This window comes from Bacteroides sp. 44_46, assembly GCF_001915465.1.
Taxonomy (GTDB): domain Bacteria; phylum Bacteroidota; class Bacteroidia; order Bacteroidales; family Bacteroidaceae; genus Bacteroides; species Bacteroides clarus.
Genome location: NZ_MNQO01000013.1, coordinates 1 through 57,671, shown reverse-complemented (window position 1 = coordinate 57,671; position 57,671 = coordinate 1). Strand labels below are relative to the sequence as shown.

42 protein-coding genes and 1 tRNA gene (1 of these 43 running past the window's edge) are annotated in these 57,671 nt (G+C 44.6%); 19 read left to right on the top strand and 24 right to left on the bottom strand.

Annotated elements, in window-relative coordinates:
* The 9 genes from BHV73_RS05545 to BHV73_RS05505 all read right to left on the bottom strand — a co-directional run.
* Window positions 1-1,231 carry the 5' portion of a sulfatase family protein gene (locus BHV73_RS05545; RefSeq protein ID WP_286737337.1) on the bottom strand. Its footprint begins 374 nt before the window's first position, so the window shows 1,231 of its 1,605 coding nt (coding positions 1-1,231); the start codon lies at window positions 1,229-1,231; the stop codon falls past the left edge of the window.
* Between the two features lie 9 nt (window positions 1,232-1,240).
* Window positions 1,241-3,241 (bottom strand): heparin-sulfate lyase HepC, encoded by a 2,001-nt coding sequence (gene hepC / locus BHV73_RS05540; protein ID WP_255379492.1) that lies wholly within the window; start codon window positions 3,239-3,241, stop codon window positions 1,241-1,243.
* An 18-nt stretch (window positions 3,242-3,259) separates the two neighbouring features.
* On the bottom strand, window positions 3,260-4,546 hold the full coding sequence (locus BHV73_RS05535; protein ID WP_118047511.1) for a DUF4995 domain-containing protein: 1,287 nt from the start codon (window positions 4,544-4,546) through the stop codon (window positions 3,260-3,262).
* Window positions 4,547-4,704: 158 nt separating this feature from the next.
* Window positions 4,705-6,501: a RagB/SusD family nutrient uptake outer membrane protein gene (locus tag BHV73_RS05530; protein WP_370762164.1), complete on the bottom strand. Its 1,797-nt coding sequence runs from the start codon at window positions 6,499-6,501 to the stop codon at window positions 4,705-4,707.
* A 23-nt stretch (window positions 6,502-6,524) separates the two neighbouring features.
* Window positions 6,525-9,731 carry a SusC/RagA family TonB-linked outer membrane protein gene (locus tag BHV73_RS05525; protein WP_087425560.1) on the bottom strand — a complete coding sequence of 1,069 codons (3,207 nt, stop codon included), beginning with the start codon at window positions 9,729-9,731 and terminating at the stop codon, window positions 6,525-6,527.
* 262 nt (window positions 9,732-9,993) lie between these two features.
* Window positions 9,994-10,446: a cupin domain-containing protein gene (locus tag BHV73_RS05520; RefSeq protein WP_022218320.1), complete on the bottom strand. Its 453-nt coding sequence runs from the start codon at window positions 10,444-10,446 to the stop codon at window positions 9,994-9,996.
* Between the two features lie 14 nt (window positions 10,447-10,460).
* The gene (locus BHV73_RS05515; RefSeq protein WP_373129806.1) at window positions 10,461-11,603 is read right to left on the bottom strand and encodes an aldose epimerase family protein; all 1,143 of its coding nucleotides are present in this window, start codon (window positions 11,601-11,603) and stop codon (window positions 10,461-10,463) included.
* A 28-nt stretch (window positions 11,604-11,631) separates the two neighbouring features.
* Entirely contained in the window at window positions 11,632-15,672 is a 4,041-nt protein-coding gene (locus BHV73_RS05510; RefSeq protein ID WP_286737334.1) for a two-component regulator propeller domain-containing protein, read from the bottom strand.
* 40 nt (window positions 15,673-15,712) lie between these two features.
* Entirely contained in the window at window positions 15,713-17,614 is a 1,902-nt protein-coding gene (locus BHV73_RS05505) for an ulvan lysase-like protein (RefSeq protein WP_286737333.1), read from the bottom strand.
* A gap of 236 nt (window positions 17,615-17,850) precedes the next feature.
* Here BHV73_RS05505 and BHV73_RS05500 point away from each other — a divergent pair, with 236 nt between their 5' ends.
* Window positions 17,851-19,818 (top strand): sulfatase family protein, encoded by a 1,968-nt coding sequence (locus BHV73_RS05500; RefSeq protein WP_022218324.1) that lies wholly within the window; start codon window positions 17,851-17,853, stop codon window positions 19,816-19,818.
* A gap of 20 nt (window positions 19,819-19,838) precedes the next feature.
* Here BHV73_RS05500 and BHV73_RS05495 read toward each other — a convergent pair whose 3' ends face one another.
* A complete protein-coding gene (locus tag BHV73_RS05495; RefSeq protein WP_009123113.1) occupies window positions 19,839-21,197 on the bottom strand; it encodes an MATE family efflux transporter in 1,359 nt (452 codons plus the stop codon).
* A gap of 94 nt (window positions 21,198-21,291) precedes the next feature.
* A complete protein-coding gene (locus tag BHV73_RS05490) occupies window positions 21,292-21,438 on the bottom strand; it encodes a hypothetical protein (RefSeq protein WP_165357046.1) in 147 nt (48 codons plus the stop codon).
* A gap of 203 nt (window positions 21,439-21,641) precedes the next feature.
* Here BHV73_RS05490 and lysS point away from each other — a divergent pair, with 203 nt between their 5' ends.
* The 6 genes from lysS (at window position 21,642) to BHV73_RS05460 (ending at window position 28,284) form a co-directional block, all read left to right on the top strand.
* Window positions 21,642-23,366 (top strand): lysine--tRNA ligase, encoded by a 1,725-nt coding sequence (gene lysS, locus BHV73_RS05485; protein WP_022218326.1) that lies wholly within the window; start codon window positions 21,642-21,644, stop codon window positions 23,364-23,366.
* 3 nt (window positions 23,367-23,369) lie between these two features.
* Complete coding sequence (locus BHV73_RS05480) at window positions 23,370-24,365, top strand: NAD(P)H-dependent glycerol-3-phosphate dehydrogenase (RefSeq protein ID WP_009123110.1); 996 nt, start codon at window positions 23,370-23,372, stop codon at window positions 24,363-24,365.
* A 53-nt stretch (window positions 24,366-24,418) separates the two neighbouring features.
* Complete coding sequence (locus tag BHV73_RS05475; RefSeq protein WP_286737332.1) at window positions 24,419-25,756, top strand: glucose-6-phosphate isomerase; 1,338 nt, start codon at window positions 24,419-24,421, stop codon at window positions 25,754-25,756.
* Window positions 25,757-25,904: 148 nt separating this feature from the next.
* Window positions 25,905-26,642, top strand: a complete 738-nt coding sequence (locus BHV73_RS05470; protein WP_195501668.1) for an inorganic diphosphatase — start codon at window positions 25,905-25,907, stop codon at window positions 26,640-26,642.
* A 199-nt stretch (window positions 26,643-26,841) separates the two neighbouring features.
* Window positions 26,842-27,396 (top strand): hypothetical protein, encoded by a 555-nt coding sequence (locus BHV73_RS05465; protein ID WP_009123107.1) that lies wholly within the window; start codon window positions 26,842-26,844, stop codon window positions 27,394-27,396.
* Window positions 27,397-27,417: 21 nt separating this feature from the next.
* Entirely contained in the window at window positions 27,418-28,284 is an 867-nt protein-coding gene (locus BHV73_RS05460) for an outer membrane beta-barrel protein (RefSeq protein WP_022218329.1), read from the top strand.
* Between the two features lie 64 nt (window positions 28,285-28,348).
* Here BHV73_RS05460 and BHV73_RS05455 read toward each other — a convergent pair.
* Window positions 28,349-28,421, bottom strand: a tRNA-Arg gene (locus tag BHV73_RS05455).
* 217 nt (window positions 28,422-28,638) lie between these two features.
* Here BHV73_RS05455 and asnA point away from each other — a divergent pair.
* Both asnA and ung read left to right on the top strand, forming a co-directional pair.
* Window positions 28,639-29,676: an aspartate--ammonia ligase gene (gene asnA / locus BHV73_RS05450; RefSeq protein WP_022218330.1), complete on the top strand. Its 1,038-nt coding sequence runs from the start codon at window positions 28,639-28,641 to the stop codon at window positions 29,674-29,676.
* A gap of 128 nt (window positions 29,677-29,804) precedes the next feature.
* Entirely contained in the window at window positions 29,805-30,467 is a 663-nt protein-coding gene (ung, locus tag BHV73_RS05445) for a uracil-DNA glycosylase (RefSeq protein ID WP_087412311.1), read from the top strand.
* Between the two features lie 119 nt (window positions 30,468-30,586).
* Here ung and BHV73_RS05440 read toward each other — a convergent pair whose 3' ends face one another.
* The 3 genes from BHV73_RS05440 to BHV73_RS05430 form a co-directional block, all read right to left on the bottom strand.
* Window positions 30,587-33,388, bottom strand: a complete 2,802-nt coding sequence (locus BHV73_RS05440) for a putative LPS assembly protein LptD (protein WP_009123096.1) — start codon at window positions 33,386-33,388, stop codon at window positions 30,587-30,589.
* Window positions 33,389-33,467: 79 nt separating this feature from the next.
* Entirely contained in the window at window positions 33,468-34,004 is a 537-nt protein-coding gene (locus tag BHV73_RS05435) for an HD domain-containing protein (protein WP_009123095.1), read from the bottom strand.
* Between the two features lies 1 nt (window position 34,005).
* A complete protein-coding gene (locus BHV73_RS05430; RefSeq protein ID WP_009123094.1) occupies window positions 34,006-35,721 on the bottom strand; it encodes an ArnT family glycosyltransferase in 1,716 nt (571 codons plus the stop codon).
* A 93-nt stretch (window positions 35,722-35,814) separates the two neighbouring features.
* Here BHV73_RS05430 and BHV73_RS05425 point away from each other — a divergent pair, with 93 nt between their 5' ends.
* Together BHV73_RS05425 and BHV73_RS05420 are read left to right on the top strand one after the other, a co-directional pair.
* Entirely contained in the window at window positions 35,815-36,192 is a 378-nt protein-coding gene (locus BHV73_RS05425) for a GtrA family protein (RefSeq protein ID WP_087412312.1), read from the top strand.
* 92 nt (window positions 36,193-36,284) lie between these two features.
* On the top strand, window positions 36,285-37,232 hold the full coding sequence (locus tag BHV73_RS05420) for a glycosyltransferase family 2 protein (RefSeq protein WP_009123092.1): 948 nt from the start codon (window positions 36,285-36,287) through the stop codon (window positions 37,230-37,232).
* Between the two features lie 29 nt (window positions 37,233-37,261).
* Here the strand turns inward: BHV73_RS05420 and BHV73_RS05415 are convergent, their stop codons facing one another.
* Window positions 37,262-38,212 carry a transporter gene (locus tag BHV73_RS05415; RefSeq protein WP_087412313.1) on the bottom strand — a complete coding sequence of 317 codons (951 nt, stop codon included), beginning with the start codon at window positions 38,210-38,212 and terminating at the stop codon, window positions 37,262-37,264.
* 401 nt (window positions 38,213-38,613) lie between these two features.
* Here BHV73_RS05415 and BHV73_RS05410 point away from each other — a divergent pair, with 401 nt between their 5' ends.
* The 3 genes from BHV73_RS05410 to dnaA all read left to right on the top strand — a co-directional run bounded on the left by BHV73_RS05410 (window position 38,614) and on the right by dnaA (window position 42,492).
* Window positions 38,614-39,840, top strand: a complete 1,227-nt coding sequence (locus tag BHV73_RS05410) for an N-acetylmuramoyl-L-alanine amidase family protein (RefSeq protein ID WP_087412314.1) — start codon at window positions 38,614-38,616, stop codon at window positions 39,838-39,840.
* A 12-nt stretch (window positions 39,841-39,852) separates the two neighbouring features.
* Window positions 39,853-40,746: an MlaD family protein gene (locus BHV73_RS05405; protein ID WP_009123089.1), complete on the top strand. Its 894-nt coding sequence runs from the start codon at window positions 39,853-39,855 to the stop codon at window positions 40,744-40,746.
* 351 nt (window positions 40,747-41,097) lie between these two features.
* On the top strand, window positions 41,098-42,492 hold the full coding sequence (gene dnaA, locus BHV73_RS05400; protein ID WP_022219016.1) for a chromosomal replication initiator protein DnaA: 1,395 nt from the start codon (window positions 41,098-41,100) through the stop codon (window positions 42,490-42,492).
* Between the two features lie 207 nt (window positions 42,493-42,699).
* Here the strand turns inward: dnaA and BHV73_RS05395 are convergent, their stop codons facing one another.
* The gene (locus BHV73_RS05395) at window positions 42,700-43,434 is read right to left on the bottom strand and encodes an NADPH-dependent oxidoreductase (protein ID WP_022219017.1); all 735 of its coding nucleotides are present in this window, start codon (window positions 43,432-43,434) and stop codon (window positions 42,700-42,702) included.
* 341 nt (window positions 43,435-43,775) lie between these two features.
* Between BHV73_RS05395 and BHV73_RS05390 the strand changes: the two genes are divergently transcribed.
* Both BHV73_RS05390 and BHV73_RS05385 read left to right on the top strand, forming a co-directional pair.
* Complete coding sequence (locus BHV73_RS05390; protein WP_009123084.1) at window positions 43,776-46,313, top strand: adenosylcobalamin-dependent ribonucleoside-diphosphate reductase; 2,538 nt, start codon at window positions 43,776-43,778, stop codon at window positions 46,311-46,313.
* 130 nt (window positions 46,314-46,443) lie between these two features.
* Complete coding sequence (locus BHV73_RS05385) at window positions 46,444-49,134, top strand: 4-alpha-glucanotransferase (protein WP_286737331.1); 2,691 nt, start codon at window positions 46,444-46,446, stop codon at window positions 49,132-49,134.
* Between the two features lie 174 nt (window positions 49,135-49,308).
* On the opposite strand, the gene BHV73_RS05380 is transcribed toward BHV73_RS05385, so the two are convergent.
* Window positions 49,309-50,085: a class I SAM-dependent methyltransferase gene (locus BHV73_RS05380; RefSeq protein WP_009123082.1), complete on the bottom strand. Its 777-nt coding sequence runs from the start codon at window positions 50,083-50,085 to the stop codon at window positions 49,309-49,311.
* A gap of 335 nt (window positions 50,086-50,420) precedes the next feature.
* Here BHV73_RS05380 and folB point away from each other — a divergent pair, with 335 nt between their 5' ends.
* The gene (folB, locus tag BHV73_RS05375; RefSeq protein ID WP_022219022.1) at window positions 50,421-50,780 is read left to right on the top strand and encodes a dihydroneopterin aldolase; all 360 of its coding nucleotides are present in this window, start codon (window positions 50,421-50,423) and stop codon (window positions 50,778-50,780) included.
* An 8-nt stretch (window positions 50,781-50,788) separates the two neighbouring features.
* On the opposite strand, the gene BHV73_RS05370 is transcribed toward folB, so the two are convergent.
* From BHV73_RS05370 to mtaB, 4 genes are read right to left on the bottom strand one after another with little or no spacing between them, the layout of a single operon-like run.
* Window positions 50,789-51,307 carry a methylglyoxal synthase gene (locus BHV73_RS05370; protein ID WP_009123080.1) on the bottom strand — a complete coding sequence of 173 codons (519 nt, stop codon included), beginning with the start codon at window positions 51,305-51,307 and terminating at the stop codon, window positions 50,789-50,791.
* Window positions 51,308-51,354: 47 nt separating this feature from the next.
* Window positions 51,355-52,371 carry a glycosyltransferase family 2 protein gene (locus BHV73_RS05365; protein ID WP_087412316.1) on the bottom strand — a complete coding sequence of 339 codons (1,017 nt, stop codon included), beginning with the start codon at window positions 52,369-52,371 and terminating at the stop codon, window positions 51,355-51,357.
* The gene (locus BHV73_RS05360) at window positions 52,364-53,263 is read right to left on the bottom strand and encodes a lysophospholipid acyltransferase family protein (protein ID WP_087412317.1); all 900 of its coding nucleotides are present in this window, start codon (window positions 53,261-53,263) and stop codon (window positions 52,364-52,366) included. The genes BHV73_RS05365 and BHV73_RS05360 overlap by 8 nt, the downstream gene beginning before the upstream one ends.
* Window positions 53,264-53,285: 22 nt before the next feature.
* Window positions 53,286-54,623, bottom strand: a complete 1,338-nt coding sequence (mtaB, locus tag BHV73_RS05355) for a tRNA (N(6)-L-threonylcarbamoyladenosine(37)-C(2))-methylthiotransferase MtaB (protein ID WP_087412318.1) — start codon at window positions 54,621-54,623, stop codon at window positions 53,286-53,288.
* Between the two features lie 84 nt (window positions 54,624-54,707).
* On the opposite strand from mtaB, the gene BHV73_RS05350 reads away from it, so the two are divergent.
* Together BHV73_RS05350 and BHV73_RS05345 are read left to right on the top strand one after the other, a co-directional pair.
* Window positions 54,708-56,381 (top strand): long-chain fatty acid--CoA ligase, encoded by a 1,674-nt coding sequence (locus BHV73_RS05350; RefSeq protein WP_087412412.1) that lies wholly within the window; start codon window positions 54,708-54,710, stop codon window positions 56,379-56,381.
* 157 nt (window positions 56,382-56,538) lie between these two features.
* Window positions 56,539-56,745: a hypothetical protein gene (locus BHV73_RS05345; protein ID WP_009123074.1), complete on the top strand. Its 207-nt coding sequence runs from the start codon at window positions 56,539-56,541 to the stop codon at window positions 56,743-56,745.
* 235 nt (window positions 56,746-56,980) lie between these two features.
* On the opposite strand, the gene rplI is transcribed toward BHV73_RS05345, so the two are convergent.
* Together rplI and rpsR are read right to left on the bottom strand one after the other, a co-directional pair.
* A complete protein-coding gene (rplI, locus tag BHV73_RS05340) occupies window positions 56,981-57,430 on the bottom strand; it encodes a 50S ribosomal protein L9 (RefSeq protein ID WP_009123073.1) in 450 nt (149 codons plus the stop codon).
* A 15-nt stretch (window positions 57,431-57,445) separates the two neighbouring features.
* On the bottom strand, window positions 57,446-57,671 hold a 226-nt coding region (gene rpsR / locus BHV73_RS05335), incomplete at its 5' end, for a 30S ribosomal protein S18 (protein ID WP_286737328.1).

Sequence of the window (57,671 nt, the reverse complement as noted above, 5' to 3'; positions counted from 1 at the left end):
CCGGAATTTCTACTCCTGCAAAATCCAGGAATGTAGGAGCAAAGTCTATGTTCATAGCTATCGCATTCGATGTGCTTCCCGCCTTGATTGCTTTGGGATATCGGACAATCATCGGCATACGCTGACACTCTTCATACATGAAACGCTTGTCAAACCAGCCATGCTCTCCTAAAAAGAAACCCTGGTCGGAGGTATAGACAATGATTGTGTTATCCAATTCGCCAGTCCTTTCCAAATAATTGAGTAACCGTCCGATATTCTCGTCCACAGCAACTACGGTAGCCAAATAATCGCGCATGTATTGCTGATATTTCCAGCTGATTAACGCGTTGCCTTTTAGGTTTCCGTTACGATACTCCGAAATGCGTTGCGCATAGACAAAATCCCATTTGTCCTGTACGGCAGCCGGCATACGCTTATATACCTGATAAAGACGGTTGGTAGTGTCTTTCAGCATTTCCTCACGGGTCAGCAACTTCAAATCCCAGTCATCAGTCAACGTATGCTCAATCGACATATCTTGTTCTTTGGCGGCACGTCCTCTGCCTTCATATGTATCGAAAAGCGTGCCGGGTTCCGGGAATGTGGTGTTGTTGAACATCCCCAAATGACGGGGCGCCGGCATCCAATTGCGATGGGGAGCTTTTTGATGATACATCATGCAGAAAGGCTTACTCTTGTCCCGATGTTCCAAATACTCGATTGCTTTATCGGTAACTATGTCGGTCACGTAACCTTGCTCCACCACATGCTTACCGTTTTCAATAAAGTCGGGATTATAGTAATCGCCCTGCTCATGCTGTCCGCTCAGAATACACCAGTAATCGAACCCTTGCGGTTCGGTTATCAGATGCCACTTACCAATCACTGATGTCTGATAACCTGCTGCCTGCAATAGTTTCGGGAAGGTTTGCTGACTTCCATCGAAAGTACTCGCATTATCGGTAAAGCCATTCATGTGGCTGAACTTACCCGTGAGAATACAAGCGCGCGAGGGACCTGACAGCGCATTGACTGCATAGCAGTTATCCATACGGATACCCTCATTGGCTATCCTATCCATATTCGGAGTTTGGATAAGACGACCGCCATAACATGACATCGCCTGTGTGGTATGGTCGTCCGTCATCATAAAGATAATGTTAGGACGACTTACCTCCGTCTTTGGGGAAGTACAAGCCGAGAGCCCGAGGGCGGTAAGGGGCAATAGTGTATATGATAGTCGATTCATAATCGTAGTTTATTTTAACTGAGACATTAATTGGCGTACTGTACCGTTGACAGAAACCTCAACCTTTACACCTTTCTCGTCAAAACCTTTATTTTGGAACTTCGCTGTCAGTGTCGGATATTTAGTAATATCTTTTACCGGATAAATGATCGTTATATAACGTACAGCCTCTGCATTGTTCTTGTTTACATTGAAAGACAAAGAAGTACGAGGTACACGCTGGCGGTAAGCGGTAGAGCGCCAACCTTCCTCTTCTTTTAAAGATACCTCTGTTTCCGGGAAGCACTGTAATTTCACGTTACTCGGCCCATCATAAGCCGTAGTTATCGCATTCTCCTTTACATCAATATTTACTGTACCCTCACAGAAATGATAATTCAAATTAACCGTTCCCTTGGCATCACCAATTGCCTCATCTACTATAACATAATAGGTCTGATCGACAAAGAAAACAGTACGGCGATGCCTCAGGTCTTTATAACTAGGATTTTCCGTAACCAATATTTGCGTATCTCCTTCCGGCTGCCATAATTTAGTTACAGACTGTGTAGTCTCAAAGTTACGGCCATCTAACGTCAACGTATTATGCACACGTGTCTGGCGGAACCAATTACGCAATTTCATGACTTCAGCATCTCCTGCATAAACATATGCACCAGAGTCCGGAAATAGATTCTTGCCGTTAAACCAAAATTCAAAAGTACCATTATCCGGTTGGCAATGCCATTCACCTTTGGGCCCCGCCTTAACTACCATTACGGCCGCATCTTTTTTCCAACCGTTTCTGAAAGTGAAGAAACCGGAAGTCAACGCTCCATGAGACAAATAAGGTAACATAGAACCTTCACGACCTTCTGTAGCATAGTAACGTATCCACTCACTATCCGGGAACAATGCAAGCCAATCACGATAATTAGCAATCTCAGCCTTATAATCACCTAATTTCGCATCACTGAAACAAGGATTGGTATAGTCCGGAAAACAAATATTGGTATAAAACTCAATCATACTTTTTATAGTATCCAGATACTCAGCCGGAAATTCGTTACGGAATCCATTGCAATCTGCCATACGCAAAGCTTTACAGAATATATTGATTGCAGCCAAATGGTAATGAGGGTCTAATTCATATTGTCCGCCGTCATTGTATACCTGTTTCTTAATTTCACGATTCAAAATATTAATCCCGCTTTCTCTCCAAGTAGCAGCATCTTTAAATTCAGGAAAGAAAACACCGGCATACACCATACGCTGCGCCTCAAACAGCAGATGATTACCTTCATCCGAATAATTACCTAAAATAAACTCACCATGACGATGATAATTAACCAAGAATTCAGTCAGGAACTCCGGAGTAAACGCTTTCGACGCACAGAACAAAAGGAATTGCCCGGTTTGGTCCTGCAAACGGTTACTAACTTCCAACGGTCTCCATGCGAAACGAACATTATCCGCATTGTCTCTTATCTCACCGGCACTGACTAATTCAAACTCTTCCTTCTTAACCTGAGTTAACGGATTTTTCTCAATCCAATCAAGATATTGAAAAGCCCATTCTTTTGCGTATTTTTCATCACCTGATATACGATAAGCCTTACCCATAGGAGTAAACCATTTATGACGATGAAGCTGCCAGCGCAGTTCATTGTCTTTCACAGGCCAATATTCCCAATTGATATCTTTACCGTAATTATATGAAGGCTGGTACCCTTTATGCACAAAAAAAGTATGCTCCAAGGCATCATCCGCCCATTTCTGCTCCTCCTTTGATATGGTGAGATTCTTCAAATCAATATCCGGATGTGTGATAGTTGTACGACTGCGGTAATAATTCAATAACTCTTGTGCAGCTTCATCCCATTTCTGTTGAGAACAAGCAGTTTTCACTTTCTCCAAACCCGGATAATCCAAATTCAGAAGTTCAAAAGACTCTTTTCTGAGTTGTTGCGCATCTACAATAATGGCAACAGCCAGCAAGAGAGCACTTAAAACATATTTTATTACTTTCATGATATATAAATAATAAGATTAAATATTCTTATAATCAATGCCTTTCACTTGCATATAACGAAGTAATGCCTCCAAATAATAATAGTCGGCATAATTAATCGGTGTATCTATTTCAGAACCATTAGGTAATGAACCAGTGGAATGCATCAGTATAAAACCTTGATTTGTACCTATCTTAGCCAAATAAGTATCTGACGAGAGATTCTTCAGCAGCTTCTCAGCATAATCAAAGTAAATTTGTCCATCGTCGGTCAATGTACTCAATTCTATCAAGGCAGAAGCGGTTATAGAAGCGGCAGATGCGTCACGAGGTGTTTGAGGTATGTCAGGTGCATCGTAGTCCCACAAAGGTATTGCATCTTCCGTTTTTACACGTTCCATGATTAGTGCGGCTATATTTTTAGCTTGTTGCAAAAATTGTACATCTCTTGATTCACGGTAACAAGACGTATAACCATATACCCCCCATGCTTGTCCACGTGCCCATGAAGAAGCATCATTCTGCCCTTGATGTGTACATTTCTTCTCTACCGTTCCGTTATCATTATAACTGACCACATGATAAGATGAATAATCATCTCTAAAATGATTTTTCATTGTTGTTTTTGCATGTCGCAAAGCAAGCTCCTTGTATTTATCGTCACCAGTGAGATGACTAACATAAAACAGCAAGTCTAAATTCATCATATTATCAATTATAACAGGAAAATTCCACTTTCCAAAATCCCATGAACGAATACAACCTATCTCAGGATTAAAGCGACCACATAAATTATCGGCAGTTTGTATCAGAGCTTGGCGAACGCTGTCAGCCGGACATAAACGATTGGCGTTACCGTAACTGCAATTCATCATAAAACCTATATCATGGGTACCTTTGTATTCACGTAACGGATATAAATAGTTTGTAAATTTAATAGCATTCTTTTTTAATACTTCACTGCCCGTCAGCTGATAGGCATACCATAAATTACCAGGAAAGAAACCACTCGTCCAATCATAAATGGAAAAGCAATAACGGCGAGAACCAACATCCCCTTTGACCGGTTTTATCCTTAAAGAGTCTTTAAAAGTAACTGGATTTTTTTCCAACTGTACACACAGAAATTCTGCACCATAACTTGTCCAAATAGAGCGAGGCAGGCAAATAGAATCGCCTACATCATTCACTGTATATTGCAACTGTTCTGCAGATACGTCTATTGCGTGTTTTAACCAAGCATAATTATCATTTGATTGCTTGGAAGAACACCCGAAAAAACTATATAAAATAGTAATATAACCAAGTAATAATATTTTTTTCATACAATACAAAAGATTCTAAACGCTGTAGTAGATATTAGTCCTTAAAGACTGAAAGATGTTTAGCATAGGAGAAAACTCCTATGAAACATCTTTCAGAATTCAAAAAGCTAGTGGAATAAAGCTATTCCAGCAATTATAACTAGTATAATACCTATTATTTATTCATATCCCGGATTATTTTCTCCATTCAACTGTGCATTGGACTGTATTTCAGCCAAAGGTATCGGAAGAAGCTCATGCTTACCATCCACAAAGTTATGACCAGCAACATAATTCTGTGTTGCCCAAACAACAGGATCCCATACTGCAGGAGTAGCGCCATCCTCCAACTTCGTCGGTTTTCCGTTTTTATCCACATCTTTAAATTCTGCGGCACCCTCTTCCCAGTTCTCTATATATGCCTGAGCTGCACGTAATGCATCACCCAAAATACCCCAGCGAATTAAATCAAATTTACGCTGGCCTTCATAAGCTGTTTCAAAAGCACGTTCCCAATAAAGAGCTGTACGGAACTTACCAGCTTCATCCCCATCGCTGATGAAAGGTAAATCATATACTTTGGGGGCTTTCATTAGACTTGCATAATTAGCCGAAGTAATAGCGGTTGCTTCGGAGCGAGTACGTACACTATTTAATAATCTCCAAGCCTCCGGCGTATTACCTGTTTCATTATAAGCCTCAGCTGCCATCAATACAACATCAGCATAACGTAACGGACAATAGTTCACCCCTGTATGATTCGGATCAACAAATCCCGGTGCCATCCACTCTCTACGCCATTTACCTGGATAACGATACATATTCTTTGAGATCTCTTGACATACGGTCATTTTAACTTGGTCTTGATCCTTTTTCACCCATCTATATACATAATCAACAAAGTTTACGTCACGACGTACATCATTGTCTTCGTAAAAATGTCCCCAATAGGGAAGTACTATAAAGAAAGCATTAGCACGTCCCATATGAGTTTGATTTGCCGCTCCGCTACCAGCATCTGGAGCATCTACCAACGGGCCATTATATGTAGCCCAATAACCCGCATTATCTTTCTGCCCATTATTAGGCTCAAAAGCTATTTCCCACAAACTCTCTTGGTTATTCAAGACAAGTTTAGAGTAATTCTTAAATAGTTCTTCATAGCCAGCACTATAAAAATCATGATACCCCTCTGTATTGAACGCTTCCCATTCCTTAATAACAGCCTCAAAATATTTTTGACGTGTTGCATCATCTGGACGAGTAAGCTTGCGAGTAGCACGGTCTAAACTGTATCCTGCACGTTGCAAATAAGCGCGCATTAGCAATGCACGGGCAGCCCCACGACAAGGAACCTCTGAAGAAGCGACCTGACTACCAGGATTTAAATATTGTTTGGCAAAGTCCAAATCAATAACAATCTGATCATATATCTTTTCCCGTTCCGTACGAGGTTGGGAAGTTTCTCCAAAACTGCCAGTACTTGTCGTTTTGAAAGGTACATCACCCCAATAGCGTACAAGGTCAAATGCTAAAAAAGCACGAAGAAAACGAGCTTGAGCAACCAATTCTTTTAACTCGTCACTATCTTCATAGCCCGGCATCCCTTCAATACCAGAAATAGCTGTATTTGCACGATCTATCCCTTCATAGGTATAATTCCATACGGAAGCTATCCAAGTATTAGAGGAGGTAAGAGCATAATGTGATATATCGCGACGCGTTCCGTCACCAGTAGCCGTACCCCTAACCATATACATATCATCAGAAGAAGCAAACGGCATAGCATATTGTCCATAAGAGCCCTCTGCTGCAAGACAATCATAAATACCTATTACAGCCATTTTAGCCTTATCTGCAGTAGTAAAATAGGTATCCATTTCATAGAATGAAGTAGGTTTTTCTGTTAAATCACACGAAATAGCCCCCACACTCAGTAGTGCACCAAGCACATATATTAATTTATTTTTCTTCATTGTATTTCGATTTTTAGAATTCATTAAAATGCTACATTAATACCAAACACAAAGGAACGGCTTCTAGGATAAGCGCCGAAATCGACGCCTGGTGTCATAGCATCACTCATAGTAGATACTTCCGGATCAAACCCTGTATACTTAGTCCAAGTCAACAGATTATTGCCAGTAGCATACAAACGCAATTTAGATAAACCTATCTTATTAATAATTTTTTTGGGGAATGTATAGCCTAATGTTATATTACTCAATTTCAGGTAAGAACCATCTTCTACCGCCCATGAATGTATAACTGCATTATCAGATGAACCGTTATCGTCAAAACAAGCGATTGTTTTACCTTGATTGATAGCCGCAAGCTCTTCCGGGTTTGTAATCAAATCACCAGTTTCCTTATTAATAGTAACCCAACGATGACTCCAATCAGCAGCAGCTAACACATTTTTATTAGTCAAAGCTGTTCTTGTATTGGTTAATTTAGTTGCATTCAATACGTCATTTCCAAAACTATAAGTCAAGAAAATACTCAAATCAAAATCTTTATAGGTAAAAGTATTATTAATACCACCATAGAATTTTGGAAATGCATTACCAATCACTGTTTTATCATCTTCCGTTATTTTATTATCCTCGCTACCGTCTATGTTTTTAAATTTCAGCATACCTGGTTGTACCTTATTTTTTTCACCACGGTAAGGAATACCATCTTTTAACGTATATTTACCAGATGCAGCATCATAATCAAAATCTGAAACTTGATATAGACCGTCGGATATATATCCGTAGAACTGACCTAAGGGCTCACCAACACCAATTTTGTGTGAAGAACCTGCGCCTTTTACACCCATATCCGCCAAATAAAGTTGCACCTTTTCACCAGTCAGCTGCTTTACTGAATTTTTATTATGAGATAAAGTAACTGTCGTATTCCAAGAGAAGTTTTTATTCGTAATATTTACAGAATTAATAGTTAAATCAATACCTTTATTTTCTGTTTCACCTGCATTAATAGTCATAGAGGAATAACCGGAAGAATTTGGCAGGCGAGCATCAAATAACAAATTACTACTACGATTAATATAAAATTCCGGAGATATAGTTAAACGTTGATCAAAGAAGCCAAAATCCAAACCGACATTAAATGTCTTGTTAGCCTCCCATTTCAGATCAGGATTAGGAACTTGCTTAGAAGCGTATCCTGATTGTGCACTATTGCCATTAGGATAAGTTACAGATGACATAATAGCCAAGCTAGAGTAACTACCAATGCGATTATTTCCTGCCAAACCATAACCAATACGGAACTTCAAATCAGAAAATATATTCAAATCTTTAATAAATTCTTCTTCACCTAAACGCCACGCAGCAGAAAAAGCAGGGAAATAACCCCATTTGTTATTCTTACCAAACTTAGAAGAACCATCAGCGCGTACAGAAGCTGTGAACAAGTATTTGTCCATCAAATTATAATTCACACGTGCAAAGAAAGAAAGTAATTTGTCATCGTAATTTTCACTAGATGTCGGAGTGATTGGTGTGCCTAAAGACAAATCGCCTAAACCGATTTCATCATTTGGGAAATTATTAGCACCAGCCATGAAATTACGAGTCCATTTAGTAACATATTCATGACCTAACATAGCTGTTACATTATGTTTATCATTATACCAATTATAAGTTAGCACATTGGAAGTTTGGAAGCTGCTACTTTCAATATTCGTAATGCTACCATTGATACTGGAGCGTTTTGCAGTCATAGACTGGTCACCGTAAAAAACATCATTACGACGAGTTTGATAGCGCATACCTGTTGTATTACGGAATGTAAGACCTTTTAATAACTTAACAGTTGCACCGGCATTTGCTTGGAATGTACGCCATTCTTTATCTTTGGTTTCTTCTGCAGCTGATAAAAGCGGATTTTGCATTACATTACCACTATCATCGGCAAACAAAGGATCCTCATCACCCAATAAATCCGTATCCACACCATTAATACCAATAGTAGGGCGATACTGCAAAATATGCTGCATTTTATTAAAACGGTCACCACCTTCAGAAGTACCCATACCTTCAACACGCATTTGGTCATAACTAATACGAGCATTCACTGTTAACCATTTACTTACCTCATGGTTCATATTGAAAGAGATATTGTGTTTCTTAGAACCACTATACATCATAGCTCCTTCCTCATCATAGTAAGCATAAGCCAAGCTATACTGCATTTTTTCAGTATTTCCAGATACACCCACACGATAATTTTGTGTTAAAGCTGTACGTCCCAACGTTTCATCCTGCCAATTTATACCTTTTCGACCAGCATAATTTGCCTCAAGATCACTATAGTTTCCATAAATACTTTTCCACTTATTCAAATCGCCACCATCACCTTTTGCAATCTTATAAAGTGTACGTTCATAATCCAATAAGGCAAACTCGTATGGAGAAAGTACATCCAACTTCTTAGCGATTTTTTTGAACCCAACATAAGTATCAAAAGTAACAGTTGCTTTACCACCGGATTTACTACCATTTTTAGTTGTAATTACCACAACACCATTAGCGCCTCGAGCACCGTATATAGCCGTAGCAGATGCATCTTTCAAGACGTCAATAGTCTCAATTTCAGCAGGATCAAGAGTGGACATACCATCTTCGCTAGGAAAACCATCGATGATATAAAGAGGTTCATTACTCTGAGTAATAGAAATACCACCACGAATACGGATAGAAACCGAAGATCCTGGAGCACCTTCTGTTTGTTGAATTTGCACACCAGCCATACGTCCTGATAAGGCTTGAGTTACATCACTAACAGGAACTTTTGCAATCTCCTGATTACCAACTGATGCGACAGAACCCGTTAAATCTTTACGTTTTACTGTAGCATAACCAATAGCAACCACTTCATCCAACATTACGGCATCAGCCTTCAATGTTACATTGATTACATTTTTACCGTTAACTTTCACTTCCTGGGAAGTCATTCCCACATACGAAAAGACCAATACATCTTTAGATGCATCATTTACTTTCAAGGAATAGTTACCATTTACATCTGTAACAGTTCCTACACCAGCAGCTCCTTTAATAGTTACACTGCCACCAATTACTTCATATCCATCGCCATCAATGACCTTACCAGTAACAGTCAAACTTTGCGCGTATGCAGACATACTCACAAAGGCAAGGATAAACATTAAAAATAGTTCTTTTAATTTGTACATAATAAATAAATCTAAGGTTCTACGTTAGAAATAATTTTTTTCGATGACAAACTTAGTGCAAATGCAAAAAAAAGTGTAAAAGTATTGTTTTTGTTAATCACACTTTTACACTTTCTATATGCTATTTTTGTATAGAAGAGGATATTTTTGTATAAAATACCGCTCTACAGATATATATGAGCAGGATTACTATAATTCAATAAAGCCCACCTGTTTTGTTAAATATCGCTAATAATGCACTCTCATTCTTCTATCAAGAAACTTATTTCAAGAAATCAGCTCTCATTGGAGCAAAGCAATCCACGAGTATTCCTGGTTCTAAACAAACACAACCATGCAAAATATCCGGTTCAATGTAAATACCATCACCTGCCTTTACTACCTTCTTTTCATTTCCTACCGTAAACTCAAACTTCCCACTTGCCACATAGGTTGTTTGTGTATGGTAGTGAGTATGAGGAGTTCCTATCGCACCTTTCTCAAATTTCACCTTCACCAGCATCACTTGCCCATCATAGCCCATTATCTGCCGAGTTACACCTGTTCCTGCAGGTTCCCATGCACTTTCTCCACTAATAAAAGTAGTACTCCGAGTTTTTTTAACAGGAGTATTGGAGCCTTCCACATTTCCAATTTGGCTTGCACATAAATTAGAAGCCATAAAAAGTGAAATACCCATTAAACACATACACTTTTTCCAATCTTTCATTTTCATAATCAATGTTTTAATTAAAATTTATTTTGTTCAGATAATATTTCAAATTTATATATAGTAGTTTGCCGATAAATTTCTCCCGGCAACAATACAGTGGTTGGAAATTGAGGATTATGAGGTGAATCCGGGAAATGTTGCATTTCGAGACAGAAGCCATAATATTTCCCGTAAGAAAGATGTGCATACCCCTTCAAATAATCTAAATTAGAAGCCGGAGTATAGAATTGCATACCGGGTTCAGTTGTATATGCTTTCAATACTCGACCGGAAAGAGGTTCTACAACTTTCGCTGCAAGCGCTAAAGTTCCCGGCTGTTTATTGAGTTTATAATTGATGTCATACCCCTTTTCCCTTTTTTCAATACGCTGTTTGGCCGACTGTAAAACTCTAAAATCATATTCCGTTCCTGCTACTGCTATTAGTTCCCCTGTAGGGATTCCCATTGAGTCAACCGGAGTTATTGAGTCTCCCGCAATCATATAATAATGATTAAGTACAGATTCTTTGCATCCAGCCAAATTAAAATAGCTATGATTGGTTAGGTTTACTATGGTAGGCTTATCCGTCGATGCTTCATAATCCAAAATAACCTCATTATCATTAGTCAATTTATACGCTAACGAAAGGTTTAGATTTCCGGGAAAACCACCTTCTAAATCAGGACTTAAATACTTGAAAACAACTACAGCAGTATCTTTCACGATATACGATGTATCAACATCAAACACTTGAAGATTAAAACCTTTCACTCCGCCATGAATAGAATGTGCTTTACTATTCTTATCCAAATGATAAACAGTCTTGCCTAAACTAAATTCTGCATCTTTAATTCTATTTGCAAACCGGCCTACCGTAGCACCAAGCTTAGGCTGCCTACCTAGATAATGCCGTAAACTATCAAGACCTAAAACGACGGGTTCAAACACTCCGTTTTTATCGGGTGCAGAAACAAAAACCAAAGATGCACCATAGTTTGTAACCTCAATAGCCATCCCTTGCTTATTTGTTATTTTAAAAAGCTCAACAGATTTTCCCTCATACTGAAGACTATCTTTCTTGACGATAAGAAAATCGGATTTTCTCTCCTGACTACATGACATGAGCAGAAAACTTACAAACATCGAAAAAACGACGTATAAAGTATATATTTTCATCATAATGAAATACAATAAAATAGTATCTTTATTATTTCTTTCCGTATTCTGTAGGAAGACACCCCATATATTTTTTAAAACGAGCTGCAAAATAAGAAGGAGTATTATATCCTACCATAAAACTAATTTCAGAAACAGTATATTTACCCTCTTTTAATAGCTGGCAAGCTCGATTAAAACGTATTTTATGAATAAAATCAATAGCAGACTTACCTGTTATCGCTTTCAGTTTCAAGTGAAGATTAGACCTGCTCATATTCATTTCACTAGCAAATTGTTCAGTGGAGAACTCCACATTGCTTATGTTCTTCTCTACTATGGCAATAGCCTTCTTCAACATTTCTTCATCCATTGCATTACTCGTTATCTTATCCGGCTCAATCTCTGCCGTATTAGAGAAATGTTCAAAAATGCGATAACGAGTACGTAGCATATTTAAAATCTTAGCTATCAGGACTTCCATTGAGAATGGTTTGGGAATATAGTCATCCGCCCCAACCTGCAGCCCTTTTAATTGGTATTTGACATCTACTTTTGCAGACAATAAATATACGGGGATATGACAAGTCCTTAAATTCTGCTTTACTGATTTGCAAAGCTTTATTCCATCCATTACGGGCATCATCACATCTGAAAGTATCAGGTCTACGTCATTATCTTTCAGTAAGTCCAGAGCTTGTTGCCCGTTCTCTGCTTCTATAAGATTAAATTGAGCAGATAAGCCATTTGACAAATACTGACGCAACTCCTCATTATCCTCCGCTATAAGAATCGTTCCGTGCGTACTACTCTCCTCTTTTTCATTAGTTTCCACTTCTACGAATTCTACATCATCGACATACATATCATGCGCATTGGTAGAATAAACACGCTGTCCCTCTAATTCCCCACTGCTTCCTAACAATTCATCAGCGCTATACACAGATTTGTCCTGAGGAATATAAATAGAAAAGGTAGAGCCCTCTCCCACTTCGCTTACCAATGTAATTTGTCCATGATGTAATTCTACCAAACGTTGCACTAAAGATAGTCCGATACCACTCCCCTCATGTCCATTTTCTATTTGATAAAAACGTTCAAATATCTTTTGTTGTTTATCTTCGGGAATACCGACTCCCGTATCTATAACTTGTAAAACGACATTCTTATTCTCCTTATATAATTTAACTGAAACACTTTCCCCATCTCCCGTATATTTAAAGGCGTTCGATAATAAGTTATTAACAATCAAATCCAGATAAGTTCCATCAAACAGCACATCCTCATCTTGCAGTTCTGAATAGAAATTATAGTCTATATCCTTTCGTTTCGCCAAACTTTCATAATTCAAAAAGGTATTCAGTACCCTTTTGTATATATTGGCATATACTGGTTTTAATTCAAAGATACCCAATTCGGCACGTCGGTAATCCATCAATTGATTTACCAAATGCAATAATCTCTTCGTGTTCCGTTGGATATATAATAATTTTTCACGTTCCCAATGCCCGGTAACATTACTAAGAAGTTCTTGTAGGGGAGCAACAATTAAAGTTAGCGGAGTTCGCAGCTCATGTGAAATATTAACATAGAAACGTATTTTCATTTGGCTGATTTCTTCCCGTTTTTCTTTATCCAATCTCTCCATACGAATTTCCGTTTGCATACTCTTACGCAACCAAAAGAAACGAAATATTATAAAAGCCAATAAAACGAAAAACAAAGCAAATATTGAAAGAGCCCACCAGGTACAATACCAAACCGGAAGCACCTTAATATGAAGAACTGCCATGTCTTTACTCCACTTCCCATCATTATTTGCCGCTTTTAAAAGAAATCTATAATTTCCCGCCGGCAAATTAGAATATGATACCGGACTTATATCGCCTTGTTTATACCATTCCTCATTATATCCTTCTAATTTATAAGCAAAGGTATTATGCTTACCTGCTATATAATTAGAAACGACAAATGATATAGAAAAAGAGTTCTGAGAAGATTTCAATATGATATGGTCTACACCTTCTATATTCTCTTTAAGGATTCCGGTTTCATCATTAGGCAATACTTCTTCATTAAACACAAAGAGTTTATTGATTACCGGTTTGGGAGTGTAAGGATTATCTATTAGCGTTTCGGGACGAAATGAAGTTATCCCATTAATTCCACCGAACAACATATGTCCGTTACTAACACGGCAATAAGCCCCAGTATTGAATTGATTACTTTGCAAACCATCCACTATCGTAAAGTTACGTAATTTCCGATTATCCGGATTAAAACAACTCAGACCTTGATTAGTACTTACCCACAAGCGTCCATAACTATCTTCCAGAATTCCATAGATCACATTACTCGGCAAACCGTTATCCGTTGTATATTGCAACGGCTCTTTATCCCCTTCCCGCAAAGCAAAAAGTCCGTTGCGGGTACCAATCCATATATAACCAAATGCAGATTCATAAATACAATTCACAAAGGACTGTTCCAGCACCGTAGGAATATGAAAATCAGTATTGGTCAATAAAGACTTATCAATCTGGTTATATACCGACAACCCCATTTCTCCACCTGCCCAAATACGCCTTTTAGAATCCCGGAATAATAAGCGGTTATATTTTTGTATGGGACGTCCTTTTACATCTTTGTCTATAACAGTAAAACGTTTTCGGGCAATATCAAAATAGATGAAATGCTCCAATGAAGCGACCCACAGCCCCTCTCCCTCATCCGATATAATTGAATAAATATTATTACTTGGTAAGTTACTATTCTGTTGATTATAAAACTCTTTCTTTCCCGTTCTACGATTCAATATCATCATTCCGCCGGCATGAGCACCTACATATACTTTATCGGCAGACTCATCCACATATACAGTTTTGATGTCTTTAAAAGGAACCCCTTCCGATGTATCCGGGTTGAATAAATAGTTTTTATAAGTCTTTGTTATATTATCATAGAAATTCAAGCCGCCATCACTCGTGCCAATCCACAAATTATTCTTTTTGTCTTCTACAATACAACTGACCACATTATCGCTTAACGAATTATAGAAAGGAATATGCTTTATCTGCTGGAAACGATTACACAACGAATGATAATAATTCAAACCACCCCAATATGTACCCAGCCACATACCGCCTTGCGAATCTCTGAATATACAACGCACCGAGTTCTGAGATAAAGTTCCGGCTTGAGTTATAGAACTCTCCATCGAGGAGAAACAATCTTTCCCTTCCTTATATATATTTAATCCGCTATAAGTCCCTACCCATAAACGATTCTCCTGGTCCAACGCCAACGAACGCACATAATTTGAATTTAGACCGGACGCCTTATCCTCGTAGCGATAGTTCTTTAGTTTCTTGGCTTTTATATCATACATATACAAACCACTGCCTTCGGTCGCTATCCAGATTCTATTAAACATCTGGCATAAAATTCCGTGTATCCGCGCTTTTGTCGGTAACTCCACCAGCTTCTTCAATGTTCCATCCTGTAAGGAATAGGTATATACCCCACTCTCTGTACCGATATAAACACAGTCCCCCTGCCTGACTAATGCAGAAGGTTTCAGCAGATGCAAAGCGGTAGACAGAGTATCACTCATGAAATGTCCGCCTTTCACATCAAAAAGCAAGATACCCTCCGCTGTTCCAATCATCAGCCAGTCCTTCTGTAAAGGCACAATATTCATGACAGCCACATTTTGTCCCCTTTTCTTATAATAGAAATTAGAGAACTCATTCTGACGACGATTATAAAGTGACAAGCCGTCCCGTGTTCCTATCCAGATACGATTATCGTCATCGATAACGACGCAACGGGTAATATCATTCGCTATACTCTTGGGATTCTTGTATTGATGACGATAGACCGTAAAATTATAACCGTCGTATTTATTAAGGCCGTCATAGGTGGCAAACCATAAATTACCTTCTTTATCCTGATTAATTCCAAATATTGTACTATGCGACAGTCCATCTTCCAAACCTATATGCGTGAAACGCATTCCATCGATTTCATCGGCAAACCCGATACCGGTAAATAACATTCCACATAGCATTAGTAAAAGTCGAAATATCTTCATATATTATATTATTAATACAAGGCAAAGAAACAAAAATATATTAATTATATATGATTTTAACTATTATTTTTTTACTTGGGCTTTCAGGGAATACTTGCAGGGGAATAAAAGAAAAACCCGGTACAGGATTAAATATACGCCCGTCCGCATCGGTCGGAGCCACCTTCAAATGACCATTTACACAGGAGATTTCCAAGGTCCCGTTCTCTTTTCGGATACGCATATTCTTAGAGCCAACCTCGGTAACATCCGAAGGTGAAGCGATTACCGGCAAAACCATATATGCGGAATAAGGACAATGGTCCATCTTTATGGTTACCCCCTGTTTAGAATAAACATAGTCCATACTCACCGGTATCGAACCTTGGATAGGAGTTTGCTGGTCAATATCTACCAAATGCGTATTAACATGGAAATTATGCGTATCTTTTTCTTTAGTATACGTAATATCCGTATCCAAGTCATCGAGATTGCTGTAAATTGTTCCGTATTGCACCATTTCGACCCGAGGAGTTCCGCTCATTAGATACTTCCGGCTATTACTCTGCATATTAGGCGCTTCTATCAATGTATACTGATTCATTGTAGCAGCGAATACAGGACCTGCTTGCGCATGCCATAACAATGAGACGGCTCCTCCCATAGGATGAGTTCCTTTTACTTTATACTCAGCATCATAACCCGTAAATGTGGCTCTCCACGGACCTTCCGCAACCAGCCATGTACGAATATCCCGGAAGAATTTCACGCCATATTCCGCATCGCGCGGCAACGTTTTGTTCGGTGTGGCCTTAACAGGCGGCAACTCCAGAAACGCGGTCAGAGCTTTCGCATGTCCGAAGGTGTGATGAATACAAGCCGGAATCCCCGAAGCGCGATAATCCCGACCGGCATGAAGCAGTCCGTCAACCGTTGATTTTCTCAACAATCGCACGTTACGGCGGATAGCTTCCAGATATTCGGGATGGCGGTCTGCCAATGCATAATAGCCCCCCATAAAACCATCACTCGTACGTCCACCCCAATACGTCCACTTGAAGCTACGCGTACCCCAGCTGTTATCCCACGCTCCGTCGGGTAGCATAAATTCCAGATGGGTATTCATCGAACGTTCCACGATAGCCAACAACTCCTGATTATCCGCCATAAGCGCATAATAGGCCAGATTAGGCAATGATTCTTCTATATTATAGCCCAAATCGACAGGAAGGCAACCGTTTTTTGTAGGGCTCCAAATCTTAGGTCCTTCACCATACAAGAAACAATCATTCTCCGTGAAGAAGTTTTTCAAGTCCGAGGCTACTATCCGGGCTTCTTCCTGAAAATCAGGACGGTTAAACATTCCACCAAGGGCTTGCAGGGCATAAGTAACCGAAGCTGAATAATTCACATTATTCAAACGTTTCATTTTTCCCTGCATACGACGGCTGTACATTTGAGGATTTTTCATCATGAATTCACCAGCTTCCAATAATTGTTGCTTCCAGTGATTCCGGGTCGAGTCATCCAACAAATGTCCGTGATAGTGCAACGCCTCATACAAAGCGATAGCGGCAAAGACGGTTGTACCGCTCCAGTCCGATACGTGCACGTCATTCATCCATGAGCCGTCCGGACGATGCACATTTTCCATCCAGGCCATTAAACGCTTGGCCGCAATCAAATATTTATCATTGCCGGTCTTATCCGCCAGATACATCAAAGGCAGCACGGCGTCACCTATCCGTCCGTGAATACGGGCACACGCAGGACACAGGATACCTCCGTCAAGCGCCGGATTCAGCTCCGCGCATTGATAAGTCAGCAGAGTATCCACCCACTCCACCAACAAATTTTCCGCTTCATTACGTAAATCACTGTCTGAAAAAACGATATTTTCGGCACGTACCTGTCCGGATAAAGACAGCACATAAAGCAGTGCTGCAAAGAACACATTTCTCATACTATTAACATTAAGATTTATTTTTCAAAAGTAAAGCTTTCGGCTAATATTCGGCCATTCTTTTATCCAATACCCCGCGACATCTGTCCAGAACCAGCCGCAATATTGTTCAAATCCCGCTAAATTTGTCGAAAATTAGCCGATAGAAACAATATTGACAGCATTTTGTACACAAAAAAGCGTGTATTCCCCTTGAATGTCCTACCTTAGCGACTGTTAATAAAAACTGATATAGCATGAAAAACTTACCTCTATTAATGTGTACTGCTTTCTGCGGGTTGCATACGGCCCAGGCGGACGCAGCAGACAACAAAAAAAACGAAAGGCCCAATATCCTTTGGCTCACCTTCGAAGATACCAGCGCTTACGAGTTCGGTTGTTACGGCAACAAGGATGTACACACCCCCAATGCGGACAGTCTGGCCGCTCACGGCATACAATTCATGAACGCGTGGTCGGTGGCTCCGCAAAGCTCTGCTGCACGCTCGTCGCTTATTACGGGTTGCTACTCCTCGACCTACGGCATGGATGTCCATCCTGTTTCATACGATACTCCGGCAAACATCTTCTTCCCGCAATGGCTGCGTGAGGCCGGATATTACTGCACCAACAACAGCAAGACACACTACAACTCCACCACGGACAACAAAAGCTGCTGGGACGAATGTACCACGAAAGCCTCCTACAACAGTCCGCAGCGCGGCAAAGACCAGCCGTTCTTTGCCGTATACAACACGGTAACCTCCCACATGGGACGCGTCCGCACTTTCCACACCGACGGCCGAAGAGATTATACCACAGAAGGCATTTATCCCGAACTGCTCACCCTGCCCTCCTACGTGCCCGACCTGCCCGAAGTGCGTTCCGACTATGCCGGCCATCTGGAAGCCGTACAGGATGTGGACACATGGCTGGGTTTCTTCCTGAAAGACTTAAAGGAAAAAGGATTGGATGACAACACGATAATCTTCTTCTTCAGCGACCATGGCGGTTGCGTTCCACGCGGCAAAGGCTACTTGTATGAAAGCGGTTTGGAAGTGCCTATGATAGCCTATTTCCCGCCCAAATGGCAACACCTGGCAGGAGAAAAAGCATCCGGAAAAGAATATTCTTTGGTCAACTTCACAGACTTAGGACCTACCGTACTCAGCCTTGCAGGCGTAAAACCGCCCAAGCACATGCAGGGAAAGGCATTATTCGGGAAGTATGCATCCGATGAAAAGCGTGAAATCCAATTCGCATTAGCGGCCAACCAACTGCACCACTTCATGCCGGTACGCGCCGCGACCGACGGACGTTTTAAATACATCCGCAGCTACATCCCTTACCGTCAGTTCGCCCTGCGCAATTACTACCAATGGGGGATGCCGTCCAATAAGGCATGGGACAAACTGGTCTTGGGAGGACACAACACCAACCCCGACTGGGCGCAGACCTTCAACGCCCATCCCGCCGAAATGCTGTTCGACCTCGAGAAAGACCCGGGTGAATTGCACAACCTGTCCGACTCTCCCGAATACGCAGAAGTATTGGTGAAGATGCGCACAGCCCTCTCCGACCACATCCGCGCCACCAAAGACCTGGGCTTCTTCATGCCTACCTCTCGCGAGAATGTGGTATTATATGATAAAGTACGCAAAGAGAAATATCCTTTGGACGAACTGTACAATCTTGTAGAATTGGCGGGTACAGCCCATGCGGGCGATGCTCCCGTGTTCGAGAAAGCGTTATCCAGCCAATATCCCGAAATGCGCTATTGGGCGTCCGTCGGTCTGGCGCAACTCGGAGCCAAAGGAGAGCTAAAAACCTGCCCCGCATCCCTGCTTGCCTTACTGAATGACGCAGACCCCTACATAGCCTGTGAAGCCGCCTATGCCGCCGCTTATCTGGGAGAAACCGCCAAAGGCATCGAACGCCTGAACAATCCGGCAAAAGAAGCCGACCGGAAAATCGGTTATTCCCTGTTGGAATGCCTCTCTCTGGATAAGGCCATGCAACCCGCCATCCGCGTTCATCTGGCAGACCTGAAAGACAAAGCCGAAACGCTTCCGCGCAAAGCGAACGAAGATGCCGGCCTCATGGCGCGCGGTATCCTGGTCAATCTCGGTGAAATGGATATAAAGAACCTTCATGGTCCGGAGTCCTACCAATTAGGCCTGAAGCTGAATCACGGACGCAGACCCATGGTGCCGCTTCCAAACTGATGAGCCGGACGACAGGTTCCTCAGGCGCCTTGCGCCTGTGCCTTAAACTTACGGAACTGCCACGTCAGCATTGCCGCCGCTATCAGGCTGGCCAGCAAGTCGGAAATAGGCATGCTGTACCAAACGCCTGCCGCACCGAAAAAGCGAGGCAGAATTATCAGGCAAGGCAGTAACACCACCATCTGGCGGGTAAGGGAAAGAAATATTGCCTTACTCGCCATTCCTATGCTCTGGAAGAAGTTGGCCGTCACCATTTGAAAGCCGATGATGGGGAAAAACATCACTACAATGCGCAATCCCTTTGCCGAGAGGGCAATCAGCTCGGCATCCGACGTAAAGATGCTGACTACCAAATCGGAGAACAGCATACCCGCGACAAAGCCGAAAGTCGTTACCCCAGTCGCATAGATTATCGTCAGCTTCAGCGTCTTGGTGACACGGCCGTATTGTCCGGCTCCGAAATTATAACCCGCAATGGGCTGCATTCCCTGGTTCAATCCCATTACAATCATCACAACGATAAACACCAGCCGGTTGACAATGCCGAAAGCGCCGATAGCCAAATCGCCGCCATACTTTTTCAGCCCCTGGTTGATAAGGATTACGATGAAACAGGCCGCCATATTCATCAGGAACGGCGACATACCGATAGCCAACGAATCAAAGACAATCTTACGCTTCAGGCGGAAAATACCACGATGGAAATGCAGCAGCTCATCTTTATCGCTGAATATCCTGAGCTGCCATATCAGCGATATAACCTGCGCCAGAATCGTAGCGACAGCCGCCCCGCGAATGCCCCAGCCGAAGCCGTAGATAAATACCGGGTCGAGTATCGTATTGATAACCACCGTAGCGATAGTGGCATACATCGCCTTCTGCGGATGCCCCGAAGAGCGCAGCACCGCGTTCAGTCCCAGATAAAGATGCGTAATGGCGTTTCCGAGAAGGATAATCTGCATGTAGTCGCGCGCATATCCCACAGTCTCGTCGCTGCCGCCGAAAAAGTAAAGAATAGGGTCGAGGAACGCCATTACCACCACCGTAAAAGCCACCCCCAGCAGAATATTCAGTACAAACACGTTACCCAGCACCCGTTGAGCCGTATCATAATCCTTCTGCCCCAATTTGACGGAAATCAACGTAGCCGCTCCCACGCCCACCAGCGAACCGAAAGCCGCCGCAAGGTTCATCAGAGGGAAGGTCAGCGCCAATCCCGAAATAGCCATTGTACCTACACCATGACCGATGAAGATGCTGTCCACCATATTATATAAGGAAGACGCCGTCATGGCGATAATTGCCGGAACGGCATACTGCATCAATAATTTACCGATATTCTCCGTACCCAACGCTGTGGGTGTTTTTTGTCCTGCCATACTTTTTACCTGTTTTTCGAGGGCGCAAAGGTACTCAAAATTCGTCAGGTGAGCAAGCATCCCGCTTCGTCTTAAGGAAAAGGCACCCTCTCTCCTATCCGAAAAGCATCAGAGACAGGGATGAAGGAGCGCTCACTCCGGCTTTGAGTTTCATCTCCAGGTTAGAGATATACATCTTCAGCCTGGGGATATCCATCTTTAGGTTGGAGATACACATCTTCAGCCTGAAGATAAAGTTCATTCCCTACCTTAGACAGGCTTTCCGGCGGAGCCGGACTATCTTCTTCCCTACCCGAAGCTATCTTTTCCCAAGACTTTGCCTGATGAATACTTAACAGCCTGCCACAGCGCACACGGCCTCTGCGGTGAATAAATTCCCCTAAAGGTTCGGTATCTGAAAAATGTTTCGTATTTTTGTCCCCAAATTGAGTGAATTATAGCGAAATGAACGTATTAGAACTAAGTGAACAAGAAATCATTCGTCGCAACAGCATGAATGAACTTCGCGCGATGGGCATCGAACCCTATCCCGCAGCAGAGTATGTAACCAACGCTTTCTCTACCGATATCAAAAATGAATTTAAAGATGACGCCGAACCGCGTCACGTATCCGTAGCCGGACGCATCATGAGCCGCCGTGTTATGGGGAAAGCGTCTTTCATCGAGTTACAGGACTCTAAAGGCCGTATCCAGGTATATATCACCCGCGACGACATCTGCCCGGGCGAAGACAAGGAAATGTATAATACCGTATTCAAACGCTTGCTCGATTTAGGTGACTTCATCGGCATCGAAGGCTTTGTATTCCGCACCCAAATGGGCGAAATCAGCATCCATGCCCAGAAGCTGACCGTTCTTGCCAAGAGCATCAAGCCGCTTCCCATCGTAAAATATAAGGACGGCGTGGCTTACGACTCGTTCGACGACCCGGAACTGCGTTACCGCCAACGTTACGTAGACCTCATCGTGAACGACGGCGTCAAAGAAACATTCCTGAAGCGCGCCACAATCATCAAGACCATGCGTGCCGTACTGGACGAAGCCGGCTATACGGAAGTGGAAACACCGATTCTGCAATCCATCCCCGGCGGCGCAAGCGCACGTCCCTTCACAACCCACCACAACTCACTGGACATGGATCTCTACCTGCGTATCGCCACCGAGCTGTACCTGAAGAGACTCATCGTAGGCGGTTTTGAGGGTGTATACGAAATCGGAAAGAACTTCCGCAACGAGGGTATGGACAAAAACCACAACCCGGAATTCACCTGCGTAGAGCTGTACGTACAATATAAGGACTACAACTGGATGATGGGATTCACCGAGAAACTCCTCGAACGCATCTGTATCGCAGTAAACGGCGGCACAGAAACCACCATCGACGGAAAAACCATCAGCTTCAAGGCTCCTTACCGCCGTCTGCCCATCCTGGACGCCATCAAGGAAAAGACCGGTTACGACCTCAACGGCAAGAGCGAGGAAGAAATCCGTCAGGTGTGCCGCGAACTGAAAATGGAGATTGACGACACCATGGGCAAAGGCAAGCTGATAGACGAAATCTTCGGCGAATTCTGTGAAGGCACATTCATACAGCCTACTTTCATCACCGATTATCCGGTGGAAATGAGCCCGCTGACCAAAATGCACCGCAGCAAACCGGGACTGACCGAACGCTTCGAGCTGATGGTAAACGGCAAAGAGCTGGCCAACGCATACAGTGAGCTGAACGACCCCATCGACCAGGAAGAACGCTTCAAAGAGCAGTTGAAACTGAGTGAAAAGGGTGACGACGAGGCCATGTTCATCGACCAGGATTTCCTGAAAGCGCTGCAATACGGCATGCCTCCCACATCGGGTATCGGTATCGGCATCGACCGTTTGACCATGCTGATGACCGGACAGGCATTCATTCAGGAAGTATTGTTCTTCCCGCAGATGCGTCCCGAAAAGGTTACTCCGAAAGACGCGCCGGCCAAATTTATGGAGTTGGGCATTCCGGAAGAATGGGTGGCGGTCATCCAGAAGGCCGGCTACAACTTGGTTAGTGACATGAAAGATGTAAACCCGCAAAAGTTGCATATGGACATTTGCGGCATCAACAAGAAATATAAATTGGAACTGGCGAATCCGACCGTGAAAGATGTGGAAGGTTGGGTTGAGAAAATCTAAGAAATGAAACTACCCGGTAAGATAGCCATTATGGGCGGAGGAAGTTGGGCCACTGCCATTGCTAAAATGGTATTGGCGCAAGAAGATACTATAAATTGGTATATGCGGCGTGACGACCGCATTGCCGATTTTAAGCGTCTCGGTCATAACCCTGCCTACCTGACGGGCGTCAAGTTTGATACCAAGCGTATCAATTTCAACTCAAACATCAACGATGTAGTCAAGGAATCGGATACACTTATCTTTGTGACTCCTTCTCCTTATCTGAAAGCTCACTTGAAGAAGCTGAAGACAAAAATCAAGGATAAATTCATTATTACAGCCATCAAGGGCATCGTACCCGATGACAACGTGATTGTATCGGAATACTTCACGAAAGAATACGGTGTACCGGCGGAGAACATTGCCGTACTGGCAGGCCCCTGCCATGCGGAGGAGGTTGCGCTCGAACGGCTTTCTTATCTTACGATAGCCTGTCCCGATATAGACAAGGCGGACAAGTTTTCCCGTCGCCTGGCCAGTTCATTCATCAAGACTTCCGTCAGCAACGACGTGGCCGGCATCGAATACGGTTCCGTGCTCAAAAACGTATATGCCATTGCCGCAGGGATTTGCAGCGGTTTGAAGTATGGCGACAATTTCCAGGCGGTACTCATGTCCAACGCCATCCAGGAGATGGACCGTTTCCTGCAAACCGTACATCCGCTGAACAGAAACATCAGTGATTCCGTTTATCTGGGTGACATGTTGGTGACGGGATACTCCAACTTCAGCCGTAACCGTACGTTCGGTACGATGATAGGCAAGGGATATTCCGTAAAAAGCGCCCAGATAGAGATGGAAATGATAGCCGAAGGTTATTACGGAACCAAATGTATCAAGGAAATCAACAAGCATTACCACGTGAATATGCCGATACTGGATGCTGTGTACAACATCTTGTATGAACGCATCTCACCGATGATTGAAATTAAGTTACTGACTGACTCTTTCCGGTAATACGGAAGAAGGAACAGGAAGGACGAAATACAGAATTTAAAACCTATAATATTATGATTAGTTTGAACATTGAAAAGACTCTTGGATTCATTTCCAAAGAAAACGTTTTCGCCTACGAAGCTCAAGTTAAGGCTGCACAAGAAGCATTGGAAAACGGTACCGGTAAAGGTAATGACTTTTTAGGCTGGCTGCACCTTCCCTCTTCTATTACAAAGGAGCACTTGGCAGACCTGAAAGCTACCGCGCAAGTATTGCGTGAAAATTGTGAAGTAGTGATTGTTGCCGGAATTGGCGGAAGCTACCTCGGTGCACGCGCCGTTATCGAGGCTTTGTCAAACAGTTTCACATGGTTGCAAGACAAGAAGTCCGGCCCGGTTATTCTGTATGCAGGACACAACATCGGTGAAGATTATCTGTACGAACTTACCGAATATCTGAAAGATAAGAAATTCGGTGTCATCAATATTTCCAAATCAGGAACTACTACCGAAACGGCTTTGGCTTTCCGCCTGCTGAAAAAACAATGCGAAGACCAACGCGGCAAGGATATGGCAAAAAAAGTGATTGTTGCCGTTACAGACGCCAAGAAGGGTGCCGCACGTGTCACCGCAGACAATGAAGGCTACAAATCTTTCATTATTCCCGATAACGTAGGCGGTCGTTTCTCCGTACTCACTCCGGTAGGTTTGCTGCCCATCGCAGTAGCAGGATTTGACATCGAGAAGCTGATAGCCGGCGCAGCAGCCATGGAAAAGACTTGCGGAAAGGATGTTCCGTTCGCGGAGAACCCGGCAGCCATCTATGCGGCTACCCGCAATGAGCTTTACAAGAACGGCAAGAAGATTGAAATCCTCGTAAACTTCAACCCCAAGCTGCACTACGTGAGCGAATGGTGGAAACAACTCTACGGTGAATCCGAAGGTAAAGAGAACAAGGGTATCTTCCCTGCATCCGTAGATTTCTCTACCGACCTGCACTCCATGGGACAATGGATTCAGGAAGGCGAACGTACCATTTACGAGACCGTCATCTCAGTAGAAAAGACCCAGTACTCCCTGCAAGTTCCTTCGGACGAAGCCAACCTCGACGGTCTGAACTTCCTCGCCGGCAAGCACGTAGACGAAGTGAACAAGATGGCAGAACTCGGCACGCAGCTGGCTCACGTAGACGGTGGCGTACCCAATATGCGCATCGTTATCCCCGCACTGAATGAGGAAAGTATCGGCGGATTACTGTATTTCTTTGAAAAAGCATGCGGTATCAGCGGTTATCTCCTGGGCGTCAATCCATTCAACCAACCGGGTGTGGAAGCCTACAAGAAGAATATGTTCGCCTTATTGAACAAGCCGGGCTACGAAGAAGAATCCAAAGCAATTCAGGCAAGACTGTAATAAATTGAAAATCGGGAGTTGAGAATTGAGAAATAGCTGCGCACAAATAATCATGCGTAATGTCAAGAAGCTGTTTCTTTATTCTCAACTCTTGATTTATCCCCCCCCTCATTTCTCAATTCTCAATTCTTAATTCTCAATTTACCAAGTGTTCAAAGAATCAATTACCCGCTATTTGAAAAAACACGGATACGCTGATATCCGGCTGAAAGCCGTCCTTTTTGATATGGACGGTGTATTATTCAATTCCATGCCCTATCATGCGGATGCCTGGCATAAGGTGATGGAACGCCATGGTCTGCACCTGAGCAGAGAGGAAGCTTATATGCATGAAGGACGTACCGGAGCCGCCACAATAAATCTTGTATATCAGCGGCAGTACGGCAAAGACGCTACTCCTGACATGATAGAAAGTATCTATGCCGAGAAAAGCGAAGAATTCAACAAACACCCCGACCCTGAACGTATGCCCGGTTCCTGGGAGGTGCTGCAAAAAATAAAAGCGGAAGGATTGACTCCCGTATTGGTAACCGGTTCCGGCCAGCACTCTCTGTTAAACCGGTTGTCCCATAACTTTCCCGGTATGTTCCGGCGCGAACGTATGGTAACCGCTTTTGATGTGAAATACGGTAAGCCCAACCCCGAACCTTATCTTATGGGATTGGAAAAAGCAGGCGTAAAAGCCAACGAAGCCATTGTCATTGAGAATGCCCCTATCGGTGTACAGGCCGGAGTAGCAGCGGGTATATTTACGGTTGCCGTCAATACCGGCCCATTGGATGGGCAAGTGCTATTGGATGCCGGAGCCGATTTATTGTTTCCTTCCATGCAGGCTTTCTGTGATAATTGGGAAATAGTGCGGAAAGAGCTCGAGCCACAAGAATAATCATAAATATTATTTACTTTTTACATCGGCTTTACTTAAAGTTGATAAAGTCTTTATAGACCTAAAATACAGAAAAACAGATATTTAATTTTACACAAAAGATATTAATATTAAAATATTTTAGTTTTCATTTGGATGTTAGATAAAACAATAATAAATTTGCGCCGTCAATATTTATTAATTACTAACATTTAAAATTATGGACAAACTAACTAGAATTAAAACTTTAATCGCCTGTGCTATCGTAGCATTAGGGTTTTCATCTTGCTCAGAAGATCAAACTTCATTGTCTATTGACAATATCCAAGGGAAAGCTATCATCAAAGGAAGCTTCGTTTATGATGATAACAAAACCTCATCAAGCAGTACTGCGGTAAATACCGAAAAGCCCGTGATGAACACGACTGTTTATGTAATGATAAATAACTCTTCTTTTAACAACAACAGTTCCAGTTACGGAGGATATACCACTCTTGAAACAACAACGGATGCCCAAGGTAAATATGAAATCGAAATTCCCGCCGTTGAAAATGGAGTTACGGTTACTATTAAGGCCAAATCATTTGAGGCGCCGTATTATAAAATCAACTCTAATAGCGGTAGCGGCACTACCCAAAATTCTGTTATCGCCAAAGATGCCGTATATAGCTCACCGGAAATAATATTAAGCGACATAAAGCCTAATGATATTATCGCCGCAGGAAAGGCAACATATAACCATGAGGAATTAGATAAAACCGTCTTCAACTATTAATGCAGAATAAATAATAAACGCATGAAAAAGATATTATCCGTCTTTATAATCTGTTTGCTGCCATTAATGGGAGCAAATGCGCAGGAGAAGGCTGCCAAGCAGTATCTTCCGGAAGCAGGAGATTGGGCCATCGGCGTCAATGTAATCCCTTTGCTGAAGCACATCGGTGGTAATAACAACGATACATTCGGTGGTGGTTCGTCTTTTACAAAAGACAACAGTGACTTCAATTTAATACCGGATGTTTCTATTTTGGCCAAATACATGTTGACAGACAACATCGCACTGCGCGCCAATGTAGGTTTCATGTTCGGATCCGACAAAAACAGAGGTTATGTGCAAGATGACAAGGCTCTTTTGGACAATCCTCTGAGTGAAGATAAAATTATCGATGCCTGCCGTGTTAGCAACAACGGCATGAGCCTCAACCTGGGAATGGAATACCGCAAAGGTTCGAAGAGAGTACAGGGCGTGTTTGGAGCAGGTGTCCTTTTCGCCTTTCAGACACAGAAATACACTTACGAATGGGCCAATGAAATGACTACCGTCAACCAACAACCGAGTATTTCTCCTGAATTCAGCGGCAATGGCATATACTCAAACGGATACCGCCCTCTGGAAACAAAAGATAACGGTACTTTCTACACGGGACTTACCGGAAGTGTCGGCGTAGAATGGTTCGTTGCTCCTAAAATCTCTTTAGGCGCCGAGGTTAACGTAACAGCATATTATATGTTCGGGTCCCAGTCCTACCAAAAAACAGAAGGATATAACACCACACTCGGTAAAATCGAAGAAAGAACCGATTTAAGCAGCCCGGGCGACAGAGGCTTCCACATCGGAACCGAAAGCCTTGGCGGTGCCTTAAACATGACATTCTATTTCTAAACTAAGACTTATAATAATAGAAAACTCCCTTTGCGCATGGCTGCAAAGGGAGTTTTTTATTTAGTGACCCCGGTGCGATTCAAACGCACGACCTTCAGAACCGGAATCTGACGCTCTATTCACTAAGCTACGGAGCCTTAATTCGGATGCAAAAGTAGAAAAAATCTCCGCATATTCCTAATCTTCACGCGTTTTTTCTATCTGTTTCACACAGAATGCTCTCGATATTATTTTGAGAGCAGCAAAGCAATATACACATACATTTTGTTATTTTTTCACTCAAAATAGAAGCAAGTATCAATATTATTCCTATCTTTGCCGAACAAATTAATAGAAGTTATAGAGATTAAACCTATGAGCTACCTGATAAAACCCGAAGGATATAAACCTTTATTGGACTTAAAACAAACGGAATTAGGTATTAAACAGATTAAAGAATTTTTCCAGTTGAACCTTTCTTCCGAGCTTCGCCTGCGTCGTGTCACCGCCCCTCTTTTTGTATTGAAAGGCATGGGTATCAACGATGATTTGAACGGTGTGGAACGGGCGGTATCTTTTCCCATCAAGGATTTAGGCGATGCGCAAGCAGAAGTAGTACATTCGCTTGCCAAGTGGAAACGTCTGACACTTGCCGAATACCATATAGAGCCGGGATACGGAATCTATACCGATATGAACGCCATCCGCGCGGACGAAGAATTAGGCAACTTACATTCTTTATATGTAGACCAATGGGATTGGGAGCGTGTTATCACCGAACAAGACCGTAATATAGATTTTCTGAAAGAGATAGTCACCCGTATTTATGCGGCGATGGTTCGTACAGAGTACATGGTATACGAAATGTATCCGCAAATCAAGCCCTGCCTGCCACAGAAACTGCACTTTATCCATGCGGAAGAACTCCGGCAGATGTATCCCAATCTAGAACCGAAATGCCGGGAGCATGCCATCGCCAAAAAGTTCGGAGCCGTATTCATCATCGGTATCGGTTGCAAACTGAGCGACGGTAAAAAACACGACGGACGCGCCCCGGACTATGATGACTACACAACTCCGGGCTTGAACGGCCTGCCCGGCCTAAACGGCGACTTACTGCTATGGGACGATGTGCTTCAGCGCAGTGTGGAATTATCCTCAATGGGTATCCGCGTAGACAAAGAAGCCCTCCAGCGTCAGCTCAAACAGGAAGGTGAAGAAAAACGTTTGGAACTCTACTTCCACAAACGCCTGATGGGAGACGCTCTGCCCCTGTCTATCGGCGGCGGTATCGGCCAGTCCCGACTGTGTATGTTCTACTTGCGCAAAGCGCATATCGGAGAGATACAAGCCAGCATCTGGCCTGAAGACATGCGCGCGGAATGCAAGGCGCACAACATACATCTAATCTGAATATAGCCTGTAAACGATATAAAGTCCCGCAGAGTTTCAAAGGAAAAAGTAAAAACTCTGTGGGGCTCTTTGTATACTATGGTGAAATATTTGTATCTTAGCGTCGTAAACCACTAACACTTCCTATTATGAACGTTCAAATCGAAGATAGCTGGAAAGCCCATTTGCAGCCTGAATTTGACAAAGATTACTTTTATACATTAACGAACTTCGTTCGTGAGGAATATGGTAAATATACCATATATCCACCGGGAAAATTGATATTCAACGCCTTCAACTTATGTCCTTTCGATAAAGTAAAAGTTGTGATTATCGGCCAAGACCCATATCACGGTCCCGGACAAGCCCACGGATTGTGTTTCTCCGTAAATGACGGCGTACCCTTTCCGCCTTCTTTAGTCAACATCTTCAAAGAAATCAAAGAAGATATCGGAACGGACGCGCCACCCACCGGTAACCTGACCCGCTGGGCGGAACAAGGCGTATTATTGCTCAATGCCACCCTCACAGTACGTGCCCATCAGGCCGGCTCCCATCAAAACCACGGCTGGGAAACATTTACGGATGCCGCCATCCGCATCCTTGCCGAAGAACGTGAACATTTGGTCTTCATATTATGGGGAGCTTATGCGCAACGAAAAGGCGCCTTTATAGATCGCAACAAGCACCTGGTATTGACATCCGCCCACCCTTCTCCCCTTTCCGCATACAACGGCTTTTTCGGAAACAAGCATTTCAGCAAAGCCAATGAATATTTGAAAGCGCACGGAGAGGAAGAGATAAAATGGTAAAGCGGCACCCGTAAATGGAGTTGCGTCAAAATGTATTTGATGATTTTTCAGGTACGGACGACACGGATTGCACGGAAAAAGAATAAAATGAATCCGTGTCATCCGTACCTAAATTATAATTAGTACCACTGGATATTACTCTGCGTCTGGCTTCTCTGCTCCCATTTCAAGTCTTGCAAGATACTTGCGTTGGCGCGGATAGTGAAATTATAATATTTCCACTGCCCGAAAGGAGACAAACTGGCCGACATACTGAAACAGTGCAGGTCGCGCGTGATATTAAAGGTGGTCTGTACTATCTTCTTAGCTTCAAAATCGTAACCGGAATTAAAGCTGACCGCCCACTTATTGGAAAGTTTTATATTGCCGGAAGCGCTCAGGTTATGAGTATAGCGATAGGGATAACGCATCGTTTTCCGGTTGATAGGCTTTGAGGTATCCTCAGATATATTAAAACTATAATTAAAGTTCAGAGACCACGGCATTTTGAATACCTGATAGCCGTCGGAATCGACAGCGGCTTTTTCAACTTTTTTCTTAGGAATACCGGTATCATCGGAGCCGTCTTCCGTGCCTTCTCCTTCTTCAGAGGCCGCTTCGTCTTTTTTCTCCTTATCGGAATCGCCGGTACCGCTCAGTTTCTCTTTCCACTTTTTCCACGTATCATTATTAAATGTATAGCTGAAAGAAGAACCGTACCCCTGGAATATACCAAAACGTCCATACGACCATTCCGTACGGTCATTAGGCACCACATTACCATTCTTATCGAATTTATAACCGTATGTTTTGAATGAAGAGCTCATACTGAATGTATAGTTCTTACTCAACTTCAAACGTAAATTCAAACCGAGGTCACTCCAAGGACGCGTTGCGGCAGCCATATTATAACTGATATTGGCGCCCAACTCATCAATCAAACTAACCTTCTTTACAGTATCTTTCTTGCTGCTGTAATATTTCATTTCCAGGTTATTGGATATGCTAAAGGTTATATTTCCCTGTTTGCCTCTTCCCGGCACATCAAATGCTTGTCCCGAATAGGGAGAATACGTCACGGTATCCCGTCTTCCGTCCGCATAATTCCTGATGTAAGACTCGTAATACCCATAGCGTGAGGAACCGAAATCCGGAGCGGCGCTTATGCTCACCGACGGAGTTATGACATGACGAATCTGTATCTTCTTTTTAGGCAGGAATATAGGATTATACATACCGTATATCTTCGTATTGATACCCAAACTGGCATTGTAATTATATACGCGATGGAAACCGTAAATCGTATCGGTAGCCACTTCTTTGCCACTGCCACCGGCGGCATTGGGATCCCAATCCTTCATCACCTTACGCGTGTACCAACGCTCCGTATAGCTGACAGAAGGAGTTACATTAAAGTATTTGAATAATGTAAAAGTAGCGCTGACCGGTATTTCATGCTTCATACCGTTCTTCCAGTCCTTTATCAGATTGGACTTAAACAGAAGATTGTCTTTTGTCTGAATACTGTTGGTCAAACGTCCCGTATACCGAATCGAGATTTTCTCATACCATCTTTCCTCGCCTGCCGCTTTCTTGCGTTTAAAAGGATAAAGCGTAGACAAAGAGATATTCAAGTCGGGCAAAGTGACATTGACCGAGGAGTCCCTCATGGTCTGTGCAATATTGGTAGTTGCCGCAACCGTCAGTTTCCTGTCAAAGAAATAGCGGGAATAGCTGACACTTGAGGTCTTCGTATTCTGCGACATGGCATTCGAGTTGTACATGTTTCCGATATTGGTACGTTCATAACTGCTGGTCGCAAAATTCACGCTGGCAGAGAACGTCTGATTCGGATTGGCCTTCGCGTCCTGTCTGTGAGACCAGACAATCTTGAAGTCTTTTGCAACGGAATAATCCGGTAATCCTTTATCACCGGTCTTGGTTACCTGATAGCTTGCCTGGAACAAGCCGGAATATTTGTATCTCTTGATATAATTAGACTCTGCATTCAACGCCCAGGAACCTTTCGTAAAGATATCGGCCCGCAGCTTCAAATCCATCTTGTCACTGATAGCAAAATAATACCCGCCATCCGTCAAACCGAAACCGCGGCTGGAGTCATCCATGTATGTAGGCATAAGGAAACCGGACGAATAGCTGCTCGAGAACGGAAAAAAGAAGAACGGCACGGCCAGCGGCAAAGGAACGTCCTCAACCACCAGATAGGCAGGACCCGTCACAACATTCTTTTTAGGGCGTACTTTCGCGTAAGTCATCTGCATATAAAAGTGGGGATGCTCGTGGTGGTCACAAGTCGTATATCGGCCGCTCTTCATATACAGCTCGTCATTAGTGCCTTTCTTCGCATTGTTTCCGGTCACATATCCCTCTCCCTGCTGACTGACCACATTACTTATAATACCCTTCTTGCTCTTGAAGTTATAGCGAATCGTATTAGTCTCATACGGAGTTTCCCCGTCCTTAAAAACCGGAGTTCCCTTCTTCACACCCAACGAATCCTCTACCCCGTGGGCATATACCGTGCTGCTATCCATATTCATGGTAATAACATCGGCCGCCAATTCTATCTGCTGATAATTTACTTTTCCCTGGCCATACAGATGCGCATATCCGCCTTGGGCAAACACAATAGAGTCGTTGGCTTCATAGGTCACCGGAGCATCCAAAGGCTGCTTTTTCTTGCCGGGAGCAGCCAGCGTATCCATCTGCAAAGAATCGGCCTGCAAGGTATCGCGCACACCTCTCCTGTGAGAAGACGCAATCCTCTGTCCGAGCGAATCGCCCCGCAAAGAGTCCGCTTGCTGTCTTTCGGGCGGCACAACACCTCGCCGACGACGTTGCGAAGCAGCCTCACCGGAAAGAAGAAGTAAGACGAATAGTAGTATGAATGATATGAATGTATTTGCTTTCAATGGCGTCATTAACTAACAGTTTACGCTTGAAAGGGCAAAAGTACGTAATTTATACGGATAATCTCCCTTTTTAAAGAAATTTAGATTGCTACAAAAACAGTTCGCACCAATGGTCAAAGCGTTGCAGACCGGCTTCGCCATAGCGCTGTAAACTCTTCCGCGCTTTCTCCACGCTTTTTTCCCGTTCCAGATGCGTCTTGGAGTAAAACTTATCGGCAAAACAGACAACCTGCTCCTCCATGCTTACCGGAAGCATATCCCGGTGGGGAACAGGCAGATTTTGCGCAATGATATCTTCCAGCGAAAGCCCTGCTCCCGTATGCCTTTCACATACCAAAGCATGACGCGGGTAACCTTCCGAACGCACCAAATCCGCTCCTAAATAGCCATGGCAGATATAAGGTTTATCGCCGAAGCAACAGATACCGTCGGCATCCGTCAGGAATATGCCTATATCATGCAGCATGGCCGCTTCATACAAAAAGTCTCTGTCTAAAGACAATTCCGGATGATTGTCGGCAATCCATAAAGCCTTATCAGCCACCGAACGGCTGTGCGTCAGCAGAATATGTTTCAGTTCATCCGCTTCCGGATAATATTTGTCAATCAACTCGCGAGGGCACATTTTATTTCTTGCTGAATTTATAAACGATGACTTTCCTACGCAAATCACAACTGCGCAAAGGAGTACGATGCACTTCTTCCAACCGGTAGGAATCTTTATTCTCCTGCAAGAACTTTTCCTGCAGCTCATCCGTCACCAATACATACCCCTCGGCAGGCCGCATTCTATCAAAGATACGTACGCGGTCGCCCAAATAGTAGTTTATGCCATAGAATTTCACCCAGTCGCCATACGAATATACCGTGCCCTGAGGCTCCAATTCATTCAAGCGTACAGCCAGATGCTTGTCCGACTTCACCGCCAGTATATTGGGTTGGTAAACTCCGTCCAATGACACAAAAATACATAATACGCATCCCGCCGTGCCATATAACAGCGAACGCGTATCCGCACGCTTCACCAGCATGTACAGCAGGCAGACAGCAGCCACAAGCGGCAAGAACACAATCAGCCATTTCGGTAATGAAAGCTGTACGGTCTGCAACGCATGCGTAAACGCTATATTCTCGGCGGCGTGCCTGCCTGTGCCCCAAATGCTTTCGGGAATCATTCCCAGACGTACCGCAAAGAAAGTAACGGTAAGCAATATAGCCAATGAAGCAAAAATCCAGGCGGAAATCCTAAACACTTTCGCGCCCCGTTGCACCAATGCCAGCAGGTATTCGGCAAGCAACATTCCCATAAACGGGTAGATAGGCAGTAAATATACGCTGCGTTTACTCTTGGGGATGCAGTAAAAGATGAAAATCGTTAAGATTACCACCCACGCAAAAAGCTGCAACGGCGACTGAGAACGGAATTTGTTCCACCCTTTCTTCAAACGTTCACCCACGGAAGCCCCTTCCGGCAGGATATGCATCTTTTTCCATTTCAGTCCGAACAAGGAAATAAGCAGTACCAAAGTCCAGGGAATCCATCCCCAAATAATAGTCAGGAAGTTATACCATATCGGGTTCTCATGTGACGCATAGGACATTTTCCGGAAAAAGCGTCCGGTATTCTCTTCCAGCATCAAATTGACAAACGATTCCCCGCCTTGCTGATAAGCCGCCCAAAACCAGACGCCCAAAGGAATGAGGGATAACAATCCGATACCCAGCAGCGAAAAGAAAGTCTTTCCGAACGAACGTCCGCGCAATAACTGATACACACCGATACCCAGGCAAGGAAAGATGGAACCGACCGGCCCCTTCGTCAATGTAGCGCATGCCATCAACAACACGGCCAGCCAGGGAATTCCTTTGCAGTTCTTCTCGTCCCACCGGAAAAGCAGGCACAATGAAATCACGATGAGGGAAACTTGCAACATATCCAGCCGGCAAGCTACCGCCGCGCGGTGTACTTCAAAAGAAGACAACAGAAGGATAGAGGTCAGGAACGCCGTCTTTACGTCCTTACGTTTGGCAACGAAACTAAAGAAAACCAACTGCATAGCCAGAAAAGCGAGCGCCGACGGCATACGTGCCGAAAACTCCGAGACTCCCCCCAAGACGGATGAAATAACGGCTATCGTCCAATAAAGAAAAGGCGGTTTATAAGCTATTTCCACTCCATAGTTCATCGGAAGTATCCAGTTACCGCTTTCCAGCATGGTATACGCAACTATCGCTTCACGAGGTTCCCCTTTCGAATAAAAAATGGTTTCTCCTAAAAAGGGAACCAATACGAGCACACTTAACAGTGCAATAAACCAGAACGCTATCTTTCTGTCTGACATATATTTTCGTTTTTACATTTTCACGCTGCAAAAATACGAATTATTCTATAACAATACCTAACTTTGCCGCCTCAATGATAGTGTAAACCTAAAATGAAGCAATTAAAAAGACTTCCCGAATTCATACGTTTTGTCATGGTGGGCGTTTTTGCGACCGCCCTGCACTACGGAATATACTTCTTACTGCAAAAATTCATCAATGTAAATATAGCTTACACCCTCGGTTACGCCCTCAGCTTTATCGCCAATTTTTACCTTACCGCCTACTTTACGTTCGGCAAAAAGCCGTCATGGAGCAAAGCGTTCGGTTTCGGCGGGGCGCATTTATTCAATTACCTGTTGCACATCGGACTGCTGAACACCTTCCTGTGGCTGGGACTTTCCAAAGCCATCGCTCCTATTCCGGTATTCGCCATAGCCATTCCGGTCAATTTCTTATTGGTGCGCTTCGTTTTCAAACGAAAAGGTTGATGTACTCAAATCGATGTTTTTTTAAGTAATATTGTTCAAAGCTTCCTTAAATATAATATATTTGCGAAGTATTTATCATACACACTTGTGAAATGAAGAAAGTAACCTTACTGATTCCGGTCTACAACGAAGAGGCTATGCTCCCCGCTCTCTATCAACGTTTGATAGAGCTTATCAACCGCAACGATACCTATGAGTGGGAAATCTTGTTTATAAATGACGGCAGCAGCGACCAGACGCTCGACGTCATCCGCCAACTCAGACAAACGGACAACAGGGTGAACTTCGTAAATCTTTCACGTAACTTCGGCAAAGAAATCGCCATGCTGGCAGGATTCGACTACACGACCGGAGACTGCTGCGTAATAATGGATGCCGACCTGCAAGACCCGCCCGAGCTCGTAGACCGGATGTTGCAATATTGGGAAGAAGGCTATGACGACATCTACGCCAAGCGCCGCAGCCGTGGAGAAGAGAGCTGGTTGCGCCGCCGGCTGTCGCTTGCTTTCTACAAGATTCTGCAGAACATGAGCCGGATAGACATCCTGCCGAACGTAGGTGATTTCCGCCTGCTCGACCGTCGCTGCGTATTGACGTTAAGGCGTCTGCGGGAACAAGAGCGATACACCAAAGGATTATTCTGCTGGATAGGCTACCAAAAGAAAAGCATAGAGTTCGACCGGGGCGACCGCCTCGCCGGACATTCATCCTGGAGTTTCTTCAAACTATTGAACCTGGCCATCGAAGGGATCACCTCATCTTCCACCGCTCCCTTACGTATCGCCACCGTATGCGGGATTCTCTGCTCTATTTCCAGCTTTATCTACGCCATCTATTTCCTGATAAAGACTATTATATACGGTGACCAGGCTGCCGGCTTCCCCACTTTGATAGTAGTTATCCTATTTTTGGGCGGTATTCAGCTGTTCTCATTGGGTGTCATAGGAGAATACATCGGACGTATCTTCAAAGAAACCAAAAGGCGCCCCGCCTATATCGCGTCGGATTATAACGAGAAGAAACTGGGGTACGACGAATAATGTCTTGACATGCTCCGTACCCTGAGGGCTTAGGATTCCCTCTTTCTCTTTTTCCAGAGCTGATAACTGTTAATGATATTCTGCCACAGTACATACGACCCCGGCCCCACTGAGGACAACGGATTCAAATAAGTATAGGACATCCAGATGGCAAGTACCGTATTTTTCTGCCCCAACGCCTGTCCGCCACTGATACGGTCATTGTAGTGCCCGCCGATTCTCTTCCCCAGATAGAATTGGACACAGCAGGCTATCAAACCTGCTAAAGCAATCAGGACTTCCACAAACACCGGCGCATCGCTATTCACCAACGAGCGCACCGTCTGCCCCGACACAATGGCAAGCGCCACCGCCCACAAATAAAAAGCCGCATCATGAAACTCCAATAAATACCGGTGCGCCTTCTTGACAAACACCCGCAGAAACCATGCTATAAAGAAAGGCAGGAGCAACAGCGGAAACACCTTGCTCAGTATTTTCAGGAAAGCCGCAAAGAAAGTTATGTCTGCATGCGGCTCTACCCAAGGAAACACCAACGGCACAGCCACAGCAGCCAGAAGATTGGATAACAATGTATACGTGGTAAGGCTCGACGCACTTCCGCCCAGTTTGCCGGTAATCACCGCAGCAGCAGTAGCCGTAGGACAGATAAGGCATACCATAGCCCCTTCAAAGATTTCCCGATACATCTCTTTCATGGGGCAGCACACCAGCAAAGCCGCAACAGCCAGACACGAAACCGTCTGAAACAGCAACAGCCAACCGTGCCATGCCTTCGGTTTCAGCTCGTGCACCTCCACTTTGCAAAAAGTCAGTAGCAATTGCGCAAAAATCAAAGCCGGGGTAAGGAGAGCTATCAGCCCGTTCAGACAGGGTTTTGCCGGCGCAAGCAAAGGAATTCTTGCAAAGAAAAAGTACCCTGCGGTACCCGCAAGCATCGCCAAAGGCAATGTCCAATTCTTTATAAAACGAAGAAGCATACCTGTATCTACCTATTAATATTTGCGCGCAAAGTTACGGATATTATCAACAAGTAGGCTCATCGCAGAAAATAAAAGGGAAAAAAGAGTTGAATAAACGGGAAATCCGGCACTTTTAATTCGTTAGACAATTGTCATCCTTACGTCAGACAGCCGTTGCCCTTTCGTTAGACAGTTGTCTAACGAAAGGGCAACGGCTGTCTGACGAATTATTCGCTACTGACCGTAAACCAAACGCAGGCATAGAAAAACTATAAATTTTGCAAACGTAAAGACTAAATCTCCCTAAAAAGAAGCTGTTACAAATAAAACTTGAAAGCAAAGTGTGAGTTTTCTATAAAATTACACTACATTTGCGGAGCGAAAATAGACCTTTGCACTATCTTTGCAATGTTTTTTATATGAAACTGTATAGACGATACATATTATATATAGGTATTTGCTTGGGGCTGCTCACCTCTCCTTTTTGTAGCGGCAGTGCTGAAGCGAAGGATTTTGTCGTCGTTATCGATGCCGGACACGGGGGGCATGACCCCGGCGCTATCGGTAAGATATCCAAAGAAAAGAACATTAATTTGAATGTAGCGCTCAAACTCGGCAAACAGATACAAAAGAATTGTCCGGATGTAAAAGTCGTCTATACCCGTACGCGGGATGTCTTTATCCCATTAAACCGACGTGCGGAGATAGCCAATGACGCCAAAGCAGACCTTTTTATTTCAATCCACACCAATGCGCTTGCCAACAATCGTACCGCCAAAGGCGCATCCACCTGGACATTAGGTCTTGCAAAATCGGACGCCAATCTCGAAGTAGCCAAGCGGGAAAACTCGGTTATTCTCTATGAAAGCGACTATAAAACACGCTATGCGGGGTTTAATCCCAATTCCGCCGAGTCCTATATCATCTTCGAGTTTATGCAGGATAAGTATATGTCGCAAAGTGTACATCTGGCGTCGCTCGTACAGAAGCATTTCCGCAATACGTGCCGACGGGTAGACCGGGGGGTGCATCAGGCAGGTTTTCTGGTACTGAAAGCCAGTGCCATGCCAAGCATTCTGGTGGAACTCGGCTTCATCTCCACTCCGGAAGAAGAACGCTATTTAAATACGGATGCAGGAACCACCACCCTTGCCAACGGCATCTTCCGCGCTTTTCTTACCTATAAGCGCGAGCAGGAAATCCGATTGAACGGAAGTAGCCAGACCATTCTGCCGGAAGACATACCGCAACCGGAAGAAGAGGCAACCGCATCTGCCGGCGCGGCATCCCAAACAGAAAAAAAAGCAGCCGGCCAAAGCGGCAAGCCGACACCTCAACGTTCGGAAAAAGCCGCCGTTGCGCAAACAGAAGACAATGCCCCCGTGTTCAAGATACAGATACTCACCTCTTCCCGTCCGTTGGCAAAGAACGACAAACGATTGAAAGGGCTGAAAAATGTGGATTATTACAAGGAAGGCGGTTTATACAAATACACCTATGGCGCATCTTCCGATTATAACAAGGTGTTACGTACCAAACGCTCCATTACGGCACAATTCAAGGATGCTTTCATCATAGCTTTCAAGAATGGTAAAAAGGTGAACGTCAACGCTGCCGTCAACGAATTTAAAAACAAAAAGAAATAAATAAAATACATCATGAAGTATATTACCAAAGAAGTCAGAATAGGAATTGCAGGAATAGCCGCGCTCTGCATATTAGTATATGGCATCAATTATCTGAAAGGCATCAACATGTTCAAGCCTTCCAGCTATTTCTATGTCAAATTTCACAATGTCAACGGACTCACCAAATCAAGCCCCGTCTTTGCCGACGGTTTCCGCGTAGGTATCGTACGCGACCTGTATTACGATTATACCCAACCCGGAAAAGTCATTGCCGAAATAGATGTCAATACCGACCTGCGTATTCCCAAAGGAAGTACGGCAGAATTGGCCGCAGAAATGTTAGGAGGCGTCAAGATGAACCTTCTCCTTGCCAACAACCCCCGCGAGAAATATCAGATTGGAGATACGATTCCCGGCACCCTCAACAACGGAATGATGGAAAAGGTAGCTTCCATGATGCCGCAACTGGAAAAGATGCTGCCCAAGCTGGACTCCATCCTCGGCTCTTTAAACACAGTATTGGCAGACCCGGCCATACCGGCCACCCTGCACAATGTGCAGAACCTGACAGCCAACCTGGCCGTAACCAGCGGGCAGCTGCAAACATTAATGAACAAGGATATTCCTCAGCTCACCGGAAAGCTGAACACCATCGGAGATAACTTCGTGCTTATTTCCAATAATCTGAAAGAGATAGACTACGCAACAGCCATGCAAAGCATAGACTCTACATTGGCTAACGTAAAAATGATTACAGACAAATTAAACCGTAAAGACAATACCGTCGGATTGTTATTGAACGACCCGTCACTTTACAATAATCTAAATGCCACAACGGCGAATGCGGCGAGCTTGTTGGAAGACCTGAAATCGCATCCTAAACGCTACGTTCACTTCTCGTTGTTCGGCAAAAAAGATAAGTAGATTTTTCGCTTATATAGATTTTGTCTAAATAATAAGACTTATCTGTTTGGGGAAAGAAAGCCCTTGATAAGTCTATGTATAAAGTAAAAAAGAGGTTTATATTCACTCTGCCCGCAGAGGATATAAAGGCCCGCAAACAGACGATAATCCACTACATTACAGGCTATTATATAAAAGCAAGAGCTCCTATAAAGGCATAGGTTTCATGTATTCCGATAAGTAGCTGAAAGTAAAGAGATTATTATTTTCTTGAGAAACACAAGAAAAAAGAGATTTGTTTTTTTCAAATAAGATTGCCAATTTTGCAAACGTAGAAGTTTTGCTTAAATAATAAATGTATTAGTAGCCGTTATGAGTGAACAGGATCATGTCGGATTATGGAACCGCTGTCTTGAAATCATCAGAGACAATGTTCCGGAACAGACATATAAAACTTGGTTTCTCCCCATCATTCCCTTAAAATATGAGGACAAAACGCTCGTTGTACAAGTTCCCAGCCAGTTCTTTTACGAATTTCTGGAGGATAAATTTGTAGACTTGTTGCGTAAGACCCTTTATAAGGTAATCGGAGAGGGAACAAAGTTGATGTATAATGTTATGGTGGACAAAAGTTCACGGCCTGAAAAGACCGTAAACTACGAGTCTACCCACCGTACTATTATACCGCAAAAACAGACGATAGATAAAGCCATTCCGCAGATACCTGTTCCCGACCTGGATCCGCATCTGAATCCGGAATACAACTTCGACACATTTATCGAAGGATATAGCAACAAACTTTCTCGCAGCGTTGCAGAAGCGGTAGCGCTCAATCCGGCGAAAACTATCTTCAATCCGTTGTTTTTGTACGGGGCGTCAGGTGTGGGGAAAACTCACCTTGCCAATGCCATCGGTACAAAAATCAAGGAATTATATCCTGAGAAACGCGTATTGTATGTATCTGCGCATCTATTCCAGGTGCAATACACCGATTCCGTACGCAACAACACAACCAACGACTTCATCAACTTCTACCAGACAATCGACATTTTGATTATTGACGATATCCAAGAATTTGCAGGCGTTACCAAAACGCAGAACACGTTCTTCCACATCTTCAATCATCTGCATCAAAACGGCAAACAGCTTATCCTTACTTCCGACCGTGCTCCCGTACTGCTTCAAGGTATGGAAGAACGCCTGATTACACGTTTCAAATGGGGAATGGTAGCGGAATTGGAAAAGCCTACGGTGGAATTGCGCAAAAACATCCTGCGGAATAAGATACATCGTGACGGTTTACAATTTCCGCCGGAGGTTATTGACTATATAGCCGAAAATGTAGGCAACAGTGTGCGTGATTTGGAAGGTATCGTCATCTCCATCATGGCTCATTCCACCATATATAACAAGGAAATCGATCTGGAATTGGCGCAACGCATTGTACGCAAAGTCGTGAACAGCGAAAGCAAGGCCATAACCATCGATGATATAATCACCACCGTATGTAAGCACTTCGGTTTGGAAAATGCCGCCATACATACAAAATCGCGCAAACGCGAAGTGGTGCAGGCCCGCCAAATAGCCATGTATTTAGCCAAAAATCACACAGACTTCTCTACTGCAAAAATAGGTACGTTAATCGGAAACAAAGACCATGCTACCGTACTGCACGCTTGCAAAACAATCAAGCAGCTGAAAGAAGTCGATAAATCATTCCGTGCTGAAATCGAAGAGATTCAGACCGCACTGAAAAAAGGAAACTGAAATACTGAAATTAAATATAAGGTATAAACGCATAAGTAAATATTAAAAATTACTATCTGTCATTCAGAGCGAAGCGAAGAATCTCTTCTCTTTATGTATTCAAAAAGGGAGTAGGTTCTTCGCTTCGCTCTGAATGACAGGTAGCATAAGCCGATTATGTGTATTTACTTATGAAAAACGCAACATACGATTATATTTCATACTTCATCAAAACCCTTGCGCTTTCATCGCTTTCCAAAGCGTTTCGGACATGGCTTCGCTGTCTTTCTTCGTATAGCGCACATCTGTAAAGACCTGAGCCAGCGTTTCTTTATTATTTTCGACAATAAACCGTTTATTTTCGGGTAAAGATTCCTTGTATGCATAAAGGCGGTCGATATCCTCGGGAGTATAGTCATGGTAAGTTTCTTCATGGACAATGGCCTCCAAAGGCAGGCGGTCTACTTGCTCAGGCGTTTCCGCAGGCCAGCCCACGGTAACGGTGGTGATAGGAAAAACCAATTCGGGCAATTCCAACGCTTCAATAATCATTTGGGGATTGTAGGTGGTAGTACCCAAATAACAGATGCCCAGACCTTTTTCTTCGGCTGCCACACAGAATGTTTGCGCTGCCAATAAGGCATCCACAGACCCGGTAACAAACCATTCAAAATTGTTATATCCCGGCTCCGCCTTCCGCAGCTCACACCATTTGCTAAAACGACGCAGGTCAATGCAAAAAGTAAGGACTACCGGCGCTGTCTGTACCATAGGCTGATTGAAATGCGCCGGCGCCAACTTGGCCTTACGCTCAGCGTCACGAGTTACAACCACACTATAAACCTGCATGTTTCCAACCGTAGAAGCACGAAAAGAGGTTTCAAGCAAATCATTTAACAAATCAGAAGAAATATCTTTCTGCTGATATTTACGGATTGTTCTCCTTTGTTTTAAGCTTTCCATTCTTTCTTTTTTCTGCAAATATATAAAAAGAAATACAGAGTATCATTTAATGCCCCCGAATATGTGCACCCATATTTTCTAAAAAGAGCAAGCCACCCACGCAGCAATCATCTACATAATTTTCTTTTTGGAAAACTTTTTGTTCATTTTAAAAAGTTATTTTTATGTAAATCAAACTATTAACTAATAAAAACGGAAAACTTACACTCCGTTGATAAAAACATCTCTTTTTATTTTGCAATAACAAAAAACATTCATAGATTTGCAATCACATTTGTTAGCTGTAAGTACGACTTCTACACTTTTACTTATTTACAATTAAATCTAAGAGATATTGCATCGTGGAAAAGAAAATTTATTCTTATGACGAAGCCTACGAAGAATCTTTACGATACTTCCAAGGCGACGAACTGGCTGCAAGGGTTTGGGTGAACAAATATGCAGTCAAAGACTCTTTCGGAAATATTTACGAAAAGTCTCCGGAAGACATGCATTGGAGAATAGCCAATGAAGTAGCCCGTATTGAGGCCAAGTACCCTAACGCACTGACTTCCGAAGAACTCTTCGACCTGCTGAACCACTTCAAATACATCGTTCCGCAAGGAAGTCCGATGACCGGAATCGGAAACAATTACCAGGTAGCTTCCCTCTCCAACTGCTTTGTAATAGGCGTGGATGGTGAAGCCGACTCTTACGGTGCAATCTTCAAAGTAGACGAAGAACAAGTACAGCTAATGAAACGCCGCGGCGGTGTGGGACACGACTTGTCTCATATCCGTCCGAAAGGTTCTCCCGTAAAGAACTCCGCTTTAACTTCAACCGGACTGGTTCCTTTCATGGAACGCTACTCCAACTCTACCCGCGAAGTGGCTCAAGACGGCCGTCGGGGCGCGTTGATGCTAAGCGTATCTATCAAGCATCCGGATTCGGAAGCCTTCATAGACGCAAAGATGACAGAAGGAAAAGTTACGGGCGCCAATGTTTCCGTTAAGCTGACCGACGCATTTATGCAAGCCGCCATCGATGGTACGCCATTCGTACAGCAATATCCCATTGACGCTACGGAGCCTGTATTCAAGAAAGAAATCAGCGCAGCCGATTTGTGGAAGAAAATTGTGCACAACGCATGGAAGTCCGCCGAACCCGGCGTACTCTTTTGGGACACTATCCTAAAAGAATCCGTGCCCGATTGCTATGCAGATTTGGGCTACCGTACGGTATCCACCAATCCTTGCGGTGAAATACCGTTGTGCCCCTACGACTCTTGCCGTTTGCTGGCCATCAACCTATATTCATACGTGGTCAATCCGTTCAAGCCGGACGCTTACTTCGACTTTGACCTGTTCAAGAAACACGTTGCACTGGCCCAACGTATCATGGACGACATCATCGACCTGGAACTGGAGAAGATAGAGCGCATCATGGCCAAGATTGATTCTGACCCGGAAAACGAAGATGTAAAACATACTGAAAGCGTTTTGTGGCAGAAGATATACAAGAAGAGCGGTCAAGGCCGTCGTACCGGTGTGGGCATCACCGCCGAAGGCGATATGCTGGCAGCGTTAGGATTGCGTTACGGAACCGAAGAAGCAACCGAATTTGCTGAAAAAGTACATAAGACGGTAGCGCTGAGCGCCTACCGTTCTTCCGTGGAAATGGCAAAAGAGCGTGGCGCTTTCGAAGTGTACGACAGCGAACGCGAGAAGAACAACCCGTTCATCAACCGCCTGCGTGAAGCCGATCCCGAATTATACGAGGAAATGAAGAAATACGGACGTCGCAACATCGCCTGCCTCACCATTGCGCCGACAGGTACGACAAGCCTGATGACGCAGACCACCTCCGGCATCGAGCCCGTGTTCCTGCCCGTCTACAAACGCCGCCGCAAAGTCAATCCGAACGACGCCAACGTACATATCGATTTCGTTGACGAAACCGGAGACGCTTTCGAAGAATACATCGTATTCCATCCCAAGTTCGTTACATGGATGGAAGCGGAAGGCTACGATCCCGCCAAACGCTATACACAAGACGAGATAGATGCGCTCGTTGAAAAGTCACCTTATTATAAAGCGACTTCCAACGACGTAGACTGGCTGATGAAAGTCAAGATGCAGGGACGTATCCAGAAATGGGTAGACCACTCTATCAGCGTTACCATCAACCTGCCGAACGATGTGGACGAAGAACTGGTAAACCGCCTGTACATCGAAGCGTGGAAATCCGGTTGCAAGGGCTGTACGGTTTATCGCGACGGTTCGCGTTCCGGCGTGCTGATTTCCGCCAAGAGCGAAAAGAAAGAAGAGCTTCCGCCGTGCAAGCCGCCTACGGTTGTCGAAACCCGTCCTAAGGTATTGGAAGCGGATGTGGTGCGCTTCCAGAACAACAAGGAAAAATGGGTGGCATTCGTCGGTTTGCTGGACGGACATCCTTACGAAATATTCACCGGTCTTCAAGACGACGATGAAGGTATCATCCTTCCGAAGAATGTTTCAACAGGACACATCATCAAGAACGTCGATGAAAACGGAAACAAACGTTACGACTTCCAGTTCGAGAACAAACGCGGCTACAAAGTCACCATCGAGGGACTGTCCGAGAAGTTCAACAAAGAGTACTGGAACTACGCCAAACTCATCTCCGGCGTATTGCGCTACCGTATGCCTATCGAGCAGGTAATGAAGCTGGTAAGCTCACTGCAACTGGACAGCGAGAACATCAACACCTGGAAGAACGGCGTGGAACGCGCACTGAAGAAATACGTAACGGACGGAACGGAAGCCAAAGGCAAGAAATGCCCGAACTGCGGCAACGAAACGCTGGTGTATCAGGAAGGCTGCCTTATCTGTACCACTTGCGGCGCATCCCGTTGCGGATAAGGCTCAGGCAAGCACAAACGTTTGCATAGGAATTTAAATGAGATAGCTGACAATAGCTGCATGATTATGAGGAATATTTTTTATACTTGCATAATCATTGCAGCTATTGTTATTTCTAAATCTAATATATATGACTTTATCATTTAATATCGAGTACAGAACCAATTGGGGTGAAGAAGTCAGAGTTTCAGGCTCCATACCTGAACTCGGAAACGAACATCCCGACCAAGCATTACCGCTACAAACCGTAGACGGTATTCACTGGACTGCGGAAGTCGGCATCGCATTGCCGGAAAACGGATTTGTCCAATACAGCTACTATATCTTCCGCGACGGCCGGCCTACACGCGCAGAGTGGAACAGCCTGCCCCGCACACTTTACCTTTCCGGCACCTCCAAGAAAGTCTACCGGATACAGGATTGCTGGAAAAACCTGCCGGAACAGCAGTATTTCTATACTTCCGCCTTTACGGAATCTCTCCTGGCACACCGCGAACGCAGCGCGGCACCCAAAGGCCACAAGAAGGGATTGTTGATAAAGGCGTATTCCCCCTGCATCGACAGCGACCACTGTCTGGGCATCTGCGGAAACCAACCGATGTTCGGAGACTGGAATCCGGACAAAGCCGTGCTTATGAGCGACGCCAATTTCCCGGAATGGCAGATAGAGGTAGATGCCGCCAAAATCAGCTTCCCGCTGGAATATAAATTCATTCTGTATAATAAGAAAGAACGCCGTGCCGTTTGCTGGGAAAACAACCCGAACCGCTATATGGCGGAGCCGCAAACAGGTGCAAACGAGACGGTTGTCATCGGCGACCGCTACGTATATTTCAACCTTCCCGCCTGGAAAGGCGCAGGCGTTGCCGTACCCGTATTCTCGCTCCGTTCCGAGAAGAGCTTCGGCGTAGGCGACTTCGGCGACCTGAAACGCATGATTGACTGGGCAGTAAGTACCAAGCAGAAAGCCGTACAGATTCTGCCCATCAACGACACCACCATGACGCATACGTGGACGGACTCCTATCCTTATAACAGTATCTCCATCTACGCTTTCCACCCGATGTACACCGATTTGAAACAACTGGGTACATTGAAGGACAAAAAAGCCATGGCGGAATTCAACAGACGGCAGAAAGAGTTGAACGCCCTGCCCGCCGTCGATTACGAGGCAGTCAACAAAACCAAATGGGAATACTTCCACCTCATCTTCAAGCAAGAGGGAGAAAAGGTACTGGCCTCGGCGGCTTTCCGTGAATTCTTTGAAACAAACAAAGAATGGTTACAGCCTTATGCCGTTTTCAGCTACCTGCGCGACGCTTACAAAACGCCCGACTTCCGCGAGTGGCCCAAGTACGGCAGCTACGACGCCGCAGAAATTGAGAAGCTCTGCCAACCGGAATCTGCCGATTACCCGCACATCGCCATCTACTATTACATCCAGTTCAACCTGCATCTGCAATTGCTCGCCGCCACCGGACACGCGCGTGCCAACGGTGTCGTGCTGAAAGGCGATATACCTATCGGCATCAGCCGCAACAGCGTAGAGGCATGGACAGAGCCCCACTATTTCAACCTGAACGGACAAGCCGGCGCTCCGCCCGATGATTTCTCCGTCAACGGACAGAACTGGGGCTTCCCCACCTACAACTGGGATATCATGGAGAAAGACGGCTATGCATGGTGGATGAAGCGTTTCCGCAAAATGGCGGAATACTTCGACGCCTATCGCATCGACCACATCCTCGGCTTCTTCCGTATCTGGGAAATTCCCATGCATGCCGTACATGGCTTGCTGGGACAATTCGTGCCCGCCCTGCCCATGACACGTGAGGAAATAGAGAGCTACGGCCTCTCCTTCCGCGAAGAATTCCTGAAACCGTACATACACGAGTATTTCCTGGGACAGATGTTCGGCCCGCATACCGACTACGTAAAGCAGACCTTCATCGAACCGACGGACACCTGGGAAATCTACCGGATGCGTCCCGAATTCGACACCCAGCGCAAGGTAGAAGCCTACTTTGCCGGTAAGACGGATGAGGACAGCATTTGGATACGCGACGGTTTGTACGCGCTTATCAGCGACGTACTGTTTGTACCCGACCGCAACGACCCGTACAAGTACCACCCGCGCATCGGCGTGCAGCACGACTACATCTACCGTTCCTTGAACGATTGGGAGAAAGCCGCTTTCAACCGCCTGTACGATCAGTATTACTACCACCGCCACAACGAATTCTGGCGTGAGCAGACCATGAACAAGTTACCGCAACTGACGCAATCCACCCGGATGCTGGTATGCGGTGAAGACCTGGGCATGATTCCCGATTGCGTGGCATGGGTGATGAACGATTTGCGCATCCTTTCTTTGGAGATACAGCGTATGCCCAAAGACCCGGCACAAGAGTTCGGACATCCGGACTGGTATCCGTACCGTTCCGTTTGCACCATATCCACACACGATATGTCCACGCTGCGCGGCTGGTGGGAAGAAGACTTCCTGCAAACGCAACGTTACTACAATACCATGCTCGGACATTACGGCGCCGCTCCGGCGGTGGCCACGCCCGAACTTTGCGAGGAGGTTGTACGCAAACACCTGTACAGCAACTCTATCCTCTGCATACTCTCCTTGCAGGACTGGATGTCGATGGACGGTAAATGGCGCAACCCGAATGTACAGGAAGAGCGCATCAATGTTCCCGCCAACCCACGTCACTATTGGCGCTGGCGCATGCACCTGACGCTGGAACAACTGATGAAAGCCGAAAGCCTGAACGAAAAGATTAAAGAACTTATCGCGCAAACCGGACGATAAGCCAATCACAACAAGACAAGTAAAATCATCTCGTGAGATAAAATTATTCATCCCGCGAGATGATTTTTTTCGTCTCACGGGATGAATCTATCCGTTCCGCAAGACAAATATATTTGTCTTACGGAACGATTTTGCCCTGTGCCTGCATCCGGTCACGGATATCTCAGGCAATCATCAATCCACTCTCTTTGCGATGAAGAATGTATAGCCGTAGAATCTTTTATATTTTCCGTACAGTTCTTCCTCATCGGCCTGAAGCGCACTGAACTCCTCGGCAATCTTATTTCCGGCATATTTGGAAAGAAAAACTTCCTGAGCCGCACGCTTGGGAATGAAGTAATGTTCCGTCCAGCAATTTTCCGGCAAAACAAATGTAGCGACAGGCAGATACCCTGCTCCGTGCACCTTAGCCACCTGATTAGGAATCGTATCTATTTCGGGATACGCATCCATCCAATAATCGTTAATCTCCGCAGGACGTTCGTCCGTAAACCACGAGCTCTCGGATACGGCGATATAGCCGCCCGGCTTCAGATACTTACGCCACTCGTTCAGCCCACGCTCAAAACCGATATTGTAGATAGCTCCTTCCGACCAAATCAAGTCCAGCTCCCCTTCTTGGAAAGGAAGATTATCCATCGAGCCGACAATCCCTTTCACCCGGTCTTGCAGAGCGGCCTGCCTTGCGTTGCGATTAAAGATATCGACAAAACCGGGGAGAAAATCAAGTCCCGTAATCTTCCCGGGCGCATGCTCTGCCAGTACCATTGTCTGGCCGCCTGTTCCGCAACCGAGGTCGGCAATGAGAGACTTATCCGTAAGATTATCGATAAAGCTCAATGCCTTCAGCGTTACTTCGGGACTTCCGGGCCCCTGACGTTTCATGGTGGAAAAGAAATCACAGATTAAGTTAAGTTCGAAATCATGAATTGTTTTATTTTCATTACTCATTTTCGTAATATATTTCGCATACACGGAAAGCCTTGCAATGCTCCCGGCACCGTATGCAGATTAAACTTGAATTATAATCATAGGAAAACACTCCCGAAAGGAAATCATCCGAGAGTAAACGAAAGGACAATCCGCATCGATGATACAGATTGTTTACTACACCAAATCCGATTTAAACATTGTTGTCATGCCGCAAAGATACACAATATTCCGGCGTGCGGAAATATATAATGGACAAAAAGAAGATTTTCGTAAAGACAGACGGTTATTGCACTTCTGCAATTACAGAAGAAAGATTTTACCTATATTTGCACTCTAAAATATACCCATTGCGCATGACCAGCTACATATTCTTGAATCAGGTACACTTCTTTGCCCATCATGGTGTCGGCGGGCAAGAAACCATAGCAGGCAATGATTTTATCATTGATTTACGATTAAAGACCGACATCGCCCGTGCCGCAGAGACGGACGATGTGGCCAATACGGTGAGTTACGCCGATGTGTATGAAGCGGTAAAGGAAGAGATGGCCATCCCTTCCAAATTATTGGAGCACGTGTGCGGACGCATAGTTAAGCGTTTGTTTCACGACTTTCCTGCCGTTGAAAGTATAGACTTGAAACTATCCAAACGCAATCCGCCTATGGGTGCCGATTTGGACGCGGCAGGCGTGGAAGTGCATTGCGACAGATAGGCTTCCCGTCATTTCTTTTTCTTCCGTCTCTTTGCCGATTCAACAGCTTCGGCCACCACCTGCTTGTTCTCGAACCTCTTGGCGTAGTTGCTGTAATCGGGAACGGTACGTTCGTAAGCAGGATCAAGGAAGAGCGGACTCGAAATGATATGATCTGCCGTGCTGCGGTTACAACAAAAAACGATGTTCTCCACACCGGCAAGACGGGTCAAAGCTTTGACGTCCGTGTCGTGCGGCTGTAAAGTCATGGGATCCGTAAAGAAGAAAAGATAATCAATCTCTCCGTCCACAATGCGTGAGCCCATCTGCTGGTCGCCACCCAAAGGACCGGACTTGAGGATGGTAAAATCCCATTCCACATCGGGATGCTTCTCTTTCAGCGCCGCAAGAATAAGGGTTCCCGTAGTGCCCGTACAATAGAATTTATGTCCCATAAGCAGTTCCGAATTCCAAAGTACCCACTCGATGAGGTCTTTCTTCATGGCATCATGCGCCACCAAGCCAATCTTTCTAACCAATTTTTCCATAAGCTAATAACTTTAACAAATAAACAATCGGAAACAGATAACAGTTCTTACAATTGAGAGAAACGTTTCTTCCCGCGCAGATAAAACTGTACCAAGATACTGCTTTTTGTCCGTTCGGGAATCACCGGAAGGGATGTTTTTTTCAGGTTCTCCCTACGGGCGTCCGCAAACGAGGGACGAAGCAAACGGAATACACGACGCGCGCGAATCACCGCCCACATATTGGGAAACTGCCCTTTCAGCAGAAAACTCAGGGCTGCCACATAATCAAGAACCGCACGCGCACGCATCACAAAGGCCAACTCTTCCTGCGGCAGATTCTTATAGAGCATTACAAGATTGTTACGAAAATTGAGAAAGGTCTTATGAGGGTTCTCTTTCTTCAAGGTTGCACCGCCTACATGATAGACGGTACTTTGGGGCACGCAAACCAGCATCCGTCCGCGGGCGCGAAGCCGCCAGCACAAGTCAATCTCCTCCATGTGGGCAAAGAAACGGCCATCCAGTCCGCCGGCATCCCGATAGTCTTTCTGACGGATAAACAGGGTGGCTCCTGTAACCCAAAACACCGGAATGACAGTATCATACTGCCCGTTGTCCTTCTCCACTACACTCATTATCCGTCCCCGGCAGAAGGGATAACCGTAGCGATCTATAAATCCGCCGGCTGCTCCCGCATATTCAAACAGTTCTTTTTGACGCCAACTCCGGATTTTAGGTTGGCACGCCGCAACCTCAGGATGGGCGTCCATATAGTTTATGAGTGGCGCCAACCAGTGTTCGGTCACTTCCACATCGGAATTAAGCAATACCACATATTCGGCGGATACTTGTTGCAAGGCAAGATTATATCCCTCGGCAAAACCGAGATTTTCTTTTAAGATAATAAGGTGTACGGACGGGAACTCTTGTCGGAGCATATCGACGGAAGCATCCGTCGAACCGTTATCCGCCACATAAATTTCCGCGCCTTCCGTTTTGGAACAGCGTATTACGGAAGGAAGAAACGAACGAAGCATTTCACATCCGTTCCAGTTTAATATGACAACGGCTGTCTTATCCATGTTGTATGGCATCTTCACGCTTTAGTTTCCAACGCTTATGCGACCAGAACCAATAGGGCGGTTCCCTACGAATTGTCTGCTCCAAACGGCGGGCAAAACATTCCGTTATCTCACCGTCGGCAGTTGCCTTCGGCGTTTCGGTTATCAAGTCAAACCGGACACGGCAATAGCCCCTCCCCCGCTTCTTCAATTCGCAATAGAATACGGGGAAATCCATGAGTTTCGCTATACGCTCGGCACCGTCCATAAAACCGGTATCCTGATTCAGGAAGGTTGTCCAATGATGCGCCTCGTTAGGATTGGGAGACTGATCGGTTATCATTCCCACCGCCACACGTTTATTGTCACGACGCAGTTTGATAATTTCACGCGCCGTAGAATGTTTGGGCACATTGTAACCGCCGAAGCGGGCACGGATGCGTTTAAACATCGCATCCATATATTTATTGTGCAGCGGTTTATAGATTTGTACCGGTATATCTCCCTCTTGCATAATACTGCTCATTCCCGTAATCCACTCGAAATTAGCGTAATGCGGTATGAGCAACACAATGCCGCCATGTTTCTCGATCATGGCAAGGTACTCTTCCTTATTGTCATATTCCATGCGCCGGCAGAGTTCCTTGAAAGACATGCGCAGCATCTTCACCTCCTCCAGCATATAATCGCAGATATAACGATAGAACCCGCGTTCTATATCCCGCAGTTCCGTCTCGGACTTTTCGGGAAATGCATGGCGCAAATTAGTGCGTACCACTCTGCGCCGATAGTGCACGACGTGATGCATCAAAAAGCAAAGCCCGTCGGATAGCGCATAAAGCGCCTTAAAAGGCAATAAGGCCAACAGCCACATGCCTGCATAAGTCAACCAATAAATCAATCTCGATTTCACCTTGTCAATTCCTTATTACTGATTACTTATCTGCCAATCCCTTATCGCCAAGCACTCCCAAAAGAGCCGTGCCTTCTTCATTAAAATCACCCATACGCGCCGGAATTACCTGATTATCCAACGCATCATCATGCGGTACTTCCACCCGGATATAATTCGGAGTAAAGCCGTGCATAGGTGTTCCCGGTTTAGAGCGCTCCAACAGAACCGGCATTGTCTGCCCGATATGGCGGGCGTAAAACGCGCGTGTCTTTTCGTCCGACAATTCCAGCAGAAGCTGGCTGCGTCTGTGCTTTTCCTCGGCGGATACCACATGGTCTATCTTCAAGGCCTGCGTGCCCGGACGTTCGGAATAGCTGAACACATGAAGCTGCGTCACATCCAGGCCTTGAATAAACCGGTAGGCCTGTTCAAAGTATTCTTCCGTTTCTCCACGGGTACCCACAATTACGTCCACGCCGATAAAGGCATCAGGCATCACTTCCTTTATCCGCCTCACTTTAGAAGCAAATAAAGCCGTATCATATCGCCTGCGCATCAGTTTCAACACTTCATCGCTACCCGATTGCAACGGGATATGGAAATGAGGCATGAACCGCTTGGAACGGGATACGAACTCAATGATTTCGTCCGTCAGCAAGTTAGGCTCGATAGAAGATATACGATAGCGTTCGATGCCTTCCACTTCGTCCAGCGCTTTCACCAAATCAAAAAAAGTTTCCCCTGTCGATTTGCCGAAATCACCGATGTTTACTCCTGTCAAGACAATCTCCTTACCGCCTTCGGCCGCCGCCTGACGAGCCTGCTCCACAAGAGAGGCAATACTTCCGTTACGACTGCGTCCGCGGGCAAAAGGAATGGTGCAATAAGAGCAGTAATAATCGCAACCGTCCTGCACTTTCAAGAAGAAACGGGTACGGTCGCCGCGCGAGCACGACGGAGCGAACGAACGGATATCTTTCAAAGCGGAGGTATAGGCCTCACCGCTTTCATGCTTTTTCAAGTCACCCAGATATTGAAGCAGGTCTTTCTTCTGCTCCGCCCCCAGCACAACGTCCACGCCTTCTATCTTTGCCACGGCATCCGGCTTCAACTGGGCATAACACCCCGTTACCACCACAAAAGCTCCCGGATGCTGCTTCACCAAACGATGAATGGCCTGGCGGCACTTCTTATCCGCCACTTCGGTAACCGAACAGGTGTTTACCACACATATATCCGCTTTCTCTCCCTTGCGCGCCGTACGCACGCCTGCCTCCCGCAAAATCTTACCGATAGTCGAGGTCTCCGAGAAATTCAGCTTGCACCCCAACGTATAGTAAACCGCTGTCTTATCTTGAAATATATTGGTATCTATCATGAGCCTAAATCACATTTTCACGACAAAGGTACACATTATTATTATATTTTTCCTACTTTTGCACAATTCATCAAAAAACGTGCAATGATACAAAAAAACTTTATCAAGCTATACGAGCATAGTTTCCGCGAGAATTGGGACCTCCCCTGTTATACCGATTATGGAGAAAACGAAAGTTATACCTACGGAGAAGTTGCGCAAGAAATTGCCAAATTACACCTGTTATTCAAGCATTGCAGCCTGCGCCGCGGCGATAAGATAGCGGTTATCGGCAAGAATAATGCCCGCTGGTGCATCGCTTATATGGCGGTTATCACTTATGGCGGTATCGTAGTTCCTATCCTGCAGGATTTCAACCCCAATGATGTACATCACATCGTTAATCATTCCGAATCTGTATTCCTCTTTACCAGCGATGCCATTTGGGAGCATCTGGAAGAAGAACGGCTTACCGGCTTGCGCGGAGTATTCTCTCTCAATGATTTCCGCTGCCTGTATCAGCGTGACGGAGAGACTATCCAACGTTTCCTCAAACATCTGGGCGATAAAATGGAAGAAACCTATCCGAATGGTTTCACACGGGAAGATGTGACTTATACCGACCTTTCCAATGACAAAATAATGTTGTTGAACTATACTTCGGGTACGACGGGTTTCAGCAAAGGCGTTATGCTGACCGGAAACAACCTGGCAGGCAACGTAACTTTCGGCATCCGTACCGAATTGCTGAAGAAAGGTGATAAAGTGCTCTCTTTCCTGCCGTTGGCACATGCTTACGGTTGCGCTTTCGACTTCCTGACCGCTACGGCTGTGGGCACTCATGTCACGTTGTTGGGCAAAATTCCTTCTCCCAAAATCCTGATGAAGGCATTTGAAGAAGTAAAACCCAATCTGATTATAACCGTCCCCCTTGTGATTGAAAAGATATACAAGAATGTCATTCAGCCTATTATCAACAAAAAGTCCATGAAATGGGCGCTCAGCATTCCTTTGCTGGACGGACAAATATACGGGCAAATCCGCAAGAAACTGGTAGATGCGCTGGGTGGCCGGTTCAAGGAAGTCATCATCGGCGGCGCCGCCATGAACCCGGAAGTGGAGGAATTCTTTCATCGCATCAAATTCCCTTTCACCATCGGTTACGGCATGACGGAATGTGCCCCGCTTATCAGCTACGCCCCATGGAACGAATTCGTAACGACCTCTTCCGGACGGGTACTCGACATCATGGAAGCCCGCATCTATAAAGAAAATCCGGATGACCGACTGGGCGAGATACAGGTACGCGGTGAAAACGTAATGGTTGGTTATTATAAGAATCCGGAAGCCACCAAAGAAGTTTTTACCGAGGACGGCTGGCTGCGTACCGGTGACTTAGGTACTTTGGACGACAACAACAACCTTTATATCCGCGGACGCAGCAAAACCATGATCCTAAGCTCCAGCGGACAGAATATCTTTCCGGAAGAAATAGAGGCCCGCCTCAACAACATGCCGTTTGTCCTGGAAAGCCTTGTGATTGAACGTAATAAGAAATTGGTAGCTTTGGTTTATGCCGACTACGAAGCATTGGATTCCTTAGGATTGAATAATCCGGAAAACCTGAAGACCATTATGGACGAAAATCTCAAAAGCCTGAATAACAGCGTTGCCGCTTACGAAAAAGTCAGCCAGATACAGCTTTATCCTACAGAATTTGAGAAAACTCCCAAAAGAAGCATCAAAAGGTATTTATATAATAGTATCGCAGAAGATTAATATGTTATAGAACATGCTTAAAGCGGGAAAAACGGGCTTTCCTCAAAAAAAATTATAAAAAAAGTTGGGTTTTGGAGAACAACGTATCTAAAAAGTACATACCTTTGCATCGTTTTAATAAAGCAATTGATTGTATTACGTTTTAAAAGTAAAGAAAATGAAAAAATTAGTTTTGATGGCCGTAGCTATCGTAGCAGTATCTTTCGCATCTTGTGGTAACAAAGCAGCTAACGCTGAACAAGCAACAGCTGATTCAATCCGTATCGCTGACTCAATCGCAGCTGTAGAAGCAGCAGCAGCTGAAGCAGCAGCCGCAGTAGCTGACACAACTGCAGCAGATAGCGCAGCAGTTGTAGCTGAATAATTTCAGTACAACATTAGAGAGAATTGAAAGTCTGACGTACGAAAGTACGGACAGACTTTTTTTATATCTACAAATATCTATTCCCACAAACATATTTGTCATTCAGAGCGAGCGAAGCATTCCTTTTCTTAAATGCAGAGAGAGGAAATTCTTCGCTCGCTCTGAATGACAAGGAATCAAAAAAGCCCGGTTTCTGAAAAGAAACCGGGCTTTCCCTTTATATAGAATTCTATATTTATGCTTCTTCAGCAACTACTTCGAAAGGAATTTCTACAGAAACCTCTTTGTGCAGTTTAACGATAGCTTTGTAGTTACCAACTTCTTTCACTGCGTCTTTAACAACGATAATCTTACGATCGATGTTATGACCCAATTTAGCCAACTCTTCAGCAATCTGGATATTACCAACTGAACCGAAGATAGTGCCGGTTGCGCTAACCTTAGTAGCAATCTTCAAAGATACGCCTTCCAGCTTAGCAGCCAGTTCTTCAGCGTCCTTTTTGATTTTCTCCAACTTGTGAGCGCGTTGTTTCAACTCTTCAGCCAGCATTTTCTTTGCAGCAGGAGAAGCGATGACAGCTTTTCCTGTCGGGATGAGGTAGTTACGACCATAACCGGATTTTACGGTTACGATATCGTTCTTATAACCCAAGTTTACTATGTCTTCTTTCAATATAATTTCCATACTTTCCTCCTCCTATTATTTCATCATGTCAGTTACATAAGGCAGCAACGCCAAGTGACGTGCTCTCTTCACAGCTTGAGCTACACGACGTTGGAACTTCAAAGAAGTACCTGTAATACGACGCGGAAGGATTTTACCTTGCTCATTCAAGAATTTCTTCAAGAATTCAGGATCTTTGTAGTCGATGTACTTAATACCGCTCTTTTTGAAACGGCAGTATTTTTTCTTCTTAACGTCTACT

Coding starts and splice junctions, on each gene's coding strand:
- hepC (WP_255379492.1), bottom strand. CDS start 3,241: ATGAAAGTAATAAAATATGTTTTAAGTGCTCTCTTGCTGGCTGTTGCC.
- BHV73_RS05535 (WP_118047511.1), bottom strand. CDS start 4,546: ATGAAAAAAATATTATTACTTGGTTATATTACTATTTTATATAGTTTT.
- BHV73_RS05530 (WP_370762164.1), bottom strand. CDS start 6,501: ATGAAGAAAAATAAATTAATATATGTGCTTGGTGCACTACTGAGTGTG.
- BHV73_RS05525 (WP_087425560.1), bottom strand. CDS start 9,731: ATGTACAAATTAAAAGAACTATTTTTAATGTTTATCCTTGCCTTTGTG.
- BHV73_RS05520 (WP_022218320.1), bottom strand. CDS start 10,446: ATGAAAATGAAAGATTGGAAAAAGTGTATGTGTTTAATGGGTATTTCA.
- BHV73_RS05515 (WP_373129806.1), bottom strand. CDS start 11,603: ATGATGAAAATATATACTTTATACGTCGTTTTTTCGATGTTTGTAAGT.
- BHV73_RS05510 (WP_286737334.1), bottom strand. CDS start 15,672: ATGAAGATATTTCGACTTTTACTAATGCTATGTGGAATGTTATTTACC.
- BHV73_RS05505 (WP_286737333.1), bottom strand. CDS start 17,614: ATGAGAAATGTGTTCTTTGCAGCACTGCTTTATGTGCTGTCTTTATCC.
- BHV73_RS05500 (WP_022218324.1), top strand. CDS start 17,851: ATGAAAAACTTACCTCTATTAATGTGTACTGCTTTCTGCGGGTTGCAT.
- BHV73_RS05495 (WP_009123113.1), bottom strand. CDS start 21,197: ATGGCAGGACAAAAAACACCCACAGCGTTGGGTACGGAGAATATCGGT.
- BHV73_RS05490 (WP_165357046.1), bottom strand. CDS start 21,438: ATGAACTTTATCTTCAGGCTGAAGATGTGTATCTCCAACCTAAAGATG.
- lysS (WP_022218326.1), top strand. CDS start 21,642: ATGAACGTATTAGAACTAAGTGAACAAGAAATCATTCGTCGCAACAGC.
- BHV73_RS05480 (WP_009123110.1), top strand. CDS start 23,370: ATGAAACTACCCGGTAAGATAGCCATTATGGGCGGAGGAAGTTGGGCC.
- BHV73_RS05475 (WP_286737332.1), top strand. CDS start 24,419: ATGATTAGTTTGAACATTGAAAAGACTCTTGGATTCATTTCCAAAGAA.
- BHV73_RS05465 (WP_009123107.1), top strand. CDS start 26,842: ATGGACAAACTAACTAGAATTAAAACTTTAATCGCCTGTGCTATCGTA.
- BHV73_RS05460 (WP_022218329.1), top strand. CDS start 27,418: ATGAAAAAGATATTATCCGTCTTTATAATCTGTTTGCTGCCATTAATG.
- asnA (WP_022218330.1), top strand. CDS start 28,639: ATGAGCTACCTGATAAAACCCGAAGGATATAAACCTTTATTGGACTTA.
- ung (WP_087412311.1), top strand. CDS start 29,805: ATGAACGTTCAAATCGAAGATAGCTGGAAAGCCCATTTGCAGCCTGAA.
- BHV73_RS05440 (WP_009123096.1), bottom strand. CDS start 33,388: ATGACGCCATTGAAAGCAAATACATTCATATCATTCATACTACTATTC.
- BHV73_RS05435 (WP_009123095.1), bottom strand. CDS start 34,004: ATGTGCCCTCGCGAGTTGATTGACAAATATTATCCGGAAGCGGATGAA.
- BHV73_RS05430 (WP_009123094.1), bottom strand. CDS start 35,721: ATGTCAGACAGAAAGATAGCGTTCTGGTTTATTGCACTGTTAAGTGTG.
- BHV73_RS05425 (WP_087412312.1), top strand. CDS start 35,815: ATGAAGCAATTAAAAAGACTTCCCGAATTCATACGTTTTGTCATGGTG.
- BHV73_RS05420 (WP_009123092.1), top strand. CDS start 36,285: ATGAAGAAAGTAACCTTACTGATTCCGGTCTACAACGAAGAGGCTATG.
- BHV73_RS05415 (WP_087412313.1), bottom strand. CDS start 38,212: ATGCTTCTTCGTTTTATAAAGAATTGGACATTGCCTTTGGCGATGCTT.
- BHV73_RS05410 (WP_087412314.1), top strand. CDS start 38,614: ATGAAACTGTATAGACGATACATATTATATATAGGTATTTGCTTGGGG.
- BHV73_RS05405 (WP_009123089.1), top strand. CDS start 39,853: ATGAAGTATATTACCAAAGAAGTCAGAATAGGAATTGCAGGAATAGCC.
- dnaA (WP_022219016.1), top strand. CDS start 41,098: ATGAGTGAACAGGATCATGTCGGATTATGGAACCGCTGTCTTGAAATC.
- BHV73_RS05395 (WP_022219017.1), bottom strand. CDS start 43,434: ATGGAAAGCTTAAAACAAAGGAGAACAATCCGTAAATATCAGCAGAAA.
- BHV73_RS05385 (WP_286737331.1), top strand. CDS start 46,444: ATGACTTTATCATTTAATATCGAGTACAGAACCAATTGGGGTGAAGAA.
- BHV73_RS05380 (WP_009123082.1), bottom strand. CDS start 50,085: ATGAGTAATGAAAATAAAACAATTCATGATTTCGAACTTAACTTAATC.
- folB (WP_022219022.1), top strand. CDS start 50,421: ATGACCAGCTACATATTCTTGAATCAGGTACACTTCTTTGCCCATCAT.
- BHV73_RS05370 (WP_009123080.1), bottom strand. CDS start 51,307: ATGGAAAAATTGGTTAGAAAGATTGGCTTGGTGGCGCATGATGCCATG.
- BHV73_RS05365 (WP_087412316.1), bottom strand. CDS start 52,371: ATGGATAAGACAGCCGTTGTCATATTAAACTGGAACGGATGTGAAATG.
- mtaB (WP_087412318.1), bottom strand. CDS start 54,623: ATGATAGATACCAATATATTTCAAGATAAGACAGCGGTTTACTATACG.
- BHV73_RS05350 (WP_087412412.1), top strand. CDS start 54,708: ATGATACAAAAAAACTTTATCAAGCTATACGAGCATAGTTTCCGCGAG.
- BHV73_RS05345 (WP_009123074.1), top strand. CDS start 56,539: ATGAAAAAATTAGTTTTGATGGCCGTAGCTATCGTAGCAGTATCTTTC.
- rplI (WP_009123073.1), bottom strand. CDS start 57,430: ATGGAAATTATATTGAAAGAAGACATAGTAAACTTGGGTTATAAGAAC.